Origin of the sequence: Kingella bonacorsii (assembly GCF_016623605.1) — a bacterium.
Lineage (GTDB): Bacteria > Pseudomonadota > Gammaproteobacteria > Burkholderiales > Neisseriaceae > Kingella_B > Kingella_B oralis.
The window spans coordinates 1-55137 of record NZ_JAEHNZ010000006.1 but is presented as its reverse complement, the minus strand read 5'-3'; the positions used below and the strand labels follow the sequence as shown (position 1 = coordinate 55137).

Genomic DNA, 55137 nt, shown 5'->3' with positions numbered 1-55137 from the left:
TTCCAGCGAGCCGTGTCCCTGCTGGAAATAGCGAATTTGCGTGCCGCTTTGCTGCAACGCCGCATACACCGCCGCCGCGTCTTGCTGCGTTTGCATCATGCCGCGATTGTCCAACGGCGCGGCTTGCAGCACGGCTAAGGTTTTGGGCGGCAAGGTCGGCTCGGTAACAAAGCGCACCGTTTGCGCCTGCGCAGCTAACAGCGCGTCCAAGCTGCCCTGATACACCAAACGCCCGTGTTGCAGCAGCGCAATTTTGCTGCAAAGCTGCTCAATTTCGGGCAGATAGTGCGAGGTGTACACCACCGTTACCCCCTGCCGCGTCAAATCCGCCACGCTGTCCAAAATAAAGCGGCGCGACTGCGGGTCGATGCCCACGGTAATCTCGTCGAGAAACACCAGCTGCGGCGCGTTGACCAGCCCGACGGCAAAGTTCAGACGGCGTTTCAGCCCGCCCGAAAGATGCTTGGCGGCTTTGTGCGCGTGTTCCTGCAAGCCCGCCTGTTCTATTAGACCGCGCAGCTTGTTCTTATCGCGCATTTTGTAAAGCGAGGCGAAAAACAGCAGGTTGTCCCACACCGAAAGCTGCGGATAAAACGCGAAATCCTGCGGCACCAGCCCGATTTTCTGCCGCTCGACGCGGGAAAGGCGGTGCAGCGGTTTGCCGTCAAACAAAACCGCACCGTGGCGCACCGGCTGCAAGCCCGCCAGCAGCGACATCAGCGTGGTTTTGCCCGCGCCGTTGTGCCCGAGCAGCCCCAAGCATTCGCCATCGGCAATGTCAAACGACACATTATCGAGCGCGGGCGCGGCGGCGCGGGGGTAGCGGTGGGAGAGGGATTGGATTTGAATCATGGGGCGGCTCGTTTCAGGCTGCTTTGCGTTTCAACGCCCGCCACAACGCTTCTTCTTTATCGGCAATCCCGCGCAGGAAGGCGGCGATTTCGGCGCAGCCGTTTTCAGACGGCTTTTTGCATTGTTTGACGCACAGGGCGGCAAATTGCCGCCATTGGTCGCCGATGGCGGTCATGGTTTCCGAGGCAGCCTGAAAAGCGGGTTCTCCGCAGATTTGCGCCGCCTGTTCCAGAAAATAGGCGTAGATGTAGCGGAAGCCTGCGCCGCCGGTGCCGATTTCTTCCTGCATCCGCACCAGATGGCCGAGAAAGAGTTTTTGGTATTTTGCGTTGTGTTTGGCGGGCAGTTTTTCAATGGTTTGGGCGACGGTGCGGATGCCTTTTACGCCGACGAAAAACACGGGCGCGAGCATATGGCGGGCGTTTTTGCGGATGGCGCGGCGGATGATGGCGGGCAGGGTGGCTTGGATGTTTTCAGGCTGCTTTTGGCTGTCCAAGGTGTACATCATGCCTTTGGCGGCGAGCGCGCCTTTGGCAAAGCGGGCGCGCTGCAAATCGTCGCTTGGGCAACGCTGCACGCTTTCAAACACGGGGTCGCTAATCAGATAATCACCGCCGTCTTTGCCGTACACCAAGAGGTTGTGAGCGTTGAAGTGGAAGCGCATCTGCGGCGGGAAATAGGGCAGCCAGAAAACGGAGGTTTGCAGTCCTGCGAGTTTGCCTGCGGCCAGCGCGTTGTCGAGCGCGGCTTTGCCTTCTTCGGGGCGGGCGAATTTCTGCACGCTGAGTTTCAGCCCGAGCGCCCGGCTGGTGCGTTTGATGATGCTGCGCGGCGGGCAGCGGTAGGAAACCAGCGGCATGCCGTTAAGTTTGACAACGGGCAGCCACACGAAGGTGAGCGCATGGGCGATGCCGAAAACGAGGGCTTCGTTGAGCGGGTAGCCGCTGTGGTTGAGCAGGGTGGACATCACGCCGCTTTCGCAATGGGCGGTGTGCTGGTGGGGGAAATCGGTCATAAAGGGTCTCGAAGGTTTCAGGCTGCCTGAAACGGTTAATCGGTTTGTTTGAGCTGTTCTACGCTGAGGTTGAGTGCGTCGGCGTATTGCTGCAACGCGCGCGCGGGCAGCTTAGCAAACACATCGGGGCGCAGGTGGCGGCGCGTTTGCCATTGCCAGAAGCCTGCGGCGGCGGCCAGGCTGGCGATGTCGTGACGGGCGCGGTACATCTGGTAATACAGCGGGGAAAATTCGCCGCGCAACACGGCGGCGCGGGCGGCTTCGGTTTGCGCGTCCAGTTCGTGCACGGCAAGCGCGGTGGCGTAGGCTTCGTCTGCCCAGCCGCTGCTGGTGGCGGCTTGGTAATGGCCGCCGTGCGTGCCGTAGATGATTTTTTTGTGTCCGCCGTAGCTTTCGCTTTGGTCTTGGGGGATATCGTCGATGTCCATTTTCAGGCTGCCTCCAACAACATGAAACAAGTGGAAAACCGACCGCTCTCGGGGATGTAGCACAGCACTTTCTGCCCGCGCTCAACGGGGAAACGGCGCATGAATTCTTCCAGAATGATGTAAATGGAAGCCGAGCCGGTGTTGCCTTTTTCTGCAAGGTTGGTGAACCATTTTTCCTGCACAATCGGCAAGCCTGCGTTGGCCAGCCCTGCGGCGACTTTGTCGCGGAAAAAGCCCGATGAGTAATGCGGCAGGAACCAGTCGATGTCTTCGGTTTTCAGGCTGCGTTTGGCGATGATTTGCACCAGCGGTTTTTCTATGGTGTAGGGGATGATGTGTTCGTTGAGCAGCTTCACGTCCTGCTTCACCGCCATGATGCTGCTTTGCGCGCGCTCGTCTGCGCCGACGGTTTTCCAGCCGTGGAACGCGCCGTCGCGGATTTCTGCGCCGGCATACATGCAGGGCGGCATTTCGTTGGCGTAGGACAATAGTTCTATCCAATGGATTTTGAAATTCAGGCTGCCAGCAACGGGGCGGTCGGCAAGCAGTGCCGCACCCGCGCCGTCGGAAAGCATCCAGCGCAGGAAGTCTTTTTCAAAGCCGATTTCGGGCGTGGCGTGGTGCAGCAGCCTGAAATTGGTTTCGCTTTGGAAGATTTCGCCGCGCATGATGGCGGAGGCGTTTTCCGAGGCAACGGCAATGGCGGCGGCGTGTTCGCCCGTTTTCACAGCTTGGTAGGCGTATTTCATCGCCGCCATGCCCGAAACGCATACGCCCGCCAGCGAAACGGTTTCGCACGGCGGCATATTACTCAAACCGTGTACCATCACGCCGTGTCCCGGCATGGTTTGGTCGGGGTAGGACGTGGCGCAGGCAAGGCAGGTGGCTTCGCGGGCTTCGGCGGGTAGGCGGCGCAGGGCTTCTGCGGCGAGTTCGGCGTTGGTGTGGGTGGCGGCGCGGGTTTCGGGGTCGATGGCGTAGTGGCGCGCGGTGATGCCGTTGGCGCGCAAAATCATGCGGCGCACGCGCGAGGGAATGCCGCCCGCCATGCCGAGCACGGTTTCCATTTGGTCGTTGGAAACGGGGGCGTTGGGCAGGAAGGCGGCGGTGCGGGTAAGATAGACTTCGTTGGTCATATTGGTGTGCAAACAAGGGGTTTCAGGCTGCCGATGGGCTGTTGGTTATCAACGCATCTTGGCAGAGCTATATGGTTTTCAGGCTGCCTGTGTTTTGAGGCAGCCTGAAACGGAAAATCATTCGCCCGATGGCTGGGCATAATGGTGTTTGGCTTGGGCAAGGCGGCGTTTGAGCAGCGGATGCAGCAGTTTTTTCAGCACGATGCTGATGGGGATAACGGTCAGAATCAGCGTAATCAGAAACACGATGTACACCGCCAGCAGCGCGCGGCGCAGCAGCGGCGACACGCGCCCCGCCGCCATCAGCAGCCTGCCCCACAGGTAAAAGCTGCGGGATGCGGCTTTTTCGCTGAAAATCAGCTTTTCGTCCACCCGCGCCGCGCCCATGTTTTGAAACAGCGTTTCGTCGAGCGGCGCGCCTGCCAGCAGGGCATCGCGCAATTTTTCGCCGAAACGCGCGCCGTCTGCCAGCTCGTTTTCGGCGATGCCTGCGGCGGGCAGGCTGCGGAAATAGCGTTTGTTGCCCGTGAGCAGCCAGGCGGGCGTGGTAACGAAGCTCGCCGCCGTGCCGCAGGCATCGGTTTTCACGATGTTGCCGACAAGTTGCGCGCCGTTTGCCGCGAGCAGCGTTTTCATTTTTTCCTGCGCGGCAAGCCACATATTGCGGCAGCCGATGAGCGTAATCACGGGTTTGCCCGCCAGCAGGCGGCGGGTTTCGGGGCGTTGCAGGAAAGCGGTGATGGGCTGCGAGGGCGCGAGAAACCACACGGTATAGGCAATCACCACTGCATCGTAATCATCGTGCGGAATCTGCGGCGGCTCGATGGGCGCGGGGCGCAGATGCGCGGTTTCGGGAAAGGTGTCAAAAAACCGCCAAAACCGCCACGGGAAAGGATAAGGCTGCTGCGGCACAAGCGGCACGCAATCCGTAACTACGCCCGCCTGTTGCAGCGGCTTGGCAAAATATTGCGCCAGCGCGCTCAGCTGCCCTGTTTGGGAATAGTAAACGATTAAAACTTTTGGGACGGTCATGGTGGGGGATGCGGAGGCAAAGTGTTGAATTATAGCTTTTATGTGCGGTTTTTTAAATGAACGGCAGCCTGAAAGTCAAAAAAACGGCTTTCAGGCTGCCTTTGGCTTGATTTACAGCGCGCTTTTGGCAAATTCGCCCAGCGGTTTGCCCGTTTGGATTTGCTCAAACTGCATCACGGTGCGGTCGCCCTGTTTTTCGTCCAATTGGATTTTGCGCACGACCGTGTCGCCGCTGATGCCGATGCGGGTGAAAATCTGGCGCGTAATCGCGGTTTTCGGGGTCAGTTGCAGCGTCCATTGCTGTTCCGTGCCGCTGAGGGCGAGGTCAAACTGTTTTTCCAAGCCTTGCGTGTTGCCGCCGAGCAAATCCAAAAAAAGCTGGATTTGGCGGTTTTGACCGAGCTTGCTGGCGTTGGGGTTGGCCCACGCGCTGCCCGTCCATTGCATGATGCCGTCTGCGCGCACGCGCAAGGTGGTTGCAAACGGTTTTTCCATTTGCCACAGCAGCCCTTTTTTGGGAATCAGGACGAATTTGCCCTGCGTGGTCATCGGTTTGGACAGCGATTTGAGATAACGCTGCTGGGTAAACGCACCTTGCACGTTGGCGGGTTTTTGCAGCGTTTGCGTTAGATTGGCGAGGGAGAATGCCCACAGCGCAGGCGCGGCAAACGCGATGCCGATAGAGAAAAGGTATTTTTTCATATTGCGGTTTCTTGATTGGATGATGGGATTAAGCGGATTCAGGCAGCCTGAAAAGTGGGATGCCGGCGCACGGCGTTTAGCCAACTTTCGGGCGTTTGAAACTGCATTTCGCCCGTTTCCATGGACACGGCAGCTTGGGTGGTGGCGGCGCGGGTGAGCGTTTCGCCGCTTTGCGCGTCGCGGATGGTGTAGTCAATGCGCAGGCAGCTTTCAATTTCCACGATAGCCATGTCCACGCGGATGCGCTGCCCGAACCGGGCGGGGCGGACGTATTTGAAATCCATTTTCACAATCGGCCAGCCGTAGCCCTGCCGCGCCATTTCGTTGTAGTCGTAGCCGATGCCGGCGAGAAACGCACAGCGGGCGACTTCCAGATATTTCACATAATTGCCGTGCCACACGATGTGCATGGCATCAACGTCAAAAAAGGGCACTTCAAGCTCGTGGCTGTGGCGGCAGTAGACGTGTTTTTTCATGGTGGTGGTTTTCCTTGTTTTCAGGCTGCCTCATCGCCCCAGAAATCGTAAAAATTAAACCATTGCAGCGGGTTTTTCGCGCATTCCTGCGCCATGGCATCGGCAAATTGTTGCGCGGCGGCGGCAACTTGGGCTTGGCGGTTGCCGCGCGACCAGCCTGCCGTGTCGGCAAAACGGCGCAATTTCAAATGATAGCGCCCGTTTTCTTTCATGCAAAACAGCATGTTCACTTGCGTTTTGAGCAATGCCGCCAACAGCCAAGCGCCTTGCGGCACGGGCGCGGCGTGTCCCAAAAACCGCACCGCAACCGTTTTTTCGCCACGCACGGGCACGCGGTCGGCGGCAATGGCAAGCCATTCGCCCGCGTCGATGCGGCGGTTCAGCTCCATCATCAGCGCGGAATCCAAATTCGTAACCTGTATCATTTGGATGCGGTCGGCGCCGGCTTTTTCCAACGCTTCGTTAAACGCCTGCGCGTGCTGGCTGTGCACCAGCACGTTGAGCTTGAAACCCTGATGGTGGTCCACCAAGGCGCGGCAGATTTCGGTGTTGCCCAGATGCGAGCAGGCGAAAATCTGCCCGCGCCCGCCGCTGTCCACCATATCCGACACGCCGTCGGGGTCTTCCACCACCAAATCAGCGTAGCGGATTTTGCGCTGCCACACGGCGAAACGGTCGCAAATCGCCACGCCGAACGCGGTAAATTGGCGAAAATGCGCCATGCGCGGCAGAGCAAGCTGGGGAAACGCGGCAAGCAGGCGGGTTTGATAGCGGCGCACATGGCGGCGCATGCGCGGGGCAGTGGCGTAAAAATAGCACACGACCAAGCCGATGCAGGGGTTCAGCAGCCATGCGGGCAAATAGCGCACCATCAGCGTGGTCAGCGCCAGAAACAGGCGGTTGCCGCGCTCTTGCTGCGCCGCCCAATGGTGTGAATGCGGCGGTTTCATGGTTTCAGGCTGCCTGTGATGCGCCGCCACAGCATCGTGCAAAACAGCCGCGCGTGCATTTTGCTGATGCAGGCGTTGTCTGTCCATGCGCGAAAATGCGACACGCCGTCTTGCGCGTAGCGCACGCCGGTCGGTATCCAAACGGGTTTCACGCCGCGCCAATACAGGCGCACCAAAATCTCGGTGTCAAAATCCATGCGGTTGCCCAGCCGCTCTTCGCGCACCACGGCAATGGTTGCCGCCAGCGGATAGAGCCGAAAGCCGCACATGCCGTCTTTGATGTCGCGCGACCATGTGTGCAGCATGTTCCAAAAATCGGTGATTTTGCGCCCGTAGAGCCGCGCTTTGGGCGCGTCGTCGCCGTATTGCGGTTCGCCGCAAATTACGTTTTCAGGCTGCCTTTGCGCGGCGGCGATGAATTGGGGCGTGTCGGCAAGGTTGTGCTGCCCGTCGGCATCCACTTGCAAAACGTGGGTGTAGCCGTGCTCGGCGGCGTATTGCAAGCCTGTTTTCACCGCCGCGCCTTTGCCGCCGTTGCGCTCGCGGAACAGCACGCGAATGCCGTCTGCCTGCAAATTTTGCAGCACGGGGCGGCAGTCTTCGCGCGAGCCGTCATCAACAATCAATACATCTAAACCGAAATCGCGCAGGGCATGGGCAACGCTGCCCACGGTGCTAGGGTGGTTGTAGTGCGGGATAAGGGCGAGGAGGTTCATGGTTTCGCTTTCACGCAGCGCAAAATGCTGTGCCCCACGCCGATGTCGTCAAAAACTTCGGCGATTTCCAAGCCCGCATTGCGCACGCAGCGCGTAAGGTCTTCCGAATGGAAAATTTTGCTGTTGCCGTTTGCCATGGCGGTGAAATAAACGCTGGTGAGCGTGAGGCAATAGGCAGCGGTTTCGTAGCGCTGCCTGTCCCAAAACGGCTCCATAATGTATACGCTGGCATGCTCGTTTAATGCTTGCGCGGCGCGGCGCAAGATGCCGGTGGCTTCGTCTTCCGAAAAGCAATCCAAAAACTGGCTCATCCAGATGGCGTCAAAGCCCGTTGGGAACGGCACGTTTTCGTCCAGCAGGTTGGCGGCGTGTCCGTGGATGCGCTCCGCGCCCGTTTTGCCGTGCGTGGCCTGTTTCATTAAAACAAGCTGCTGCGGCAAATCCATAATGGTTACGTTCACGCGCTCGTCAAACGCCACGCATTTCAATGCCCAGCGCCCTGTGTTGCCGCCCACGTCCAACAGCCGCCGAACGGGCCGGGCGAACACAATCGGCAAGGCAGCCTGAAACGCGCTGTCCGAATAAAAATGGTCAAAGCCGAACCATGCTTTCTGCGTTTCACTCGGCAGCGAAGAGAGCCCTTCGTAAATGGTCGCCCAGTTGCCGAACACTTTGAGCCCCTCGGGTTTGCCGGTTGCCAGCGTTTTTTCCAAATCAAACATGCCCTGATAGCAGACTTCCTGCACGAAATCCATATTCACCTGCGCGATTTTGTCTTTCAGCAAAAACCAGCCCGCTTTGCTGAGCAAAAAGCGGTTGTCGCGGGTGTGGATGGTGCCGATGGAGAGCGAGGCTTCAAGCAGCACCTGCGCGGCGTATGCGCTGATGCCTGCCTGCCGGGCGATTTCGTCTTGCGTGAGCCCGCCGGACGACTGGTTCAGCAGCTCAAAAATGCCGTATTTCAACATCAGCCGCGATACTTGGAACACAATCGGCGCAAAGGCGATTTCCTGCGCGAGCCGCTGCGCTTCGCCTGCGGTTTGGTGTTCTTGCGAATAGCGTTGTTCTAATGCGGGGAAAAGTTTCATCGGTTTTCCTTTTGGTTTGGGGAATAAGGTTGGCATTTTCAGGCTGCCGCAAACACAATCCGTCCCGCCGCGCAAGGCTTGCCGTTGCCGGTGATTTTGAATGTGAGCTTGTTTTTGCCGGCATCGTATTGCAGCGCGACAGACACCTCGTCGTACGGGCGGATAAACTGCTGGTATTTCAGGTTTTCCACCCGCGCGATGCTTTGCCTGCCCCACGGATAACGCGCCGCCAAATCGCGCGCCCATTGCAGCTCAACCACGCCCGGCACCAGCGGAAACGAGGCGAAATGCCCGCCAAAATAGGTTAAATCCAACGGCACGCGCCCTGCGAACACGTTCGGCTCGGTTTCCTGCCATTGTGGCGCGGTTTGCGGCGCGGTGAAGGCAGCCTGAAAATCGGCGGCGGCGATTTTTGCCTGCGCGTTGCGCGGCAGGGTGTCGGCAAAACGCCAATAGCGCGGCAGGGCGGTTTTGTCTTGCGCGGCGGCGAGATGGCGTTTGAGCGCGTCGGCAACCGCCGCCCGCCCGTGTTCGCGCAGGGCGGCGATGCCTGCGGCGTTTAAGGCTGCCCACACAGCGATGCGGCGTTGCTGCGGATGCAGGGCGCAATGCGCGTCGGCAATCCATTCGTGTTGCAGCAGACTGTGTTCGATTTGCGTGAGCGAAACGCGCTTGTCTTCAAATTTGATGATGCGGTCTTTGCGCCCCAGCAGCAGAAAGCCGCCATCGGGCGTGCGCTCAACCAAATCGGCGGTTTGGAAACGCCCGCCCGACCAAGGCGAATCCGCCCACAATGCGCCCTCCGCATCCTGCCCGAACGACACGCCGTCAAACGGCTGCCATGTTTGCTGATGCCGGCGCGAGGCAATCACGCCCGTTTCGGTGCTGCCGTAAATTTCAAACGGGCGCACGGCGCAGCCTGCCAAGGCGTTTGCCGTGGCTTCGGGCAGCGCGCCGCCCGCCGACACGATGCCCGCCACCTTTTGCAAAACGCGCGGGTCGCGACCTTCGCCCAAGCGGTTGAGCACGGCGGGGCTGGCGATCCACACCGCTTGGCGGTGCGCTGCCGTGGCGGCGAGCAGGTTTTCGGGGTACACCGCCTGCGCGCGCTCCATCGTCCAGCCCATTGTGAGCGCCAGTGCAAAACGGAAAGTGAAGCCATACAGATGCTGCGGCGACACGCTGCCGATAACGGCTTCGCCATTGCGCCCGAAAGGCAAGGCGGCGGCAAGCGTTTGCGCTTCCGCCTGCATCTGGGCGGCGGTTTTGATGACGATTTGCGCCTTGCCGCTGGAACCCGATGTTTTCAAATGCGCTTCGGCATCGGCGGGAACGGACCAGTTTTCAGGCTGCCTGCCGTTTTCAGGCTGCCTTTGCGCTTGCGCGAGGCATTCGGGCAGATGCCATGCTTGTTGGTGAACCAGATTGTCGGTGAGAAAAATATCCGCCGTTTCGCCCCAGCCGATGTTTTCCCGCGCCGTATTCGGCAGCAGCAACACCCGCGCGCCCGCGTGCCAAGACGCCAACACCGCGCAGGCAAACAGCGCGGCATCGTCAAACCACAGCGCGGCAGATTGGATGCCCGCCGTTTTCAGGCTGCCTGAAAGCGCAAATACCGCGCGGTTGAAGTCCGCCCGCGTCCAATCGGGGTGGGCGGCGATAAGGTCGTGTTGCGGCAGGTCGGGCGAGAGGATTTCGGTGAGCAGGGGCATGAGAAGCGGGAAGAAGCAAACGGGTTGGACGAGAATGGTTTCAGGCTGCCTCGCTTGGCAAACGGTTTGGGTGGTGCATCGCGGCGCAAGCGGCATTTGGCAAGATATACACGCTATCCATTTAATCTATAAAAAGATTTCCGTTTAAAAAGCAGCAAGGTGCAAACATTGTAGAAATTTTTGCAAAGAAAGGCAAACCCAACGCATTCTAAAAAACGAATTGATATACAAATACAAACGGATACGTTAAAATCGCCCCGTTTACCAACCTTAACATTCAACCCTGTTTTAGGAGACGTTTATGACTGTCCGTATTTCCCGAGTTTTGCTGTTGTCTGCCGCCGTAGCCCTGTCTGCTTGCGCATCCAAAGGCGAGCCTGCCGCAGCGGCGGAGCATGAAACCGGCCGCCCTGCCCCGCAAGTTGAGCACCGCGCTGCCGCCCAACCCGCCAGCGGAACCATCTGCCGCAGCATCGGCTCGGTTGCGGGCAAAGGCAAAAACGATGCCTATATGTGCAAAGCCTCTGCCGTGCTCAATTCCGCCGAAGCGCGCGAAGTGTTAGACCCGTCCATCCGCGTGTCCTACGGCAGCACGGGCAGCTCAACCAACGTGTCGCGCCAAAGCGCCAACGCCACAGGCAAATCAACGGACGAAACCTGCCAACGCGCGTTCCTCAACGCGGTCAAACGCTTCCAATCCACCGCGCAACGCCGCAACAAACGCGCCATCCGCTTGGTGAGCTTTTACGACCGCCAGGTCAAAGGCGGCAACGAATACGAATGCCATGTGGGCACTTTCCACAGCTATGTCGTGCTAAAAGGCAGCTATCACTGATTGCTTTCATGCAACCACCGCTTGGCGGTGGTTTTTTAATATGACCGATTTGATTTGTTTGGTGGGCACGCGCGCCATCGCGCATGAATACGACCGCGCCTTGTTAAGCCCCGAAGATGCCCGCCGCTTGGCGCAATCGCCGCAACTGGAAACGCGGTTGGACTGGCGGGTCAGCCGCGCGTTAAAGCAGCGGGCGGCTTTGCCCGTGGTGTCGCTGAGCCACAGCGCGGGCAACGCGGCGGTGTTGTGCGCCGATGCGCCGATTGCGGCGGGCGTGGATATGGAAGTGATGAAACCGCGCGATTTCGCCGCGTTGGGCGAATGGGTGTGCAGCGGGGAGGAACGCGCGTATTTGCGCGGATGCGGTTGGCAGCCTGAAACGTTTTACCGCTTATGGTGCAGCAAAGAAGCCTTGGTTAAGGCGGCGGGCTTGGATTTTCCCGCAGATATGCGGCGCGTGGGCTATGACATCGTCGGCGGCGCAAAAACGGGCTGGCGCGTGGACGGGCAAACCGGCTGGCAGGGCGTGGAGCGCGTGTTGGCGGGCAATATGGTTTTGGCGTGCGTTTGGCGCGGGAATGGCGCGGCGGTGCGTTTTCGCTTGGCGGAGTGCGAACCCGCTTTCAGGCAGCCTGAAAACCAATCGGCAGCCTGAAAACTGGTTTTCAGGCTGCCTCATTACTGCTTTGCTTACCCCCGCCAGCGTTTCAACACCAGCGAGGTATTCACGCCGCCGAAAGCAAAATTATTGCTGACCACATAGTCCGTTTCTATTTCCCGCCCATCGCCGGTGATGTAATCGACTTTGCCGCAGCGCGGGTCGATGTCGTCCAAATTGACGGTGGGCGCAAACCAGCCGCCGTTCATCATTTCAACGGCAAACCACGCTTCCAGCGCGCCGCATGCGCCCAGCGTGTGTCCGAAATAGCTTTTCTGCGAACTCATCGGCACAAAGCCGAACACGGCTTCGGTGGCGAGGGTTTCGGCGATGTCGCCTTTTTCGGTGGCGGTGCCGTGCCCGCTCACATAGCCCACCTGTTCGGGGCGGATACCTGCGTCTTTGAGGGCGAGTTCCATGCATTTTTGCATGGTGTCTTTTTGCGGCTGGGTAACGTGGCTGCCATCGCTGTTTGCGCCGTAGCCGATGATTTCGGCGTAGATTTTGGCACCGCGCGCCCTCGCGTGTTCCAGCGATTCCAACACCAGCATGCCCGCGCCTTCGCCGATGACCAAGCCGTCGCGCCCCGTATCATACGGGCGCGGGGTAAGATTCGGTTCGCCGTTGCGGCGGCTGGCAGCGTAGAGCGAGTCAAACACATACACTTCCGAAGGGCAGAACTCTTCGCCGCCGCCTGCCAGCATGGTGTCAATCAGCCCGTATTTGATGGCTTCGTAGGCGTAGCCGATGGCTTGGCTACCTGATGAACACGCGCTGGACGTAGGGATAATCCGCCCCGTCAGTCCGAAAAAAATGCCGATGTTGGCGGCGGTGGTGTGCGGCATCATGCGCACATAAGTGTTGGCGTTGAAATTGCGCGACGTGCCCATGAGCAGCAGCTCGCCCATATCGCCGATGTCTTTGGTGCTGCCAACCGACGAGCCGCACGCCACGCCCATTTTGCCGTTTTTAATCGTTTCGTCGCCGAGCAGGCCGGCATCCTGCAAAGCCTGCTCCGCCGCATCCACGCAAAGCTGCGACACGCGCCCCATGCTGCGGAGCTGCTTGCGCGTCCAATGCGCGGGCGGGGCGTAATCGGGCAGCGGCGCGCCAAGCTGGGTTTCCAATTCGGGAAACCGCCCGTGCCAATCCATCTGTTTCACGGCGTTTTTTCCGGCTTTAAAGGCAGCCTGAATGCCCGCCCAGTCGCGCCCGAAGGCGGTAATGCCGCCGATGCCGGTAATCACAACACGCTTGGTTTCCATCAGCACAAACCTCCGTTTACCGCAATCACTTGGCGCGTGATATACGCCGCCTTTTCGTCCATCAGAAAGCGCACCGCGTGCGCCACTTCTTCGGGCGTGCCCATCCGCGCGGCAGGCACGGCTTTCAGAATTTCTCCCACGGGCACGTTTTCATCCACGATTTCCGTATCAATCAGCCCTGGGGCAACGCAGTTCACCGTGATTTTGCGCTTCGCCAGCTCCACCGCCAACGCCTTCGCCGCGCCGATGATGCCCGCTTTGGACGCGCTGTAATTCACCTGCCCGCGGTTGCCCGTGATGCCCGACACAGAAGCCATGCACACGATGCGCCCGTCTTGGCGGCGGCGTATCATCGGCATGATGACGGGGTGCAGCACGTTGTAAAAGCCGTCTAGATTGGTGCGCAAAACGCTGTCCCAATCGTCGTCTGAAAACGCGGGAAAGGCATTGTCGCGCGTCAGCCCCGCGTTCAGCACCACGCCGTAATACGCGCCGTTTGCCTCCACATCGGCACTCAGTACCTCGCGGCAGGCGGCGCGGTCGGACACGTCAAACTGCAACACGCGCGCCTGCCTGCCCATCTCGCGGATTTGCGCGGCAACGGCTTCGGCTTCATCGCGGCGACTGCGGCAGTGTACGGCGATGTCGTAGCCGTCTTGGGCAAGGGCTAGGGCGACAGCTTTGCCGATGCCGCGGTTGGAGCCTGTGATTAAGACTGTTTTATTCATGGGGATTTCCGATATAAAGGTTTGTGTGTTTTCAGGCTGCCTGAAATCGGGTTTATAAAGAGACCTATTCAATTCAAAAATTCAAACAGATGCGGCAGCCTGAAAACGAATGCCCGTTTTCAGGCTGCCTTTGCCTTTATTCGCGCACCGTCCGCACTTCCAGCGAATTGGTGCTGCCAGTTTCGCGCATGCGCCGCCCGCTGGTAATCACATATTGCTCGCCCGCTTGGAACACGCCGCGCTCGCGCAGCAAGGCTTCCACCTCGGTGAACGCGGTTTCGTGGTCTTTGCTGGTGGTCAGTTTGAGCGGGCGCACGCCGCGATACATCGCCATGCGGCGTTGCGCTTTTTCGCTGGGCGTGAGCGCGTAAATCGGAATCAAAATGCCGTAGCGGCTCACATGAAACGCCGACGAACCGCTCTCGGTGAGCGCCACAATCGCCTTGGCGCGCACTTGTTTGGCAACGTGCACCGCCGCGCTGGCCACCGCATGGGTGATTTCGCCCGAATGGCTCACCGCGTGTTCGTCCACGCCCACCAGCGTATCCTGTTCTTTTTCCGCCGCCGCGCAAATCAGCGACATCTGGCGCACGGTTTCAAACGGATACGCGCCCACTGCCGTTTCGGCGGAACACATCACCGCGTCTGTGCCGTCCAACACCGCGTTCGCCACGTCGCTCACTTCGGCGCGGGTGGGCACGGGATTGGTAATCATGGATTCCATCATTTGCGTGGCGGTGATGCTGAAACGGCGCAATTCGCGCGCGCGCTTAATCATGCGTTTTTGCAGCGCAGGCACGGCGGCATTGCCCACTTCCACCGCCAAATCGCCGCGCGCCACCATAATGCCGTCAGATGCTTCAATAATTTCGTCCAAATTTTCAATTGCTTCAATGCGTTCAATTTTGGATACCAAACCAGGTTGAATCGGCAAGCCCAGTTTTTCGCACTCTTCGGCAACCGCGCGGCGGGCGATGTGCATATCTTCGCCGTTTTTCACAAAGCTCACGGCTAAATAATCGCAGCCAATTTTCACCGCCATTTTCAAATCGCGGAAATCTTTTTCGGTAAACGCGCCCGCCGACAAGCCGCCGCCTTGCTTGTTGATGCCTTTGTTGGATTTGAGCGTGTGGCTGTTGTTGCACACGGTGTGGATTTCGCTGCCCACCACTTTTTCCACGGTAACGGTGAGCAAGCCATCGTCCAGCAGCAGCACGTCGCCCGTTTTCACATCGTTGGGCAATTCGCGGTAATCCAGCCCCACGCGCTCGCGTGTGCCCTCGCCTTCCAGCGCGGCATCAAACAGCAGTTTTTCGCCCGCTTCCACTTGGATGCTGCCGCCGGCGATTTTGGACACGCGGATTTTAGGCCCTTGCAAATCCGCCATAATCGCCACTTCCAAGCCGGCTTGCCGCGCCGCTTCGCGCACGATGCGGGCATTTTCTTCGTGAAACTCGGGCGTGCCGTGGCTGAAATTAAAACGCACCACATGCACGCCACCGATGCTGATCATATCGCGCAACAAATCCACGTTGTTGCTGCCCGGTCCCAGCGTTGCCACGATTTTGGTGTTGTGGCGGATGCGCGTTAAATCACGTTTGATGGCTGACATAATGAATTCCTTGTTTTGCTTTGGGAAAGTGGCGATTATACCGTGTTTACCGCGTGGTTTTTTGCTTTTGACGGCGTTTTTGAAGGATGGTTACAGCGGGGTTTCAGGCTGCCTCTGGGGGATTAGGGCAGCCTGAAAAACCATTTTCTGCCGTGGCGGCAACGATAAGCGTAAGCAAGTTAGGCTTGTGCCAAACGTTTCAGGCTGCCTCTGGGATAGCGATAGCACCCAAGGCAGCCTGAAACAAACCCGTCCAATCGGTTTACGACACTTGCAACCAAAACGTAACCGGCCCATCGTTCACCAGCGACACCTGCATGTCCGCCGCAAATTCGCCCGTTTGCGTGGCGATGCGCGCGGCGGATTGGGCGCAAAAATAATCATACAATTCACGCGCCACATCAGGCTTGGCTGCGCCGGCAAAATCGGGGCGCAAGCCTTTTTGCGTGTACGCGGCAAGCGTGAACTGCGACACAATCAACAGCTGCCCGCCCGCTTGCTGCACGTTTAAATTCATGCGCTGCGCCTCGTCGGCAAACACGCGGTAAAACAACACTTTGTGCAGCAGTTTATCGGCGATAGCGGGGGTGTCGCCGTGCTGGATGCCCAGCAACACCAGCAAGCCGTGGTCAATTTTGCCAACGGTTTCGCCTGCAACGGCAACGCTGGCTTGGGTAACTCTTTGGATTAGGGCAATCATGGATGGCTCGTTAAAAGGTTTTCAGGCTGCCTATTATAGCGAAGATAGTGAGGCAGCCTGAAAACGGAATGAAACCATTTTCAGGCTGCCTCAATACAAAAAAGTTGCTCGGACAGCTTAACTCTTGCCATAAGATTTAAGCTGCCCGAACAACCTAACGGAGAGAGCTATTCGGGGGGCACGCCAGAAAAGGAGGAGAAAACTGTCGTGCCACTTAAAGGTTAATCCAGAAAAACCGGATTATTTTTTAGCGAAGTAGGCTTCCAAATCGTCGCTGCCGCCGATGTATTTGCCGCCGATAAACACTTGTGGCGCAGTCGCTTTGCCTGTAATCGCGCGAACAGAAGTGATAGAAGCATCACGACCCAACACGATTTCTTCAAACGCATAGCCTTTTTCTTTCAACAACGCTTTGGCTTTGGCGCAGAATGGGCAGCCAGGTTTGGTGATGATAGAAACAGACTCGTGCGGTTCCCATTTGGGGTCAATGTATTTCAGCATGGTGTCGGCATCGGACACTTCAAACGGGTCGCCGTCTTTAACGGGCTCAATAAACATTTTTTCAATTTTGCCGTCTTTCACCAGCATAGAATAACGCCAAGAGCGGTCGCCAAAGCCCAATTGCTCTTTGCTCACCAGCATGCCCATGCCTTTGGTGAACTCGCCGTTGCCATCGGGCACCACGGTGATGTTTTCCGCTTCTTGGTCTGCCAACCAAGCGTTCATCACAAATGTATCGTTTACAGAGATGCACACAATGCTGTCCACGCCGCGTTTTTTGAACTCGGCAGCCAGCTCGTTGTAGCGTGGCAAGTGAGTAGAGGAGCAAGTGGGCGTGAACGCGCCAGGCAATGAGAACACGGCAACGGTTTTGCCTTTGAACAAGTCATCGGTAGAAACATCCACCCAAGCATCGTCTTGGCGAGTGTGGAACACAACGGATGGTACGTTTTTGCCTTCTAATTCGGCAGCAGTTTTGATTTGTACAGACATTTCAAACTCCAAAAAAGTTCGGTTGATAAATTTGGTTTATTGACGCGGCGAATTATATATTTTTTTTTGAAGACGGTGCAATTTATAATCGCAATAACGAAAATTATGGCAGGCTATATTTGCTTGGGCTTTACAAACGCTTTTCAGGCTGCATCCCAGCGATACCAATAGGCAGCCTGAAACTGCATAAACCATAGTAATAAAAATGCTTTGACACTATCCGCAATAATCGTTACATTCCTTAACCTTATTTGATAAGCCAAACACCGATTTGACACAGCTTGCGGGTGCAAACAGCTAAACGTGTAAACCCTATTCCACGCCCGTTGTACCGTTTGTGTGCAACGGGCTTTGATTTCTGAAAGACAACCATGATTACGCTGGACAACGTTTCCAAAAAATACCAAACGCGCGACAAAGGCTGGTTCACCGCCGTTGAACCCACCAGCCTGCACATCAACCAAGGCGAGATTTTTGGGCTGATGGGCTACTCGGGCGCGGGCAAATCCACGCTCTTGCGCCTGATTAACCTGCTGGAACGCCCCGACACAGGCAAAGTGTTGATTGACAACCAAGACTTAACCGCCATGAGCGAAGCGCAACTGCGCCAAGCGCGGCAAAACATCGGCATGGTGTTTCAACAATTCAACCTGTTGAGCAACCGCACCGTTGCCGAGAATGTGGCATTTCCGCTGGAAATCGCAGGTTGGGACGCGGCAAAAATCGCCCGGCGCGTGCAAGAATGCTTGGAAATTGTGGATTTAACCGAGCGCGCCCAGCATTATCCCGCGCAGCTTTCGGGCGGGCAAAAACAGCGTGTCGGCATCGCCCGTGCGCTTGCGCCCAACCCCAAAGTGATTTTGGCAGATGAGCCGACTTCCGCGCTGGATCCGATTACCACGCGCAGCGTGTTGGGCTTTTTGCAAGACATCAACGCGCGTTTTAATGTAACCATCGTGATTGTTACCCACGAGATGAGCGTGATTCGCAAGCTGTGCCACCGCACCGCGCTGCTGCATTTGGGCAAGCTGCTGGAAGTGGCGGATGTGAAAGACGGCGTGATTTTGGCGCAATCGGAAATCGGGCGCGAATTGTTGCGCGATGATTAGCGCGGTGTGCCAATCATTGTTTCAGGCTGCCTCTGGCGATACCGATTAGGCAGCCTGAAACGCTGTTCGCAAACCCAAACCAATGGTACGCCCTACCCTTTTTTCAGGCTGCCTTCCAATAAACCACTCCACGAGACCCCAACCATGACTTCATTCTCCCTAGACAACCTTAAATCCCTACTCCCCGAGTTCTACAAAGCCCTCGGCGAAACGCTGATTATGGTAAGCGTATCGTCCGTTGTAGCCATCATTGTAGGTGGGTTGCTCGGCATCTGGCTGTACACCACCGCGCATGGGCAAATCTTTGACAACCGCCCCACTCACCGTACACTAGGTATGCTGGTAAGTTTTATACGCTCCTTTCCATTTGTGATTTTGGTGATTGTGTTGATACCATTTTCCCGCTTTATCGTTGGCATAGCATATGGACCACTCGCTGCCAGCGTGTCGCTCAGTATTGCCGCCAGTTGCGCTTTTGCGCGGTTGGTGGAGCAAAACCTCAAAGAAGTGCCGCGCGGCGTAGTGGAAGCAGCGCAAGCGATGGGTGCATCGCCGCGCACGATTATTTTTAAAGTATTGCTGTCTGAGGCGCGTTCAGGCTTGGTGTTGAGCATCACCATTTTAATCATTGCCATTTTGGGCGAAAGCGCATCTGCGGGCATAGTCGGTGGCGGAGGAATTGGGTATTTAGGCTACCGCTATGGGTATCAACGCTATATGGCAGATGTGATGGCGGCAGTGGTGTTGGTGCTTACCGTGATGGTGGTCATCATTCAAAGCGTGGGCAACTGGCTATCGGCGAAGTTGAACAAACGGTAAGCACGCGATAGGCAGCCTGAAAAGGGGATTAAACCTGTTTTCAGGCTGCCTATTTGAGTAAACATAAGGAGTAACCAAATGACAGCACAGCAGCCTGAAAACGAAATCCAAGCCGATGCCACTTGGCATCAAATCATGCAGCAGCCCATCCGCAGCGCAGCCATCCCCGCCACGCCATCGCCCTACGCGCTGGCTGCGCCCTTGCCCGCGCAAGCCACGCACAACCTGATTTTAGACGGCGAACCCAGCATCCGTTATTACACCAACATGACTTGGATGATGGCGGTTTTGGGCTGGGAGACTTGCCGCCAATATCGTTGGCTGGTTAATCATATTATGGGAAATGGAGACACCTTTGCCGACCCATCCATTTTTGATGGTGCAGAATTGGAACGCTTGCTGCGCGAACGCCCGAATCAACAATACATTTGGGGCGTGTTTTCCGCCTTCGCGCCCGATGCCGAAATTGATTTGAGCATTTTGCCCGATGCCGAAAGCCCCGATTTTTGGAAGCCCAACGCCCAACCGCAGCATCCGCAAGCCCTGTTTGAAATCGTCTGCTGGGACAGCACTTGCACGCTGTTTATTGGCTTGCCCGACAAGCTGGCGCGGCGCGTGGTTGCCGAGTTTCCCGAATGTCGCACGCTGGATAAAACAATAGATGAGGCAGCCTGAAAACGAATTGACGAGCTTCTGCGAAGCTAAAACCGCTTAATTCGCGTTTCAGGCTGCAACTTTTGCAAAATGCCAACGGCAGCCTGAAAACCAAAATGGAACGGTGACGGCTCGTCGCCAAATAGTAAATCACCATAGCTTTGTTGGCTGGCAAAATGTCGGCGAGCCGCCGACACTCCATCGGTTGCAGGTTTTCCAAAAATTTCAGGCTGCCTCCCCCCTACTCCGTCCTAAAAGCAGCCTGAAACGCCACCCCGTCCGCCTGCCACACCACCACCCAATCATGCCGCCCAGCCGTGCACAGCGGCAAATACACCCGCTCTGCCCGCCAGCTTCCATCCGCCTGTTTCGCTAAATCAAAACGGTTAAACCCCATCTCCATCCCATCCATGCGAAACGAAGCCGACAGCGATTGCACGCCGCTGGGCACGCCCACCGCTTCTATGGTAAACGCCGATTTGGTGCTGGTTAAACCGCGCAGCCGCAGCGTCGCCCCCTGCAAAAACGGGCACCCCGCCGCCAACACATCGCATTGCACCGCCGCCGCCCCGTTTTCAGGCTGCCGATTCTGCCACCAGCCCAGCATCGCCAACTTTGCCGCCGCCAACACCAGCAGCAACACGCCCAAAGCCAGCCATTTATTCTGTTTTGTCATCGCACCATCCATTGTCGTTCATTGCAAAGCGCGCATCATAACACCCCGCCGCCGCACAGGCAGCCTGAAAGCCCGTCCGCGCGCGTTACCCCTTTTCAGGCTGCTATAATCCGCCTTTTCCCATTCACAGAAAGCCCCACCATGAGCCGCATCGCCTCCACCTTCGCCCAACTGGGCAAGCAAAAAGCCCTGATTGCCTACATCACCGCAGGCGACCCCAATCTCGCCGCCACCCTTGCCATGATGCACAGCATGGCAGAAAACGGCGCAGACATCATAGAACTCGGCATCCCCTTTTCCGACCCAATGGCAGACGGCCCCACCATCCAGCGCGCCGTGGAACGCGCCCTCGCGCAACACGTTTCCCTGCGCGATGTGCTGGCAACCGTAAAACAATTTCGCCAAAGCAACGCCCACACCCCCGTTGTGCTAATGGGCTACCTCAACCCCGTGCACAAAATGGGCTACGAAGCCTTTGCCCAAGCCGCCGCCGAAGCAGGCGTGGACGGCGTGCTCACCGTGGACAACCCCATCGAAACCATCGCCCAGCTGCAAACCGCCCTCGCGCAGCGCAACATCGACAACATTTTCCTCGTCGCCCCCACCACCAGCGAAGCGCGGATGCAAGCCATCGCCCGACACGCCAGCGGCTTTGTGTACTACGTTTCGCTCAAAGGCGTAACCGGCTCGGCACAGCTCAACACCGATGAAGTCGCCGCCAAAATCGCCGTGCTGCGCCAACACATCAAGCTGCCAATTGGCGTGGGTTTCGGCATCAGCGATGCCGAAAGTGCCGCCAAAATCGCCGCCGTTGCCGATGCCGTGATTGTGGGCAGCCGCATCGTGCAAGAAGTGGAAACGCATCCGAACCACGAAGCGCAAGCGGTGGGCGCATTGGTGCGCGAACTCAAAGCCGCCATCTAAACCTCCGCCATTTCATCTGGCAAACAACGCAAAGGCAGCCTGAAAACGTGTTACACCATTTTCAGGCTGCCTTTTTATGTTTGCCAAGCGCAAGCATCACTCCACAAAAGTAACCCCTGCCAACTGCGCCAGCTTAACCGCCTGCGCAATCGCCGCCAAAGCCTGCGGGCGCACAAAATTGCGGCGATACGCCAACACAATGCGGCGGCTGGGCGCGGGGGCTTCAAACGGCACAATGGAAAACAGCAAATGGTCGTTGTCCGTGAGCGCGGTGGAGGGCAACACGCTGATGCCCAAGCCGCTGGCAACCATGTGGCGAATCGTGTTCAGCGAGCTGCCTTGCAGCGTGTTTGCCAACCCCGCCACGCGCTGTTTCGCCGCCAATTCGCTACACGAGCCTAACACTTGGTCGCGCATGCAGTTGCCCTCGGTGAGCAGCAACACGTTTTCTTCCGCGATGTCTTTGGTGGACACCGCATCCAGCTCTTCAAAGCGATGCCCCTTGGGCACAATCACAAAAAACGGCTCGTCATACAGCGGAATCGTTTCCACGCCCGTTTCCGCGTAAGGCTCCGCCACCACAATCGCATCCACATCGGCGCGTTTGAGCATTTCGGTGAGCGCGGCGGTGTAGTTCTCTTCCAGCATCAACGGCATTTTTGGCGCAACTTGGCGCATGGATAAAATCAGCTTGGGCAGCAAATACGGCGCAACGGTAAAAATCAAGCCCAGCTTAAAATTGCCTTCCAACTGGCTTTGTTCCTCGTTTGCCAAATAGCGAATCACCTCCGCCTCATCCAGCACGCGCCGCGCCTGCGCCACAATGCGCGCGCCCGAATTGGTGGTCATCACTTCGTTGCTGCTGCGGTCAAACAGCGACAAGCCCAGCTCTTCTTCCAACTTTTTGATGGCGATGGAAAGCGTGGGCTGGCTCACATGGCAGCGTTGCGCGGCGCGCCCGAAATGCTTTTCCTGCGCCACGGCAACGATGTAGCGCAACTCGGTTAAAGTCATGCCTTATCCTTTTGTTTTTCAGGCTGCCCTTGCCCGTTGGGTTTGGTTTCGGGCAGCGTGATGTTTAATGCCAACATTTCCACGCCGTCTTGCTCTTCGCGCGTGATGTTGATGTCGTCCAATTCAATCTTCACATATTTAGACAACACTTCCAGCAGCTCTTTTTGCAGCGTGGGCAAATAATCGGGCGTTCTGGCGGTTTCGCGGTTGGCGCGCTCCTGCGTGATGATGATTTGCAAACGGTCGCGCGCCAGCGATGCGCTTTGCGGCTTTCTGCCAAACAAACGGTCAATCAACGACATGGCTTACCCCCCAAACAATTTCTTGAAAAAGCCTTTTTTCTCGGCTTCCAAGAAACGAATTTCGCGGTTTTCGCCCAACAAACGCGCCACCACATCTTGGTACGCTTGCGCCGCCACCGCATCGTTTTGATGGATAACGGGCTCGCCCGCGTTAGACGCTTGCAACACGTTTTGCGATTCGGGAATCACGCCAATCAACGGAATGCGCAAAATATCCTGAATGTCTTGCACCGACAGCATCTCGCCTTTTGCCACGCGCTCGGGCGAATAGCGCGTAATCAGCAGATGCTCTTTCACCGTTTCGCCGCGCTCAGCTTTGCGCGATTTGCTTTGCAAAATGCCCAAAATGCGGTCGGAGTCGCGCACGGAAGAAACTTCGGGGTTGGTGGTGATGATTGCTTCATCGGCAAAATACAGCGCCATCAGCGCGCCCGTTTCAATGCCCGCGGGCGAATCGCACACCACAAATTCAAAGTTCAAATTGGTCACCAATTCTTTCAATACTTTGCCCACGCCTTCTTTGGTGAGCGCGTCTTTATCGCGGGTTTGCGAAGCGGGCAGAATAAACAGGTTTTCGCAATGCTTGTCTTTAATCAGGGCTTGGATGGCGGTGGCCTCGCCTTGAATCACGTTCACCAAGTCATACACCACACGCCGCTCGCAGCCCATAATCAAATCCAGATTGCGCAGGCCCACGTCAAAGTCAATCACGCAGGTTTTGTGTCCTTGCAACGCTAAACCCGTTGCGATGCTGGCGGACGTGGTGGTTTTGCCCACGCCGCCTTTGCCCGATGTAACTACAATAATTTTTGCCACTTTGAATACTCTCTTTCAGATTAGATAGTGATGGGAAAAGGATAGGCAGCCTGAAAACAATGGCTTTGAGGCAGCCTGAAAATCAGTTTTTCGTTTAACCAGAGGCAGCCTGAAAACCATATTGCCCAAACCGCTTGCTCAACCTAGTTTTCAGGCTGCCTCTAACGAATAATGCGATGCTAATTGGCGTTAATCGCAAAAATCGCCAAACGCTCATCTTCCTGCAATTCAATCTGCACCGCCTTTTTGTGCAAAGACGGCGGCAAATCCTGTTCAAACACGCGGTAAATGCCCGCAATGGAAACCAATTCCGCCTGCATGGATTGCAAGAAAATCCGCGCGCCCGTGTCGCCCGATTCGCCTGCCAACGCCCGCCCGCGCATCGGCGCATACACATGGATGTTGCCGTCGGCGATAATCTCCGCGCCCTCGCTCACCATGCCCAGCACCACCAAATCCGCCTGCTCGGCGTAAACCTGCTGCCCCGTGCGCACGGGCGAAGTAACCACCACCGTTTTGCGCGCGGCAACCTGCGTTTCAGGCTGCGCGGCGGTGCCGTCTGCTTTGGCGGTTGCCGCAGTGGATTCGTTTGCGGTTTCGCCGGCTTGCGCGGTACGGGCGTTTTCAGGCTGCCCGGCATCTGCCGCAGCCGCGTCATCCGCCTTGTTTTCAGGCTGCCTATTGGCTTTTTTGCCATCGTCCAACCACAGCAAACCCGCCGTTTTCGCCAGCGCCGACCAATCTTTCTTGGCATGCTTCAACGCCACCACGCGCCAATCGCGCGCCGCAAACAAAGCCACCAACGCCGCCCAATCCAGCTCATCCGCCCGTTTCAAATGCGTGGCATCCAAAACAAACGGCATATGGGCAAACTGGACATATTGCGCCGCTTTTTCGTCCAGCAGCGCGGCAATCTCCGCCAAATCCGCCGTAAACAAACGCAGCGTTAAGGCTTCCAAGCGGGCAGATTTCAAATCAAAGGCTGATTTCATGGTTTTGATTGTTTTATTCAATTAAGCTGGCAAGTTTACCGCGTTAGACAATATTACACAACCATATAGGCAGCCTGAAAACCTGTGGCATGCAGCAAAACTGATTGAATTTTAAGAAAAATGCCTTTACAATGTCGCTTCCTTTTTTTAACCACTTTTAACGAGAAGATAAGATAATGAAAAAAACACTGTTAAGCACCGTGCTATTGCTTGCCTTGGCTGCTTGCGGCGGCGAAAACAACAACGCCCCAGCGCAAAACACCAACGCATCAGGCGCAGCCCCAACAGCCAGCGCGCCCGCCACCAACGCGCTCAACATCTACAACTGGTCAAACTATGTGGACGAATCCACCGTTGAAGACTTCAAAAAAGCCAACAACCTAGATTTAACCTACGACCTATACGAAAACAACGAAACCCTTGAAGCCAAAATGCTCACAGGCAAATCTGGCTACGATTTAGGCGTGCCTGGTATCGCATTCTTGCCCCGCCAAATCAAAGCGGGTGCTTATCAGAAAATTGACAAATCGCTTATCCCCAACTACAAAAACATTGACCCCGCCTTGCTGAAACTGCTGGAGCAAGCCGACCCTGGTAATGAATACGCCGTTCCTTATTTCTCAGGCGCAAACACCTTGGCGATTACCGCCAAAGGCAAAGAATTGCTGGGCGGCAAACTGCCCGACAACGCATGGGATTTGATGTTTAAACCCGAATACACGCACAAGCTCAAATCTTGCGGCATCGCGCTGTGGGACACGCCCAGCGAAATGTTCCCCATCGTGTTGAACTATCTTGGCAAAGACCCCAAAGGCAGCAACCCCGCCGACATTGAAGCCGCAGCCGCCGTGTTGCAAGCCATCCGCCCCGATGTGAAACGGTTCAGCGCATCGTATATCGACGAATTGGCGCGCGGCGACATCTGCTTGGTGGCAGGCAATGGCGGCGACTTGAACCTTGCCAAAGCGCGCAGCGAAGAAGTGAAAAATAATGTGGGCATCGAAGTGCTCACCCCCAAAGGCATGGGCTTCTGGGTGGAATCTTGGGTGATTCCCAAAGATGCGAAAAACGTTGCCAACGCGCATAAATACATCAACTACACGCTTGACCCCGAAGTGGCGGCTAAAAACGGCGCTGCGGTAACCTTTGCGCCCGCCAGCCTGCCCGCGCGCGAAAAAATGGACAAAAAACTGGTGGAAACCCGCTCCATTTTCCCAACGGCGCAAGATATGGCAGACGGCTTTGTGATGCCGCAAATGTCGGACGAAGCGAAAAAACAAACCACCGCGTTGTGGCAAAAATTGAAAATGAGCAAATAGCGTTTTCTTTGCCATCCATCGTTTAAGCAGCCTGAAAATCGTTTTCAGGCTGCCTTTTTGCTATTTTTAAACTGGCAACAAACGCATGGGCTGCGTGGGGTGCAGGGGCTTGCCCCTGCTCGTGGTAGGCGGCGAAACGCCTGCACGGGCAAAGAATAAAGAATGTTAAAAGGCAGCCTTGCTCCTTTGTCCAAATCTTTGATTTGGTAACAAAGGGGTATGCCGCAGCGCAACGCGCTAGGCAGAAAACACCACTCTATCCATTTTCAGGCTGCCTTTTGGGTATTGGTTGGAACCTACGCAGAATCTTAAATACGCCATTTGGCGACGAGCCGTCATCGCTCCATTTTGATTTTCAGGCTGCCTTTGGCTTATCCGCTAGATTAGGCAAGCTGGGCATCGCGCACATAGGGGTTGCTGCTGTCCCAAGCGTAGCCGGCGAGCACGGCGCACAGCATTTCGCGCGATTCGGGGCTGTGCGAGGGGTTGAACACCCAGTCTTGCAGCGAGCCGTTGTACCAGTTGTCTATGCTGGTTTTGAACACTTGCGCGCCGTAGCCTTGGCGACTAGCGTATTCGCTTTGCCAATCTACTTTTTCGCCGTTGAGCTGGCGTGTGAGCACTTCTACGGCGAGTTTGGCGGAATACATGGCGCTGCTGATGCCTGATGAGAACACGGGGTCTAAAAAGCCTGCGGCGTTGCCGAGCAGGGCAAAGCCGTTACCGTGGTTGGCTTGAACGTCTGCGGAATAGGAGGGGATGTAGTGGAAGGGGAAGCCGTTATCCCATTCGGCTTGGGGCATGATTTTTTGGAACAAGGGGACTTCGCCGAAGTATTTTTTCAGCAGTTCGGATGCGCCCAGCAATCTGCCTGCCTGGTCTTCGGCTTGTTTGAAATATCGGGCTTGCCCCACCAAACCGACGGAGCTGCGTTGGTTGTCTAGTGGAATCAGCCACATCCAAATATCGCGGTATTCGGGGTGCACGGCGATGAGGTTTTTGTTGCGGTCAAATTTGGGGTGGGTGATGCGGTCGTTGATTTGGGTGTGATAGACGTTGTGTTGGGTGATGCCTTGGGTGATTTCCCAGCCGAGCAGGCGGGGCACGGCGCGGAAGTAGCCGCTGGCATCCAACACGAAACGGGCGTGCAGGTCGTATTGGATGCCGCTGTTTTGTTGGATTTTGAGCTGCACGGGGTCGGCGCTGTTGTCCATGCTGATAACGGTTTCGCCGAAGTGTACGTCTGCGCCGCGTTGTTGCGCTTGCAGGATGAGCAGGTGGTCAAAGCGGGCGCGGTCCACTTGTAGGGCGAAGTTTTTGCCTTTGCCGTGTTTGTGGCGAAAATCAAAGGCGGTGTAGTGGTTTTGATAGGTGAAGGCGATGCCGTTTTTGAGCTGGAAGGGTTCGTTTTCTATGATGTGCAACACGCCTGCTTCTTCTAACACGTCCATGCCCAGCGGCAGCAGGCTTTCACCAACCACATAGCGCGGGAAATGTTGCTTTTCAATCACGCAGACGCTGAACCTTTGCTGCCTGAGCAGCAGGGCGGCAACCGAGCCTGCGGGGCCTGCGCCGATGATGACGACATCGTATTGTTTGGCCATGATTTCATTCCATTTTTTGGCGATTTTTGGATGGGCAAATTTTAGCATTGATTGCGTTTTCAGGCTGCTGATTAAGCGGTGGCGGCGGCGGATTGATGGGGAAGCGCAACAGTTAGGCAGCCTGAAAACGGGTGGGGGCGTTTTCAGGCTGCCGTTGGCGTTTTGTAAAGGTTTCAACCCAAAACACCAGAAGAAGGAGCCATATTGCTTTGTGCATCGCTACGATGCGGTAAGGTCTTATGGCAGCCTGAAAGGATACGCGCTTTGAGTCGTGGCAAACATTCTTTTTCAACCTGTTGTATAAACAATGCTAGAGTTTTCTACACATCAGGCAGCCTGAAAACCATCATCAAACCACCTTCCCGTCTTTCGGGCTGTAAACATTCAACGCCGCCTGCGCCAGCAGCCCGTCTTGCGGCAGCATGCCGCGCACATCGTCAGGCGCATCAATCCAATGCAGTTCGCAGTCAAACACGCCCATGCCGCTTGGGTCTTGCGTGGAAAGGTGCGCGGTGGCGGCGAGTGTTGTGCCGACCGGGATATGGTCGGCAAACAGGTTGAGTTTGCGTGTGCCCAGCAAAAAACCGAGCTTCACTTCTTCGCCCACGCCCAATGCCTGTATGCCTGCAAACGCGCCAATCGCCTGCGCCATGATTTCCATGCCCATGGTGGTCGGCAGCACGCCGTTTTGCAGCAGGATGTGTTTCTCGCCGATATGGGCTTCTACGCGCACAAAATCGGCGCGGTGTTCGGTTACGCGGTCGATTAAAACCATGTGTCCGCTGTGCGGCAGCAGGAAGGCGGGGTTTTCAATGGGGCAGGTCAGTCGGTTCATAAATCGGCAAAAGTCGTCTGAAAAAACAGGGAAAGCAGAATTATATATGGATAGCGGGGCTTTGGGCGCGCCTGCTTAGGCGCAGCAACGGTATTCAGGCAATTTGCCTGCGCACTCCGCGCCATTGACCGTGAATTCACAGGTTCTTAAATTTGTTAATATAGGTTAAAATGGCGGCATGACCAACTTGGCAACTTCACTGCCGACAGAGCAACTCCGCCATGCCCACCGCCTGCACTTTCTCATTCAATATCGCCGCGTGGCACGCCGTTTCCAACCGCCTTGCCACGCCAGAACAATGGCGCGAGTGGGCAGCAGGTCGTTTGAACGCGCAAACTCTGCCGGAACACAAGCCCGCGCTGGCGTTTCTGCCCGCCATGCAGCGGCGGCGTTTGGGCGCGGCGGCGCGGCTGGTGTGCGAAGCGGCTTGGAATTTGGCGGAGCGGTTTTCAGGCTGCCCGATGGTTTACGCCTCGCACGACGGCGAGATTAACCGCAGCTTTGAATTGTGGCCGGAGCTGCTGAAAACCCACACCGTATCGCCCACATCGTTCGGCTTGTCGGTACACAACGCGCTGGCTGGGCAGTGGGCAATCCAGCGCGGCGAAATGCAGGAAAACACCGCGCTGGCAACGGGTGCGGACGGTTTGGAAAGCGCGTTGGCGGAAGCCGTGTCGCTGTTTTCAGACGGCATCGAGCGCGTGCTGCTGGTGGTGGCGGACGACCCTTTGAAAACCGAATATCTCGTCGAGGCGGAACGCGCGCCGTTTGCCTACGCGCTGGCGATGGTCATCGAACGCGGCGACGCTTTCAGCCTGACGTTGGAAACGGACGACAGCACAAGGCAGCCTGAAAGCTACTTCGGCGCGCTGGACTGGATACGCTTTCTGCTTTCAGGCAGCCTGAAACACACGCGCCAATACGAAAACCGCCGCTGGATTTGGAACAAACGCGCATGAAACGCTTAAACAGACTGCGCCGCTTTTTCGCCACCATGCTGGGCTTCATCCTGTTCGGCGTGGCAGGCGTGCTGTTTAAAATCGCCCTCTTGCCCTACACGCTCAAATCCACCCGGGGCGATGTGCCACGCCAGCTTGCCGCCCGCCGCATGATTGGGCGCGTGTGGCGGTTTTTTGTCGGCTATCTGCAATGGTCGGGCGTGTTGTCCGTAACCTTCCGCGGCGCGGAAAAACTCGGGCGCGGCGGGCAGTTGATTCTCGCCAACCATCCGTCTTTATTGGATGTGGTGCTGCTGGTGAGCCACGCGCCCGACCCAAACGTACTGGTGAAAAAAGACTTGGTGCGCAACCCCAGCATGAGCAGCCAAATCCGCGCCGCAGGCTATATTCCCAACGACGAAAGCATGGAAATGCTGGAAGAAATCGAAGCCGTGTTCCAAAGCGGGCAGAGCCTGCTGATTTTCCCCGAAGGCACGCGCACGGGTTGGGACGGGCAGGTCAAAATGCACCGTGGCGCGGTATCCATCGGCTTGCGCAGTGCCAAAGTGATTACGCCCGTGGTCATCAAAATGAACCCGCCCAACTTCAAAAAAGGGCAGCCGTGGTACAAAATCCCGCCGCGCAAAATCCATTACGAAATCACGGTGGAGGACGACATCCGCCCCGAAGACTGGCTCGCCGAAAAACCGCTGCCCATCGCCGCGCGGCGGCTCAACGAATATCTGCAAGACTATTTCACAAGGAAAACCACATGAACGACTTAGAACATCAAATCAAACAACTCATCATCGACAGCCTTGCGCTGGAAGACATCACCCCCGCCGACATCGGCAGCGAAGAGCCGCTGTTCGGCGACGAAGGCTTAGGGCTGGATTCGGTTGACGCGCTGGAACTGGGTTTGGCGGTACAAAAAACCTTCGGCTTCCAGCTCGACGGCGAAAACGACAACCTGCGCGACAACTTTGCCAACGTCAAAACGCTGGCCGAATTTGTCAGAAGCCGTCAGGCACAGGCATAAGGAGCGGCGATGAGCGAACACAAAATCCTGAGCGAAGCCGAAATCCGCGCCCTGCTCGCCGACACGCTGGAAAACCTGTTTGAAATCGAACCCGAACGCATCAAACCCGACACCAATCTCTACGAAGACTTGGAAATCGACAGCATCGACGCGATTGACCTGATTGACCGCATCAAACGCGAAACCGGCCGCAAGCTCAACGCCGAAGACTTCCGCAACGTGCGCACGGTGGACGATGTGGTGCAGGCGGTGTTGAAAGTTCAGGCTGCCGACAGCGGCGCACAGGCGCAGTAAGCGTTTCAGACGGTATTTTCCCGTTTGGGGAAGGTCGTCTGAAAACCGCAAAACGTTGCCAACCAAATACAAAGGCAGCCTGAAAACATGAAAAACCGTTTTCAGGCTGCCGAACCTTTCAATTTCCACCCTTCCCGCACAAGCGGAAATCTTGGCTGGATTTTTATCATCTTTACTGATGCCGAAGCACAAATCCCATCAAACAGGATTTCCGTACACACGGAAATAACCTACCCGCGCAAACCATCATGCCCCTTGCCAAAATCCTGCTCACCCTCGCCAGCCTCGCCTATCCGCTTTTGTGGTATTACGGGCGCGGAAACGGCGCGTTTTTCTGGCTCGCCGCGCTGATGTGCGCCCTGTGGCTGATACGCGCCGCCATGCCGCAAACGGCAGCGCAACGCGCAGTGGCCTTGCTGTTATCCGCCTTTTTCGCCGCCGTTTTGGTTTTCAGGCTGCCCGATTCCATGTATTGGTATCCCGTGGCGGTAAACCTGCTGATGCTTGCCGTGTTCGGCGGCAGCCTGTTTGCCAGACAAACCGTTATCGAACGCCTCGCCCGCCTGCAACACCGCGACCTGCCGCCCGAAGGCGTGCGCCACACACGGCGGGTAACGCAGATTTGGTGCGGCTTTTTTGTGTTCAACGGCGCAACCGCCGCCGCATTGGCATGGCTGCAATGGCATGACTGGTGGGCGGTTTACACGGGCATCGTATCGTATATTCTGATGGGCGCGCTGTTTGCGGGCGAGTGGGTTTACCGCAAACTGGTGTTGAAAGTTTGAGGCAGCCTGAAAACGGGATAGGGCGGGCATAAAATGAGGCATTGTTGCGCCCCGTGAACAAGAAAATAGGGTGGGGATTGTACCGCGCGGAGCGGGGGCGGGCAAAGGTTGAGGCAGCCTGAAAATGGGGGGATGGCGTTTCAGGCTGCCTTGAAGCGCGGGCGGGGCGCAGCGATGCACTCTATGCGATGCGGGCTAGGCTGGCTTACTTAGCCGTTTAGCAGGAACGCGGATTATCACGAATATAAGAACAGGTGGCTTTATTGAGCATCGTAATTTTGGTTTGTTGGATTCATTTTTAATTGTGCGAAAAGACGAAAATGACGATAAAAGCCCGATTATTGCGATTGAAGTAACCCTGCCTGATTGGCTGTTTCGTTCCATGGAAGCAAAACAGGTTAAAACCATATCAGCGGATTATTTCAGGCTGCGTAAACCGCTGGATAGACGCATTTACGAGCTATGCGCCAAACATTGCGGGAAGCAAAAAGAATGGCACATTTCTCTGGAAATACTACATAGAAAATCAGGCAGTATGGCAACGCTGCGCCGTTTTAGGCAGGCGATTAAAGAGTTGGTAGCCAGCAATGATTTACCCGATTACCGACTGACTTATGATGATAAGAAAGATGTGTTGAAGGTAAGGAATCGGGATTTATTCAAACTTTTCGATCTAAACAATAAGGCAGCCTGAAAAGCATGAAAGAAGTTTTGGCTGCCTTTTATTACATTATTTGTTTTTTGGATACATTTCCAAAAAAACTAATAGGAGTGAAGAACAGAATTTTCCCGTTCTTCTATCTAAACTGGCAGTAACTATAGTTATGGGGCAATCTAATGTGGTTCTTCCTTTTAATATAGGAAGATTATAATAAACATCTTCTTCATTCTTCTTTCAAAGCATTGACCAATAATTTGCTTTGGCGATTTGAACGCGCTCGTAGTTCTGTATATTGCCCAGTTTATCTGCTGTCCAAGCAACAGTTTGGACAGCAACAGGTGCAAACTGTTGTGATACTTCGCGCTGCAAATCTAGCTCACTTTGCACTTTATCCGCATCAAATCGGTTTTTCAGGCTGCCTGAAAGGCTTTGTGCCGTTTCTGTGGTCGCTGTTGTGTGAATTTGTTCTTTGGTTTGTTCTGCCGTTAAGCCTGTCTACTGAATCTGGAAAAAATATTTAGCATCACAATCAATAGGTTGATAAAAATAAATAAACCCATCTTGTAAATATAATTTTTCTTTTCTAAAAAATTTTATTTTTCCATTATTATAACTACATTTATAGTAAACAACATTTTCTCGATCATCATCAAAAAGATATTGAGGTAAAATATTACCTTCATTATCTAATTCGATTTGTTCAGAAAAAATTTCTTTTCCATTTGAATCAAAAAATACTATTTTTTGAAAATCTATGTTATGTGTATACAAGTAAGCATAGTCCCATTTAAAATTAGTAATATCCCTTAATGGTATCAATTGTGAATTATATATTATTTTATTTAAAACACTTTTATCTATTTGTTTGTTATTTAATAATAATGCACACAAAACAACTAATGCACACAAAACAACAATCAAAAATATTCTTTTATTCATAATTACCACCCCATTCCATTATTAATTAACTGCTTTTGTAATATAAGCCTTTTTTGTTGCATAACAGGTCCTGCGCCTGTTGCATCCAATTGACCTATTTTATTTATTGCATTATTGTAAACAGTGATAGGCAGTTTTTTCTTGACGACATTATATGAATTAGAATTGTTTTTTTCTGCTTGATATAAACCTTCTTTTAGATAGTAATTAAGGACATTAATCGCCAATTTTTTATTATCAGAGTTGGGATTTTTAATGGCAATTTCTCTACCAATTTGATTATTTAATTGATCAATCATTTCATCTGCTTTATTTAATGAAATATTTTCCCGTTTTGAAAAATCTATTTTGAACCCTGTTTCATGGCTATTACCCACTTGAGTAGCAATATTTTCTCCCAAACGATTAGTTATTATTGCTTGCCATAACGTATGACGAAAAGCATTTCCAACCCCTCCTTCTCCACCAAATTGTCTATTATCGAACAAATTTAATTGAAATGTTGAAGCAATTGTTGAAATATTTGGATTAAGCAAGCGTAGCCTGCATAGGTAGGTTGTGTGGCTTTGCCACGCACGCGGTCTTTGCCATTTGATAGCCAGCCTGAAATCTAATGTCGTTTTCAGGCGGTTTTTTGGTTTTCAGGCTGCCTCATCCCATCCAGCAGCCTGAAACCCACCCCCGCTATCTCCCACGCTTGCCCGTTGCCCGGCGTTCCGCCCATTCCAACGCCATCAGCCCCAGCAACACCGCCGCGCGGTGTTTCCATTTGGCGGGCAGCATCGCCAGCTTCAAGCCATCCGCATGCCGCACCGCTTCGCCCGCCGCATCCGCCAGCTGCCAAACCACGCCCGATTTGGCTTGCGCCGCCTGCTTGCGCTGCGCCGCCTGCTGTTGCGTGCAGCGCAGTTTCACCCGCGCCAAATCGCATTGCAGCAGCAGCAATTCCCGTTGTTCTTGTTTACTCAGCATCGCGCGCTTCTCCTGTTTGCGGTTTTTGACGGAAGCCGGCGGTTTTCAGGCTGCCTGAAAACGCCGCCAAATCTTGTTGCAACGCGGCAAGCGTTTGCTGCACCTGCGCCGTGTCGCGCTGCCAAATGCGCGGAATGCGCCGCAGCAGCAGCCACATCGCCGGCACGCCCGCCGCCGCCACGCTAAAAAACAGCCAAATCTTCGCCTGCGCCGTGAGCACCACATTCAGCCCCAGCAGCAACGCCACCAGCATCACTACCAGCACCACCGCCGAAACCGCAATCAGCGCGACAATCACCAACACGCCGCGCAGTTGCTCGTTGGCATCCATTTGCAGCACGCGCAGCCGCAGCAGCAGCAATTCGCCGCCCTGCGAAGCCAAGGTTTTCAACGTTGCCAAATCTTGTCTGATACCCATTTTCAGGCTGCCTTTAATGTCGTTTTACTTAATGTTGTTTCACCATAGTGGATGAACTAAAACGATTGCCGCGCCGCTTGTCTTGCCCGTTTTAGTTTATCCACCATAAATTCAGGCTGCCTTATCGCAGCAAGGCAGCCTGAAAACACATCGCTTATTTGCGGTTGAGCAGCACGCCCACCACCAAACCCGCCAACGCGGCAAAGCCCATGGCGTAATACGGTTTTTCGTTGATGTATTCATCCGCGCGTTGCGCTTGGTGTTTCACTTGCTCCACTGCGCGGGTTTCCAATTTTTGCAATTTGCTTTGCGCCACGCCCAAGTGCGCCTGCAAACGGTTTTTCAACTCCTGCGTTTCTTCCGCGCTGCGCTCTGCGCCCGCTTGATACAAGTTTTCCACCTCGTCCAACACGGTGCGGATTTCGCCCAACAAGGCTTGTTTTTGTGCTTCAAAATCGGATTTCATCGTATGACTCCTTATGTTTACACGATGCCAACGCGGCAACGCTGCCACGCATATTGCAGGCAATCGCCCCAATCCGCAAGCAACTTTACACTACACGGTTTCAGGCTGCCTGAATCTCCCCGCCGCCCTTCTGCGCCTTAAATTTCCCTTTCATCACCGCCAGCACTTCCTCATCGCAAAACCACACATTATCAGGCTCGGGCAGCCACACCGCGCCGCTGTCGCACAGCCACGCCGCCTCCCGCCCCGAAAGCTCGTCCCGCTCCGCCACCTTCACGCGCGGCGTGCGCCCCCAATCCGTCAGCGGCAAGAACGGCAACGCCGCCGCCACCGCCCGATTATGCGCGTTCAAATCGCCCGTTTCGCACGCCGCCGAACACTTGCCCAGCAGCGAAACGGGACACGGCGCGCCCTTGGGCAACTCGTCGGGCAAAATGCCCAACAGAGCGGGGCACAGCCCAAACTTCTTCGCCCATGCCGCCAGCGCGCGTTTCGCCGCTTTGGGGTTGGCAAACAAACCATGCGGCGGCTCGGTCAAAAAGCCCGCTTTCAACGGGCGCACCCGCGTTTTCAGGCAGCCTGAAACCTGCTCCGCCTTAATCGTGTGGCGCACGATGCCGTCGGTCGGCGCAAGCCGGTTGCGGTAAAACACGCTGCCTTTCACCGCCACGCTGTGCAACGCGCCCAGCGTGGGCACAAATTCCAAGCGCGCCGCCTGCGCCACCGCGCCCCCGCCGCGCCGCAGCATCGCCGCCACTTCCCGATACGCCTGCGCGTGCGTGTGCACCGCCACCACTTCGTCCGCCGCATTGCGCCACACCGACACGCCATGCTCATCGGGCAACGCAGAGGCAGCCTGAAAAACGCCCGCAGGCAGGTTGGCGGGCAACATCGGCGGGTTCGCCAACTGCCGCATCAGCTGCCCCAGCAGCGGCGCACCCTTCTCGCGCAACGCCAGCTGCAAATATTCCGCCACCGCCAACACATCGCTCATTGCCCGATGGCGGCTCGCCACCGCCAAACCATGCCGCTCGATGATGCTGTCCAAATTATGCTTAAAAAATTCGGGATACAGCTTGCGCGACAACTGCACGCTGCACAGCCCCGCCGTGGCAAAGGCAAACCCGTTGCGGCGGCATTCGTGGCGCAAAAAAGTGTAGTCAAAGCGACTGTTGTGCGCGATGAGCAAACTGCCGCGCAGCAGCGGCAACACCTGCGGCGCAAATTCGGCAAAGGTGGGCTGCCCTTGCAACATCTCATCCGAAATGCCAGTTAAATCGCGCACAAAACCGCTAATCGGCATATTGGGCTGAATCAGCTGCTGCACCGCCGTGATTTCGCCCTGCCAAAAATGCAAAAACGCCAGCTCGGTGATGCGGTCGGCATAAAAATGCCCGCCCGTGGTTTCCAAATCCAGAATCACAACGGGAATGGGCAGCGTGCGGAAAAATTCCGCCAAAGGGAACAAAGCGGCGTAAGGCATGGGGGTACTCATAATACAAAAGAGCCGCGATTATACGGTTTTTGCAAAAAAACGGGCGAAGCAGCTTGACGAAGCCGCCCGAACTGCCTATAATCCGCTTTTTTGCTGCACCCGTAGCTCAGTTGGATAGAGTATCTGGCTACGAACCAGAGGGTCGGGCGTTCGAATCGCTCCGGGTGCGCCAAAAATGCTATCCGCGCCCATCGTCTAGCGGTTAGGACATCGCCCTTTCACGGCGGTAACGGGGGTTCGATTCCCCCTGGGCGTGCTAAGGTTTAACCCCTTGCTTGTAATGAGCAAGGGGTTAAGTGTTTTCAGGCTGCCGTATTTGTATTTTGTTTGCGCGATGGTTCGCCGCGATGAACCAACCATTGCAATGTAGCGGCAAGCGCTTCGGGCTGCGGGCAATCGACCGGTTTAGCGCGGGCGGTGCGGGCAAACAAATCGGCAAGCTGCGCGGGCAGGTGGCGGGTTTTGCCCAGCCGCAGCAGGCAGCAGATGGCCAATTGCTGCCGCTCCAAACCGCGCCAGCGTTGGCGGCGTTTGGCGAAATAGTTTTTGGAGATGCGCGCAGCGCTTTCAGGCTGCCTTTGAATTTGCCCAAGTCATACAGCGTGTAGGCAAGATAAATCTGCGCGAAGCCGTTTTCAGGCTGCCTATGCGCCATGCGGGCAAAGCAGCGCAACGCGATTTTGAGCCGTTTGCGCCGCTTGTTGCCCGACAGCGCGGCGAGCGCATAGGCGGCGTGCCCAAGCAGCTCGTCGTCGCGTTGCGGCTGCCGGTTTAGGCGGCGCAGCAGCGTTTTGAGCAGCCGTTTGCGCATGGGCGGCGCGGATAATTCCGCCACATCAAAAATAAGCATTAAATCGGATTGGTTGAGCACATCCAGCGGGCGGTCAATAAAATCAAACGGGGTCATGTTTTTTCCTGATTGTTGGGGCAGCCTGAAAACGCATTTTACCGTTTCAGGCTGCCCTTGTTGGGATAGGCGATATGGGCGGATAATCGTTGCGTTAAGTATTAATATGAGGCAGCCTGAAAAGCCAAAACGCCTCATCCATCCAAGCAAAGGAGTGCAAAATGAAACCTACCATCGCCGTTTTAACAGGCGCAGGCATCAGCGCAGAAAGCGGGCTGGCCACCTTCCGCGACAGTAACGGCTTATGGGCAAACCACCGCATTGAAGATGTGTGCACGCCCGAAGCATGGGCGCGCAATCCGCAGCTTGTGCTGGATTTTTACAACCAACGCCGCGCCCAAGCCGCCGCCGCGCAGCCCAACGCCGCCCACATCGCCCTCGCCCAGTTGCAACAGCATTTTTCCGTTTACATCATCACGCAAAACGTGGACGACCTGCACGAACGCGCAGGCAGCCGCAACGTGCTGCATCTGCACGGGCAGCTCAACCAAGCCCGCAGCAGCGCCGACCCCGATTACATCATCCCCTGCACCCAAGACCAAACGCTGCAAGACAAAGACCCGCACGGCAACCCCATGCGCCCGCATATCGTGTGGTTCGGCGAAAGCGTGCCGCTGCTGGACGAAGCCGCCGCCATCGTGCGCCAAGCCGATGTGTTTCTGATAATCGGCACATCGCTGCAAGTCTATCCCGCCAACACGCTTGCCTACTACGCTCGCCCCGATGCCCGCATCATCGTGCTAGACCCGCACCCGCAAAACACCCAATCGGCGCAAGTAGAAATCATCCGCCAAACCGCCGCCGCAGGCGTGCCCGCGCTGTGCCGGCACTTGATTGAATGCTATCCGTTGTAATTAACCGTTTTCAGGCTGCCTTAGAACCTGTATTCACTCTTTGCATAGGCAGATTTGATGACATAAAAGCGCGGATACAAGGCAAAAAGCGCAGCAAGGTTGGACACCTTGCGAGCATTTTTAACGCGGTAGCCGCGTTTTTAGGGCATAAAAGATGCCTATGCAAAGAGTGAATACAGGTTCTTATTTCACAGGCAGCCTGAAAACCATTAAAATCCCCCTCCCATCCACTCAACCACGAAAGCATCCCATGATTGCCAAACAACTTTTTGAAGAAGCCGCCAGCAAAATCAGCGAAACCCTTGCCAACAGCCCCGCCAAAGATTTGGAAAAAAACGCCAAAGCCATGCTCGGCAGTGCGTTTAACAAAATGGATTTGGTAACGCGCGAAGAATACGACATCCAACAACAAATCCTCATCAAAACCCGCGTGAAGCTCACCGAGCTGGAAGCCCGTTTGGCGCAACTGGAAGCACAGCTTGCGCCCCAAGCCAGCGAAGCCGAAGCCAATGGAGCGCAAACCGCCGAACCCAATCCCGAAAAAACCACAACCAAACGCAAACCCAAATAACCCCAACCCTACCCATCCAAGGCAGCCTGAAACCCATTTTCAGGCTGCCTCAATCTTTGCCCATTTGCCCAGAACCTGTTTACAGCCACACAACCAGAATACGTTAGCGGCGACCGTGTCGGAGGCTGCAAACAGGTTCCAAGGCAGCCTGAAAACCCCGCACCCCACTTTACACAAACAACCCCACATTTTCCCTTGCCCCCCGCGCCCCACTCCACTACAATCGCGCGTTTTTTCAAAAAATCCCTCCCCGTATTTAAAGTCTTCTGCTGCCCGAACGCCGCTAAACAGCCCCAAAGCCTGTCCAAAGCAATCAAACAGCCTGTTTCTCTTATCAAACGGAGTATTGCTCATGACCAGCACCCAACCCTATCTACAAATCAAAGGCTTGGTAAAAAAATTTGGCGACAACATCGCTGTAAATTATCTGAATCTTGACATCAACAAACACGAAATTTTCGCCCTGCTTGGCAGCTCAGGCAGCGGCAAATCCACCCTGTTGCGCATGCTCGCCGGCATGGAAACCCCGTCCGAAGGGCAAATCATCCTAGACGGGCAAGACATCACCAAACTCGCCCCCTACGACCGCCCCATCAACATGATGTTCCAAAGCTACGCCCTGTTCCCCCACATGACCGTAGAACAAAACATCGCCTTCGGCTTAAAACAAGACAAACTGCCCAAAGAAGAAGTGCAGGCGCGCGTAGACGAAATGCTGCGCCTGGTGCAAATGCCGCAATACGCCAAACGCAAACCGCATCAACTATCAGGCGGGCAACAACAGCGCGTTGCCCTTGCCCGCAGCCTAGCCAAGCGCCCCAAGCTGTTGCTGCTGGATGAGCCGCTGGGTGCGCTGGACAAAAAATTGCGCCAGCAAACTCAATTTGAGCTGGTGAACACATTAGAAAAAGTGGGCGTAACCTGCATTATGGTAACGCACGACCAAGAAGAAGCCATGACCATGGCAAGCCGCGTGGCCATTATGTCGCACGGCGAATTGCAGCAAGTGGGCACACCCGCCGACGTGTACGACTACCCCAACAGCCGCTTCACTGCCGAATTTATCGGCGAAACCAATATTTTTGAAGGCAAATTGGTACACAAAGACGAAGCCCACGCGCTCATCGACTGCCCCGAATTGCCCGCCAAAGTGTATACCGACCAAAAATTTGAAGCCGAAAACGGGCAAACCATCTGGATTTCCATCCGCCCAGAAGACATTGATTTGCACAAAGAAAAACCCGCCCACCGCGACACGCACAACTGGGCGCGCGGCAAAGTGAAAGAAATCGCCTATTTGGGCAGCTTCGCCATTTACCATGTGCAAATGGAAAACGGCCGTATCATCAAAAGCCAAGTGCCCGCGCCGTATTGGTATGTGCGCGGCATTGAACCGCCCACATGGGGCGACGAAGTGTATCTGGATTGGCCCGAAAACCAGCCCACCCCATTAACCCGTTAAAAAGGCAGCCTGAAAATGTCTTCCGTAAACATCAAACGGCGTATGCGCCCAGGGGCGCGCTTTGTTATCGGCGTACCGTTCACCTGGCTGTTTATCTTGGTTTTGCTCACCTTTGCCATCGTGTTCAAAATCAGCTTCGCCGACCAAACCTACACCATCCCCCCGTTCACGCCCCTATTTGACGAAAAAGGCGCACTGCAGGTTTTCACCAAAAACTACCAAGAAATTTTCGTGGATTTTTGGCCCTCCTTGCTGGACATCATCAACCCCCTCTCCGGCGACTCCGGCGGCAACATTTATGTGCTGACTTATTGGCTGTCGATTAAAACCGCACTCTTGACCACGCTGATTTGCCTGCTGATTGGCTATCCGATGGCGTATGCCATTTCCCGCGCCAATCCTTCCATCCGCAACACCCTGCTGCTGCTGATTATGCTGCCCTTTTGGACATCGTTCCTGCTGCGCGTGTACGCATGGATGGGGCTGCTCAGCACCAACGGCATCATCAACACCTATCTGCTCAAATGGGGCATCATCAGCGAGCCATTGGAATTGTTTTACAACAGCTTCTCGCTGATTTTGGTGATGGTTTACGCCTATTTGCCGTTTATGATTCTGCCGCTTTACACCCAGCTGGTAAAACTGGATAACCGCTTGCTGGAAGCCGCCGCCGATTTGGGCGCGCATCCTGTCAAAGCCTTTTTCATGGTAACGCTGCCGCTGTCCAAATCGGGCATCATCGCAGGTTCCATGCTGGTATTCATCCCGTCCATGGGCGAATATGTGATTCCCGAACTGGTGGGCGGCCCTGACAACCTGATGATTGGTAAAGTGTTATGGCAGGCGTTCTCCGACCAAGCCAACTGGCCGCTTGCCGCTGCGATCGCGGTGGTGATGGTGTTGGTGTTGGTGGTGCCGATTGCGCTGGAACAATATTTCACCAACCGTGAAAACGCAAAAGGAAGCAAATAATGAATAACAAAATTTCTCCTTTTTTGAAGCTGGCGCTGGTTGCGGGCTTGCTGTTTTTGTATATTCCCTTGTTTATCTTGGTGATTTATTCGTTTAACGATTCCAAGCTGGTAACCGTGTGGGGCGGCTTCTCCACCAAATGGTATGGCCGCCTGCTGCAAGACCAGCAAATTTTGAGCGCGGCTTGGCTGTCGTTGAAAATCGCCGTTTGCGCTTCATTTGCGGCGGTAACGCTCGGCACGATGGCGGGCTACGCGATGGCGCGGATTAAACGCTTTCGCGGCAGCACTTTGTTTGCCGGCCTGATTTCCGCGCCGATGGTGATGCCCGATGTGATTACGGGCTTATCCATGCTGCTGCTGATTATCCAAGTGCAAACCATGCTGCAAGGCTGGCTGCACAGCGATGTAACGTGGCTGGACCGCGGCTTTTTCACCATTTTCTTGGGGCACACCACGCTGTGCATGGCGTATATTACCGTGGTCATCCGCTCGCGCTTGGCGGAGCTGGACCAATCGCTGGAAGAGGCGGCAATGGATTTGGGCGCGCGCCCGATGAAAATCTTTTTTGTGATTACGCTGCCGCTAATCGCGCCGGCCATCGCATCGGGCTTCCTGCTGGGCATTACGCTGTCGCTGGATGACGTGGTGATTACCTCGTTCTTGTCGGGGCCAGGGTCTTCCACGCTGCCACAGGTGATTTTCTCCAAAATCCGCTTGGGGCTAGACCCGAAAATGAATGTGCTGGCAACGATTTTTATCGCGGTGATTGGCACGCTGGTGATTGTGGTGAATTATTTTATGCTGCGCCAAGCCACCAAGCGCGAGCGTGAAATGCAAGCGGCGTATAAGGCAGAACAGAAAGCGTTGGAAAGCGCGTAGGCATTTGTGAATAACATAAAAGCAGCCTGAAAACGGGGAAACGCGTTTTCAGGCTGAAATTTTTGCAAAACGCCAACGGCAGTCTGAAATCTAAAATGGAGCGGCGACGGCTCGTCGCCAAATGCTTAGTTCAACATGGCTTTGTTGGTTGGCAACATCGGCGAGCCGCCGACGCTCCATCGGTTGCAGGTTTTGCAAAGGTTTCAGGCTGCCTTTGGTGTGCGTAGTTGTGATTTGATGCTACGAAGTCACTCAGTGCGACCGCGAAATGCAAGCGGCGTATAAGGCGGAACAAAAGGCGTTGGAAAGCGCGTAGGCGTTTGTGAACAACATAAAGGCAGCCTGAAAACGGGGAAACGCGTTTTCAGGCTGCCTTTTGTATGTAGACAAGCGGCGGATTATTTTTTGCCGCTGCTGTCGCCTTTGCCATCCGCATTCAGCGCGGGAAGGGCGTTCCATTCTTTGGCTAGCTGCGGAAAGGCTTGCTCAAAATCCACCGTGTTGACATCGGTCGCTTGCAGGGTGAACTGCGGCGTGCGGGTGTAGTGGTTATAGGCTTCCATTTTGATGCGCAAGCCGTGCCCCATCAAGCCGCCGAGGTTTTCCATTCGCATGGTGGCGAAGTACGCCAACAGCCTGCCTTTGCCGTCGTAGTAAAACTCGTATTCAACGGGCGGCTGTTTATCCGCGATGGCGGTGGTCATACCTTGCACCGCGCTGCTGATGGCTTCTAGGCTGGCAACGAAGCGGTCGTAATCGGCTTGGCTGATGTTGGCATTGCCGGGCTTGCCTTGCTCGCGCAGTTGCTGTTGCAGGCTTTGGAATAACACTTTGGTGCTTTCCACGCTTTGCTTGCTGTTGGAATGCAACGCGATGCGATGGCGCGCGCCGATTTTGCGGGCGGTGTCGTTTAAAGGCAAGGCGGTAAAAGCATCGTCGCCCAATGCTTTGATGCTTTCGTCATAGGCTTTGGGCAGCGCGCGCCACACATCGGCAAAGGGGATTTTGTTTTGCCATTGCTTAGGCAGTCTGAAACGCACAATCGGCTTGTCGGCAGACAACGCCGAATCGGCGAGCGGCAGGCTGGGCTCAAACGCGCCCAAATCCACATACGCCGTTTGCGCTTTGATGTCCAACTGCATCGGCACTTTCAGGCTGCCTAATGCGTTGCGCGTTTCGTAATGCAATTCGGGCACCAATTCTATTTTGCCGCGCGGCAAATCCATCGCGCCTGTGTAATGAACCGATAGGGCGTTAAACAGCGTTTGCGTTGTTTTATCGCGTCTGGCTTGTTTTTCTTGAAATTCTTGGCGAATTTTGTTTTGTTCTGCCGCGCTTAATGGTTTTTTGTCGCGCTGTGCCCACTCCGCTTTCCATTTCACGTCGTCCTCAATGCGTTCATGGCGCATCTGGCGCGATTGCTCAGTTTCATACAGCGCAAAAGTGGCTTTGCCCGATAGGTTGTATTGCGTGTCTTGCTTAAACTGTCGCTGCATACCGTGGCGATACAAATCGGCAGGCTTGCTTGGCGCAGCCTGCATACTGCCACACGCGCTTAATGCCAGCGCAACCGCGCCTGCTAAGGTGGATTTCAAAATCGTTTTCATGGCGATAAACCTTTTTTAACACAGAAAACACCTATCTTAACGGTTTTCAGGCTGCCTGAAAACGCCCGTTCTCATTCCCGATAATTTCACTCAACAATGCTAAAATACCGCCCCATCACACCACACTCAAAAGGAACACATCATGGCACTCCTGCAAATCGCCGAACCCAACCAATCCGCCGCGCCGCACCAGCACCGCCTTGCCGTGGGCATCGATTTGGGCACCACCAACAGCCTAGTCGCCACCGTTCGCAGCGGCTCCGCCGAATGCCTGCCCGATGAAACGGGCGCGGTGTCGCTGCCATCGGTGGTGCGCTATTTGGAAAACGGCGGCAAAACCGTCGGCAAAGCCGCGTTAGACGCACAAAAGATTGACCCGCACAACACCATCTCGTCCGCCAAACGCCTCATCGGGCGCAAGCTGTCCGAAATCGACGCGGCACACATGCCCTATCGTTTCGCCGACAACGACAAAATCATCGAATTGCAAACCAAACACGGCAAAAAAACACCGATAGACATCTCCGCCGACATCTTAGGCAGCCTGAAAACCCGCGCCGAAGCCAGCCTAGGCGGCGAACTGGTGGGCGCGGTGATTACCGTGCCCGCCTATTTTGACGACGCGCAACGCCAAGCCACCAAAGACGCGGCGCGGCTGGCGGGGCTGAACGTGCTGCGCCTGCTCAACGAACCCACCGCCGCCGCCATTGCCTACGGCTTGGACAACGGCGCGGAAGGCACGTTTGTGGTGTACGACTTGGGCGGCGGCACGTTTGACGTATCCGTGTTGCAGTTGAGCCGTGGCTTGTTTGAAGTGAAAGCCACGGGCGGCAATTCCGCGCTGGGCGGCGACGATTTTGACCACCGCCTGTTTTGCCACATTGTTGAAAACAATCAGCTTTCCATTACCGACGAACGCGACGCGCAACTGCTGCTCGGCCTGGTGCGCGCCGCCAAAGAAACGTTAAGCCGCGACAACGAAGCGCACATTCAGGCTACCTTGGCCAACGGCAAAACGCTCGACATCACCGTCAGCCGCAGCGAATTCCACGCGCTCACGCAGCATCTGGTCGCCCAAACCATCGCTCCCGTGAAGCAAGCGCTGAAAGACGCGGGCATCGGCAAAAACGACATAAAAGGCGTGATTATGGTGGGCGGCGCCACGCGGATGCTGCATGTGCAGCAAGCCGTTGCCAACTTTTTCGGGCAAACCCCGCTCAACAATCTGAACCCCGACCAAGTGGTTGCGCTGGGCGCGGCGATGCAGGCAAACGTGCTGGCGGGCAACAAAACTGACAGCGAATGGCTGCTGCTGGACGTAACCCCGCTGTCGCTGGGCTTGGAAACCTACGGCGGCTTGGCGGAAAAAATTATCCCGCGCAACAGCACGCTGCCCACCGCCCGCGCCCAAGAGTTCACCACCTTTAAAGACGGGCAAACCGCCATGACCATTCATGTGGTGCAGGGCGAGCGCGAAATGGTCGCCGATTGCCGCAGCTTGGCGAAATTCACCCTGCGCGGCATACCGCCGATGGCAGCGGGCGCGGCGCGGATTCGCGTTACCTTTCAAGTGGATGCCGACGGCTTGCTGTCCGTGTCCGCCCGCGAGCAAACCACCGGCGTGCAGGCGCAAATTGAAGTGAAACCGTCCTACGGCTTGGACGACGCCACCATCACGCAAATGCTGCGCGAGGGCATGGCGCACGCTGGCGCCGATGCCGCCGAACGCGCCCGCGCCGAAGCCCGCGTGGAAGCGCAAAGCCTGATAGATGCCGTTACCGCCGCGCTGGCATTAGACGGCGACTTGCTCACCGCCGAGCAAACCGCGCAAATCCGCGCCCAAATGGATGCCCTCGCCGCGCTGCTGCCCAATGCCGATGCCGCCGCCATCCGCGCCGCCGTGCAAACCCTGTCGCAAGGTACGGACGATTTCGCCGCGCGGCGCATGAACCGCAATATCCAGCGCGCGCTGCAAGGCGTGAGCGTGGAGCAGTTGTAGAACAGATAGGCAGCCTGAAAACAGGATTAAGGCCGTTTTCCCATTTTTGATTCTCCATTTCCGCTTATGCTGCTCCGCCGTCTTTACACCCTCTTTACCGCCCTGCTCTGCCTGTTTCTCATCCATACCGTTACCGCCAAACCCTGGCTGCAAACCGACCTCGCCGCGCTGCTACCCGCCGAGCAGCAACCCGACGCGCTGCTGGTTGCCGCCGACAAAGCGGGCGAGGCGCAGCTGAACGGGCAAATCGTCATGCTCACAGGCAGCGCAAATGCGGAAACGGCTTTTCAGGCTGCCGCCGAAATCGCCGGCAAATGGCGGGAAAGCGGCGTGTTTGCCGAGGTGGACAGCAGCATCATGCCCGATTTGGACAGCGTGCGCGCCGATATGCAGCGTTTGGCGCAGGCAACACTGCCGCAGGAGCAGGCGCGGCTGCTGTTTCAAGAACCGAAACGGTATTTCCAAACCCGCGCCGAAGATGCGGCGAACCCGTTTGCCGCCGTTTCGCCCTTGTCGCTGGAACAAGACTGGCTGGGCTTCGGGCGGTTTGTGGCAGCAAAAGCCAATCCGCAGAGCCGTTTGCAGTGGAATATGGACAACGGCATGTTGTTCACGGAGGCGGACAGCAAAACGTGGGTGTGGCTGCGTGGAAAATTAAAAACGGGCGACAACTTTTCGGGCAACGACAAACTGCTGCCGCTGATCAACGACAGCCGCGCCATCGCGCAGAAACACGGCGCAGAAACGCTGGCGGCAGGCGGTGCGCTGTTTGCCGCCGTGTCCAAATCCGCTGCCGAAGCGGAAAGCCGAACCATGAGCATCGTCGGCACGCTGGCAACGTTCGCGCTCTTGCTGTGGGTGTTCCGCAGCGCGCGCGTGTTCTGGCTGGTGCTACCGCTGGCGGCGGGCATGCTCACGGGGCTGGCGGCGGCGTTGGCGGTGTTCGGCGAAGTGCATATTTTGACGATTGTGATTGGCACGAGTTTGGTCGGCATGCTGGTGGATTTTCCGCTGCACTGGCTTGCGCCGTCGGTTTTCAGGCAGCCTGAAAACGAAAAATGGTCGTCTGAGAGCGCGATGAAACACGTTTTGCCCAGCTTTGCCGTGAGCCTGCTGATTACCGTGTTGGGCTACGCGCTGTTATGGTTCACGCCGCTGACCGTGTTGCGCCAAACCGCCGTGTTCTCAGGCTTCGCGCTGCTGGGCGCATTCGGCGCAACCGTATTGTGGCTGCCGCCGCTGTTTCGCCGTTATCAGGCAAAAGCCGTGCCGTTTGCGAAATTGACGGAAAGATTACTCCGCCTGAAAGGTCGTCTGAACAAGCGTCTGCACAAACGCGGCTGGCTTGCGCTCGGCGGCATTTTCTTGGCGGTAGGGCTGTGGCGCAGCGACTGGCACGACGACATCCGCCAATGGGTCAATATGCCCTCTGAAATGCTGGCGCAAGTGCAGCGCATCGGCGAATTGAGCGGCACCGATTTCGGCGGCCGCTACATCGTTACCGAAGCGGCAAGCGAAGACGCGCTGCTCGCCAAAAACGCCGAACTCGCCCAAGCCCTGCAACCGCTGGTGGCACAAGGCAAGCTCGGCGGCTTCCAATCGCTAGACCAATTTGTCGCGCCCGTGTCCGAACAGGAAAAACTGCAAAACCGCCTGCGCGAACTGGCAGGGCAGCCTGAAAACTGGCAGCCGCTCGCCGACATCGGCATTCCGCGCCAAACCATACACGATGCCCTGATTCAGGCAGCCGACACGCCGCCGCTCACGCTTTCAGGCAGCCTGAAAACCCAACTCGCCCAAGCATGGCAACCGCTGTATCTGGGCGAAGTGGCACACGGACGCTACGCCGCCATCGTGCGCCTGAACGGTTTGACAGACGAAGCCGCCGTCCGCACCGCCGCACTGGGCATTGCAGGCACACACTGGGCAGACAAACGCGCCCATCTCAACGCACTCTTCCACCACACACGCAACCAAGCCGCATGGCTGAAACTCGCCTCCTACGCGCTGGCGTGGCTGCTGCTGTGGCGGCTATTCGGCGCAAAACGCGGCAGCAAAATCCTTGCCGTGCCGCTTGCCGCCGCCGTCTGCACCGTTGCCGCGCTCGGCTGGCTGGGCATACCCGTGAGCCTGTTTGCCATGTTCGGGCTGCTGCTCGTTTCTGCCATCGGCGTGGATTACGCCGTCTATGCCGTAACCGCCAAACACACCGCCGCCGCACGCTTGGGCGGCATGCTGCTCGCCGCCGCCACCACCGCAGCCTCTTTCGCCCTGCTCGCATTCAGCAGCACGCCCGCCGTTGCCGCATTCGGGCTGACGGTAACAATCGGGGTGGGGTTTAACCTTTGGCTGGCGGGGGCGTTGTTGGAAGATTGAAGCATACCCAAAGCCCCGCAAATCGCTTTTTTTGCTCCATGACAAAAGGCAGCCTGAAAACCATAATTCCGTTTTCAAGCTGCCTTAAACAATTCTATAATCACGCCTTTATGTCAAACCGTTACCCACGACAAATCCACCCACGAAAGGAGTTTCATTATGTCCGCCCACAACCAATTTGACGTAGCCGTCATCGGCGCAGGCCCGTCAGGCTCGGTGGCTTCCGCGCTGCTTAACAAACAGGGCTTCAAAGTATGCGTGCTGGAAAAACAGCATTTTCCGCGCTTTGTGATTGGCGAGAGCCTGCTGCCGCACTGCATGGAAATGCTGGAAGAAGCAGGCTTTGCCGATGCCGTGCGCGCCGAAAAAGGCTTTCAGTTTAAAAACGGCGCGGCGTTCGCATGGGGCAGCCGCCGCACCGCGTTTGACTTCACCGAGAAATTTTCAGACGGCCCGGGCACGGTGTTCCAAGTGCGCCGCGAAGTGTTTGACAAAATCCTGATTGACGAAGCCGCCAAACAAGGCGTGGAAGTGCGCTTCGGGCACGGCGTAACCGCGTTTGACAACAGCGGCGACACGGCGCGTTTGAGCGTGGAAACCGACACGGGCGAGAAATACGAACTCGCCGCCCGCTTCGTATTGGATGCCAGCGGCTACGGCCGCGTGCTGCCGCGCCTGCTGGATTTGGAAACGCCCTCGCACCTGCCGCCGCGCATGGCGCATTTCACCCGCATCACCGACAACATCGCCGCCGATTCGGGCTTCGACCGCAACAAAATCCTCATCACCACCCACCCGCAACACCGCGACGTGTGGTTTTGGACGATTCCCTTCGGCGACAACACCTGCTCGCTCGGCGTAGTCGGCACGCCCGACAAACTGGCGGGCGAACCCGAAGCCGTGTTGAAAAAAATGGTGGCAGAATGCCCTAATCTGGTTGAATTGTTTAAACATTCCGAATGGGAAAATGGCTTCCCCTACCGCAGCATCCAAGGCTATTCCGCCAACGTCAAAGCCCTGTACGGCAAACATTTCGCGCTGTTGGGCAACGCGGCGGAATTTCTTGACCCTGTGTTCTCATCGGGCGTAACCATCGCGCTGCATTCCGCCAAACTCGCCGCCGACCTGCTCACGCGCCAGCTCAAAGGCGGCGCGGCAGACTGGCAAACCGAGTTCGCCGAACCGCTGATGGTGGGCGTGAACGCTTTTCGCACCTATGTGGACGGCTGGTACGACAACCGCTTCCAAAACGTGGTGTACGCGCCCAACCGCGCCCCCGAAATCAGCCGCATGATTTCGTCCATTCTCGCGGGCTATGCGTGGGATACCGCAAACCCGTTTGTGGCGAAATCGGAACAACGCTTGAATACGCTGGCGGAGCTGGTGGGCGATTTGGCGTTTGAATAGGCGTTGATGCCGTCTGAAAGCGTTTCAGGCTGCCTTTTCGCGATTGGAAAGGCAGCCTGAAAAATGCCGTACCGCCGTTTCAAACACACCGAAAGGCAGCCTGAAAGAGCAAAACGCTTTTTCAGGCTGCCTTTTGCCGCTTGGCGAAGGTTTGAACGCGGGCGGGATGGCAGCGTAACGGCAAAAGCTCCCCGCGCGGGTACGCCGCGATGCGCGGCGTGATAGGGCAAAAGATTGGGCTGAGGCAGCCTGAAAATGAGTTTGCGCTGTTCTGCGTGGCGGATATTTGGGTTTGGGCAGCCTGAAACTGCGTTCATCAACCGGCAACCACCATAATCCGCTGCTCTTCGTACCAATAGCCGTCGGGGCGGGGGGCTACTTGGGCGTACAGCGCGGCGGGGGTGATTTGGCTGCGGCTGATGGTTTCGGGCTGCGTGATGCGGGCGGGGGCGAGGTATTCGGTGCGGGGAGGCGGTAGTAGCGGGCGTGTTCGGGCAGGGTTTGGGGGTGGTTGTCCAGATGCCGCTCCATGCTTGGGGGAAGGTGGGTGGGAGTTTGCCTGCGGAGGTGAAGCCGATGCCGCGCACAATGCTGGCGCTGCGGATGTTGTCGGGGGCGATGCCGTGTTGGCGCAGGGCGGCTTGGGCTTCGGGCGTGGCGAGCAGGGCGAGCTGGCGTTGCAGTTTGCGTTGTTTGCGCGCGAGGGTGTCGCGCGGGTTGAGCCCTGCCATGTGCTCGCCTGTTGCGCTGCCGTGGTATTTGCAGGCGAGTTCGATGTGGTAGGGCGTGCCGTTGAGCTCGGCGATGTAGTCCATTTCGCCCAATGTGCTGTTGCCGCCCGCCTCATTGCCGTAAACGGGCAGATTGGCGGCGAGCAGCTTGGCATGGGGGGCGTGGGTAAACCAGTAGGCAAGCAGGTCTTCGGCGTATTTGCCGAGGGCATAGCGGTTGCGGGTCAGGTTTTCAGGCTGCCTTTGGGGATCGCTTTGCCATTGGTCGTTCCATGCTAACAGCAGCCTGAAACCGTGTTCGCCGAGTAATTGGCGCACGGGCAGCTCGCAGCCTGTGTGCCACAGCGGCGGGGCGGTGAGCAGGCTGGCGAGGTCGCGGACGGCGGGGTGAGCAAGCCGCCACCAAAGGGCATCTTGGGCGTAGTTCATGGGGTGTCTTTCGCGGATGATTCAGGTGCGCCAGTATAGCGCGAGATGGCGTTTCAGGCTGCCTTGGGCGTGTGGGCATTCAACTTTTGCGGCGGATTTTGCGTCAGAAAATGGCAGATGCAAGGCAAAAACATGAGCCAATGCCACCCATTGGCGAGTGTTTTTAACGCGGCAGATGCCGTTTTATGACGGAAAAGCCGCCAAAATGTTGATTGGCAACACGCCCGAGAGTTTATGCCATAATCCGCCTTTTCTTGTTACACGGCAGCCTGAAAATGCCTTGCTACCTAAAAATCGCCGTAAACGTTCCCCTCGGCTTGCTCACTTATGCCCACCCCGCGCCGCTGCCGCGCGGCACCCGTGTGCTGGTACCGTTTATCAACAAAACGGTGGCGGGCATCGTGTGGGGCGAGGAAACGCAGCCTGAAATCGCCACGCACAAAATCCGCGCCGTGCAGCAGGTGTTTGCCGACGAGCCGCCGCTGCCCGAAAGCTGGCTGGCGCTGATTGAGTTCACCGCGCGCTATTACCACTATCCCATCGGGCAAACCGCGTTCACCGCGCTGCCGCAAGCCCTGCGCGAAAACCAAGCCGCCAAAATACCGCAGCCTGAAACGTTCTACACGCTCAACGATTTGGGCAAGCAGCAGCCCGCGCCGCCCGCGCGTTCGCACAAAAAACTTGCGCTGTGGCAAGCCCTGTTTTCAGGCTGCCTCTCTTTGCCCGCGTTGAAAAAAATCCACCCCCAAGCCGCCAGCTTGATTAACGAATACGCCGCGCAAAATTGGCTTGCAATCACCACGCAAGGGCAGCCTGATGTCCCCCCATCCGCCCACACGCTCAACCCCGAGCAGCAAACCGCGTCTCGCCAAATTCAGGCTGCCCTCGGGCAGTTCCAACCCTTTTTGCTCTACGGCATCACAGGCAGCGGCAAAACCGAAGTCTATTTTGACGCGATGGCAAGCGCGCTCGCGCAAGGCAGGCAAGTGTTGCTGCTGCTGCCCGAAATCAACCTCACGCCGCAGCTGTTGCAGCGCGTGGCCAACCGCTTCCCCGGCCTGCCCGCCGCCGTGCTGCACAGCCAAACCGCCGCCGGCAAGCGCAGCCAAGACTACCTGCGCGCCATGCTCGGGCAAGCCAAGCTCATCATTGGCACGCGGCTTGCTGTATTTACTCCTTTGCCCGATTTGGCGCTGATTGTGGTGGACGAAGAACACGATTCATCGTTCAAACAAGACAACGAACTGCGCTACCACGCCCGCGATTTAGCCGTGTGGCGCGCCCGACAAGCCGCCTGCCCCGTCGTGCTCGGCAGCGCCACCCCCAGCTTAGAGAGCTGGCACAAAGCGCAAACAGGCGCATACCGCCTGCTCACCCTGCCGCATCGCGCCAACCCACGCGCCCAGTTGCCGCAAATCCAGCTTTTAGACGTGCGCCCGATTACGCTCAACAACGGCATCTCACCGCTCGCGCTCAAAATGCTGCAAGACAACCACACTCAAGGCGGCATGTCGCTGGTGTATCTCAACCGCCGCGGTTTCGCCCCCGCGCTGTTTTGCGGCGATTGCGGACACACCTTCGGCTGCCCGCATTGCTCCGCCAAAATGGTGCTGCACCAACGCGCCCGCCAGCTGCGCTGCCACCATTGCGATTTCAGGCTGCCCATTCCCATCGCCTGCCCCGATTGCGGCAACCAAGATTTAACCGCCGTCGGACAAGGCACGCAGCGCATCGAAGACACCCTGCGCGCCGCCCTGCCGCAAGCCCAAATCGCTCGCGTGGACAGAGACAGCACCACCCATCAGCGCGACTGGGATGACCTCTACGCCGCCATCCGCGCAGGCGGAATCGACGTATTGGTCGGCACGCAAATGCTCGCCAAAGGACACGACTTCGCGCGGCTCAACCTCGTGATTGTGCTCAACGCCGACGGCTCGCTGTTTTCCAGCGACTTCCGTGCCCCCGAGCGGCTGTTTGCCGAGCTGATGCAAGTGTCGGGACGAGCAGGGCGCGCCGAAAGTGCAGGACGCGTGCTCATCCAAACGCGGCTGCCCGAACACCCCGTTTTCGCCGCCGTGCGCGCGCAAGACTACCCCCTGTTCGCCGACCACGAGCTTGCCCAGCGCGAACTGTTTGCCCTGCCGCCTTATGGTTTTCAGGCTGCCGTCCGCGCCGATGCGACCGCCCAAGCCGAAGCCGGCCAATTTTTAAACGACATCCGCGACTGCATCGCCCCCCTGCTGCCCGAAAACGTGCACCAATTCGGCGCCGTCCCCATGCAAATGGCGCGCCTCGCCGAACGCGAACGCGCCCAAATCTTCCTGGAAAGCCCCAGCCGCAAAGCCCTGCACCACGCGCTCAACCAATGGGAGCAAGTGCTCAACCAATACAAAAGCGGCAGCATCCGCTGGCATATCGACGTGGACACGCAGGAAATTTAGGCAGCCTGAAAATACAGTTGCTGAAAATGAGACAAGGCGGCAACCCCGCATCATGCCATTCAGCCCACCATAAACGCGACACCCACCCTTTAACCCACCCCCGCCCATGCCATTCCCTTACATAACCTTACATAAAATGATAGAATGCCCAGCGTTCACTCCTGCCCACCAAACCGCACAACCGATTCAGAAAGACCCGAATAATGAACCTACAACACTTCGTTGATAAGATGCTCACACTCAAAGGCGCGATTGCAGCGGCAATTGTCGATTTTGAGAGCGGAATGCTGATGGCATCAGGTAGCAACGACCCCGCATTCGATTTGGAAGTGGTGGCGGCGCGCGGCAGCGAAGTGATGCGCGCCAAAATCAAAACCATGCAGAAGCTGGAAATGGACGACGACATCAACGACATCATGATTACCACCACCAGCCAATACCATTTTCTCTGCCCCGTCAAACAACACCGCAATATGTTCATCTATCTTGCCGTGAACCGCAAAAGCGCAAATGTTTCACTCTGCCGCCAAATGATGTTTGCCGTAGATAAAAATCTGGTTTAACCCAAACAAAAATCCTGCTCCATCGGCAGGATTTTTTGTGTACGGCTATCAGCACATTCAAGGCAGCCTGAAACCTAAAATGGAGCGGCGACGGCTCGTCGCCAAATTGCTTATTAAACATAGCATTACTGATTTTCCAAAATGTCGGCGAGCCGCCGACGCTCCATCGGTTACAGGTTTTGCAACGGCTTCAGCCTGAAAACAGGATGACGCAACAGCAGCAATCTCATTTCCGCTTCGCCAAACCCCATTTCAGGCTGCCATAATCATCTGATGCAGCCTGAAAACGATAAACCACAAAGCCCCAACCCATTTTCAGGCTGCCTTATCCCGCTTCTCCCCTTGCCCGCGCAACACATCCCCCAAGCTCCCCCGCAATCCCGCCATACACCCGCGCATCAAGCCATCCAGCCCTTTATCCGCGCACACGCTATTGCCCACATCAAACACAAACGCGCGAAACAAATCCCCCAGCCCAATCTCGTCAGGCGCGCGGCACAACACCCAGCCGCCCGCCCGCCGCGCCACATAGCCCAAATTGTCCAGCCGAAGCAGCAACAGCTCCGCACGGTCATAGCCCACATTCAGCCGCTGGCGGAAATCCCGCAACGTCAGCACCCGATTCTCCCGCGCCAAAAGCAGCAACACCGCCAACACATCATCCAATACCGTATGCGCCGCATGCGTGCGCAAAAACGCATTGCCCTGCCAATAATTGCAACACGCCGTAAACAACGCCCCGCCCAACACAATAGACCACAGCAAATGCAGCCAAATCAAAAAAATCGGCACAATCGCAAACGCCCCATACACCAGCTCATAGCTATGAAAATGGCGCAAATATACCCCAAAGCCCCATTTTGCCACCTCCAACAACGCCGCCGTCAGCCCCGCCCCCAGCACGGCATGGCGCATCGGCACATAACAACTGGGCGTAACCCGAAACACCAAAGTCAAAGCCAGCATACCCAACAACAGCTGATGCACCACTTTCAGGCTGCCTGAAAACCAAGCAGGGCTTTGCGCCGCGCCAAAAAACAGCAAATTGGTTGATAACGACACGCTCACCCCCACCACCGCAGGCACCAGCACCACCAGCACCAAATACATCGGCAAGCGCACCCACCAAGACCGCCGCTGCTGCACACGCCAAATCTGATTAAACGTCTGCTCCACCGTATTGACCATCATCAACACCGTAACCACCATCAAGCCCACCCCAAAAGTCGTCAAACGCCCTGCCTGCAATTTGAATTCATTCAAATAATCCGCCACCGCCGACACCCCGCTGGGCACAATCGTCCGATTCAAAAACAGCATAAACGTATCCACCATGCCCCCAAACAGCGGAAACACCGTAACCACCACCAGCAGCACCGTCAAAATTGGCACCAAAGCCAACAGCGTGGTAAACGTCAAACTCCCCGCCGCCTGCAACACATCCACCTCATTAAACCGCCGCCACAAAAACCGCGCAAACCCCGCCACACGCCACCGGCTCACACCACTCCCATTCAACATCGCCAATCCAATCCACACAATTCAGGCTGCCCATCACCCAAGCAGCCTGAAAACATAATATAAAAAGCATCCGTCCAACCCAAAGGCAGCCTGAAAACAACATAATCCCCGTTTCAGGCTGCCACCGCTAAATAGAAAAATCCTCCACCGCAGGCGCAAACAACAACCGATTCACCCGCTCCCGCGTCAACCCCCCATCCAGCAAGCCCATAAAATCATACGCAAACCCCCGCAACACCCCATCCGAGCGCACCACCACCTTATATTCCCCCAGTTCAAACAAATGCCCCACATCCAAAGCCACCAAATCCCCATATTTCTCCCCATCAAACCCATCAACGGCATTTTCAATATTGACGACAACGGCACAATCAAAATAGACCACATCCAAGCCAACCTGCTGCAAAAAGGCAGCCTGAAAATCGCAGGCGACATCCGCACCAGCGA

56 protein-coding genes, 2 tRNA genes and 1 pseudogene (1 of these 59 only partly in view) are annotated in these 55137 nt (G+C 56.2%); 25 read left to right on the top strand and 34 right to left on the bottom strand.

Going from position 1 to position 55137, the window contains the following annotated elements; translation table 11 throughout:
* The 11 genes from JDW22_RS12920 to JDW22_RS12870 form a co-directional block, all read right to left on the bottom strand.
* On the bottom strand, window positions 1–852 hold the 5' portion of the coding sequence (locus JDW22_RS12920; protein WP_200523379.1) for an ABC transporter ATP-binding protein. It extends 45 nt beyond the left edge of the window; only the first 852 of its 897 coding nucleotides appear in the window; it begins with the start codon at window positions 850–852; its stop codon lies beyond the left edge, outside the window.
* Between the two features lie 13 nt (window positions 853–865).
* Window positions 866–1867: a BtrH N-terminal domain-containing protein gene (locus tag JDW22_RS12915; RefSeq protein WP_200523378.1), complete on the bottom strand. Its 1002-nt coding sequence runs from the start codon at window positions 1865–1867 to the stop codon at window positions 866–868.
* A 35-nt stretch (window positions 1868–1902) separates the two neighbouring features.
* Window positions 1903–2295 (bottom strand): hypothetical protein, encoded by a 393-nt coding sequence (locus JDW22_RS12910; RefSeq protein WP_003797965.1) that lies wholly within the window; start codon window positions 2293–2295, stop codon window positions 1903–1905.
* A gap of 2 nt (window positions 2296–2297) precedes the next feature.
* On the bottom strand, window positions 2298–3431 hold the full coding sequence (locus JDW22_RS12905; RefSeq protein WP_200523432.1) for a beta-ketoacyl-ACP synthase III: 1134 nt from the start codon (window positions 3429–3431) through the stop codon (window positions 2298–2300).
* A 117-nt stretch (window positions 3432–3548) separates the two neighbouring features.
* Window positions 3549–4463, bottom strand: coding sequence for a dialkylrecorsinol condensing enzyme (locus tag JDW22_RS12900; protein WP_200523377.1), 915 nt, complete (start codon window positions 4461–4463; stop codon window positions 3549–3551).
* A 111-nt stretch (window positions 4464–4574) separates the two neighbouring features.
* Window positions 4575–5165, bottom strand: a complete 591-nt coding sequence (locus tag JDW22_RS12895) for a LolA family protein (RefSeq protein ID WP_003797972.1) — start codon at window positions 5163–5165, stop codon at window positions 4575–4577.
* Between the two features lie 38 nt (window positions 5166–5203).
* Window positions 5204–5641 (bottom strand): acyl-CoA thioesterase, encoded by a 438-nt coding sequence (locus JDW22_RS12890; RefSeq protein WP_003797974.1) that lies wholly within the window; start codon window positions 5639–5641, stop codon window positions 5204–5206.
* A gap of 20 nt (window positions 5642–5661) precedes the next feature.
* Window positions 5662–6591: an LpxL/LpxP family acyltransferase gene (locus JDW22_RS12885; RefSeq protein WP_200523431.1), complete on the bottom strand. Its 930-nt coding sequence runs from the start codon at window positions 6589–6591 to the stop codon at window positions 5662–5664.
* Window positions 6588–7307 carry a glycosyltransferase family 2 protein gene (locus JDW22_RS12880; RefSeq protein WP_200523376.1) on the bottom strand — a complete coding sequence of 240 codons (720 nt, stop codon included), beginning with the start codon at window positions 7305–7307 and terminating at the stop codon, window positions 6588–6590. Before JDW22_RS12880 ends, JDW22_RS12885 begins: the two co-directional genes overlap by 4 nt.
* Window positions 7304–8395, bottom strand: a complete 1092-nt coding sequence (locus JDW22_RS12875; protein WP_200523375.1) for a methyltransferase — start codon at window positions 8393–8395, stop codon at window positions 7304–7306. The genes JDW22_RS12880 and JDW22_RS12875 overlap by 4 nt, the downstream gene beginning before the upstream one ends.
* A gap of 38 nt (window positions 8396–8433) precedes the next feature.
* Entirely contained in the window at window positions 8434–10107 is a 1674-nt protein-coding gene (locus tag JDW22_RS12870) for an AMP-binding protein (RefSeq protein ID WP_200523430.1), read from the bottom strand.
* Window positions 10108–10408: 301 nt separating this feature from the next.
* Between JDW22_RS12870 and JDW22_RS13785 the strand changes: the two genes are divergently transcribed.
* On the top strand, window positions 10409–10942 hold the full coding sequence (locus JDW22_RS13785) for a hypothetical protein (RefSeq protein WP_235965514.1): 534 nt from the start codon (window positions 10409–10411) through the stop codon (window positions 10940–10942).
* 40 nt (window positions 10943–10982) lie between these two features.
* Window positions 10983–11597, top strand: a complete 615-nt coding sequence (locus tag JDW22_RS12860; protein ID WP_200523374.1) for a 4'-phosphopantetheinyl transferase family protein — start codon at window positions 10983–10985, stop codon at window positions 11595–11597.
* A 35-nt stretch (window positions 11598–11632) separates the two neighbouring features.
* On the opposite strand, the gene JDW22_RS12855 is transcribed toward JDW22_RS12860, so the two are convergent.
* The 5 genes from JDW22_RS12855 to JDW22_RS12835 form a co-directional block, all read right to left on the bottom strand.
* On the bottom strand, window positions 11633–12865 hold the full coding sequence (locus JDW22_RS12855; protein WP_200523373.1) for a beta-ketoacyl-ACP synthase: 1233 nt from the start codon (window positions 12863–12865) through the stop codon (window positions 11633–11635).
* Window positions 12865–13593: a 3-oxoacyl-ACP reductase FabG gene (gene fabG / locus JDW22_RS12850; RefSeq protein WP_200523372.1), complete on the bottom strand. Its 729-nt coding sequence runs from the start codon at window positions 13591–13593 to the stop codon at window positions 12865–12867. The genes JDW22_RS12855 and fabG overlap by 1 nt, the downstream gene beginning before the upstream one ends.
* Before the next feature lie 136 nt (window positions 13594–13729).
* Window positions 13730–15205, bottom strand: coding sequence for a pyruvate kinase (gene pyk, locus JDW22_RS12845; RefSeq protein ID WP_200523371.1), 1476 nt, complete (start codon window positions 15203–15205; stop codon window positions 13730–13732).
* 262 nt (window positions 15206–15467) lie between these two features.
* The gene (gene dtd, locus JDW22_RS12840; protein WP_200523370.1) at window positions 15468–15905 is read right to left on the bottom strand and encodes a D-aminoacyl-tRNA deacylase; all 438 of its coding nucleotides are present in this window, start codon (window positions 15903–15905) and stop codon (window positions 15468–15470) included.
* A 240-nt stretch (window positions 15906–16145) separates the two neighbouring features.
* Entirely contained in the window at window positions 16146–16898 is a 753-nt protein-coding gene (locus JDW22_RS12835; RefSeq protein ID WP_003798001.1) for a glutathione peroxidase, read from the bottom strand.
* Between the two features lie 371 nt (window positions 16899–17269).
* On the opposite strand from JDW22_RS12835, the gene JDW22_RS12830 reads away from it, so the two are divergent.
* The 3 genes from JDW22_RS12830 to JDW22_RS12820 all read left to right on the top strand — a co-directional run bounded on the left by JDW22_RS12830 (window position 17270) and on the right by JDW22_RS12820 (window position 19501).
* Window positions 17270–18007, top strand: coding sequence for a methionine ABC transporter ATP-binding protein (locus JDW22_RS12830; protein WP_200523369.1), 738 nt, complete (start codon window positions 17270–17272; stop codon window positions 18005–18007).
* A 144-nt stretch (window positions 18008–18151) separates the two neighbouring features.
* Entirely contained in the window at window positions 18152–18826 is a 675-nt protein-coding gene (locus tag JDW22_RS12825; protein WP_200523429.1) for a methionine ABC transporter permease, read from the top strand.
* Between the two features lie 78 nt (window positions 18827–18904).
* Entirely contained in the window at window positions 18905–19501 is a 597-nt protein-coding gene (locus JDW22_RS12820; protein WP_200523368.1) for a hypothetical protein, read from the top strand.
* Window positions 19502–19527: 26 nt separating this feature from the next.
* On the opposite strand, the gene JDW22_RS12815 is transcribed toward JDW22_RS12820, so the two are convergent.
* Both JDW22_RS12815 and JDW22_RS12810 read right to left on the bottom strand, forming a co-directional pair.
* Window positions 19528–19677 (bottom strand): hypothetical protein, encoded by a 150-nt coding sequence (locus JDW22_RS12815; protein WP_200523367.1) that lies wholly within the window; start codon window positions 19675–19677, stop codon window positions 19528–19530.
* Between the two features lie 44 nt (window positions 19678–19721).
* On the bottom strand, window positions 19722–20156 hold the full coding sequence (locus JDW22_RS12810) for a hypothetical protein (RefSeq protein WP_040559033.1): 435 nt from the start codon (window positions 20154–20156) through the stop codon (window positions 19722–19724).
* 141 nt (window positions 20157–20297) lie between these two features.
* Here JDW22_RS12810 and trpA point away from each other — a divergent pair, with 141 nt between their 5' ends.
* The gene (gene trpA, locus JDW22_RS12805; RefSeq protein ID WP_200523366.1) at window positions 20298–21080 is read left to right on the top strand and encodes a tryptophan synthase subunit alpha; all 783 of its coding nucleotides are present in this window, start codon (window positions 20298–20300) and stop codon (window positions 21078–21080) included.
* 96 nt (window positions 21081–21176) lie between these two features.
* On the opposite strand, the gene JDW22_RS12800 is transcribed toward trpA, so the two are convergent.
* The 4 genes from JDW22_RS12800 to minC all read right to left on the bottom strand — a co-directional run bounded on the left by JDW22_RS12800 (window position 21177) and on the right by minC (window position 24204).
* Window positions 21177–22094 carry a hydrogen peroxide-inducible genes activator gene (locus tag JDW22_RS12800; protein ID WP_200523365.1) on the bottom strand — a complete coding sequence of 306 codons (918 nt, stop codon included), beginning with the start codon at window positions 22092–22094 and terminating at the stop codon, window positions 21177–21179.
* Window positions 22091–22396, bottom strand: coding sequence for a cell division topological specificity factor MinE (minE, locus tag JDW22_RS12795; RefSeq protein WP_200523364.1), 306 nt, complete (start codon window positions 22394–22396; stop codon window positions 22091–22093). Before minE ends, JDW22_RS12800 begins: the two co-directional genes overlap by 4 nt.
* A 3-nt stretch (window positions 22397–22399) precedes the next feature.
* Window positions 22400–23212, bottom strand: coding sequence for a septum site-determining protein MinD (gene minD, locus JDW22_RS12790; RefSeq protein ID WP_003798027.1), 813 nt, complete (start codon window positions 23210–23212; stop codon window positions 22400–22402).
* A 179-nt stretch (window positions 23213–23391) separates the two neighbouring features.
* Entirely contained in the window at window positions 23392–24204 is an 813-nt protein-coding gene (gene minC / locus JDW22_RS12785) for a septum site-determining protein MinC (RefSeq protein WP_200523363.1), read from the bottom strand.
* 176 nt (window positions 24205–24380) lie between these two features.
* On the opposite strand from minC, the gene JDW22_RS12780 reads away from it, so the two are divergent.
* The gene (locus JDW22_RS12780) at window positions 24381–25523 is read left to right on the top strand and encodes an extracellular solute-binding protein (protein ID WP_200523362.1); all 1143 of its coding nucleotides are present in this window, start codon (window positions 24381–24383) and stop codon (window positions 25521–25523) included.
* A 383-nt stretch (window positions 25524–25906) separates the two neighbouring features.
* Here JDW22_RS12780 and JDW22_RS12775 read toward each other — a convergent pair whose 3' ends face one another.
* Together JDW22_RS12775 and JDW22_RS12770 are read right to left on the bottom strand one after the other, a co-directional pair.
* Window positions 25907–27304 (bottom strand): NAD(P)/FAD-dependent oxidoreductase, encoded by a 1398-nt coding sequence (locus JDW22_RS12775; RefSeq protein ID WP_315367070.1) that lies wholly within the window; start codon window positions 27302–27304, stop codon window positions 25907–25909.
* 172 nt (window positions 27305–27476) lie between these two features.
* The gene (locus tag JDW22_RS12770) at window positions 27477–27962 is read right to left on the bottom strand and encodes an ApeP family dehydratase (RefSeq protein WP_200523361.1); all 486 of its coding nucleotides are present in this window, start codon (window positions 27960–27962) and stop codon (window positions 27477–27479) included.
* A 221-nt stretch (window positions 27963–28183) separates the two neighbouring features.
* On the opposite strand from JDW22_RS12770, the gene JDW22_RS12765 reads away from it, so the two are divergent.
* The 6 genes and pseudogenes from JDW22_RS12765 to JDW22_RS12740 form a co-directional block, all read left to right on the top strand.
* Window positions 28184–28921, top strand: a complete 738-nt coding sequence (locus tag JDW22_RS12765) for a beta-ketoacyl synthase chain length factor (protein ID WP_200523360.1) — start codon at window positions 28184–28186, stop codon at window positions 28919–28921.
* Window positions 28918–29676, top strand: coding sequence for a lysophospholipid acyltransferase family protein (locus JDW22_RS12760; RefSeq protein WP_200523359.1), 759 nt, complete (start codon window positions 28918–28920; stop codon window positions 29674–29676). The genes JDW22_RS12765 and JDW22_RS12760 overlap by 4 nt, the downstream gene beginning before the upstream one ends.
* On the top strand, window positions 29673–29939 hold the full coding sequence (locus JDW22_RS12755) for a phosphopantetheine-binding protein (RefSeq protein ID WP_200523358.1): 267 nt from the start codon (window positions 29673–29675) through the stop codon (window positions 29937–29939). The genes JDW22_RS12760 and JDW22_RS12755 overlap by 4 nt, the downstream gene beginning before the upstream one ends.
* 27 nt (window positions 29940–29966) lie before the next feature.
* Window positions 29967–30233 carry an acyl carrier protein gene (locus JDW22_RS12750; RefSeq protein WP_200523427.1) on the top strand — a complete coding sequence of 89 codons (267 nt, stop codon included), beginning with the start codon at window positions 29967–29969 and terminating at the stop codon, window positions 30231–30233.
* Between the two features lie 248 nt (window positions 30234–30481).
* Window positions 30482–31018 carry a COG4648 family protein gene (locus JDW22_RS12745; protein ID WP_207748846.1) on the top strand — a complete coding sequence of 179 codons (537 nt, stop codon included), beginning with the start codon at window positions 30482–30484 and terminating at the stop codon, window positions 31016–31018.
* A gap of 220 nt (window positions 31019–31238) precedes the next feature.
* Window positions 31239–31712: pseudogene (locus JDW22_RS12740) on the top strand (replication initiator protein A); the annotation flags it as partial.
* 462 nt (window positions 31713–32174) lie between these two features.
* Here the strand turns inward: JDW22_RS12740 and JDW22_RS12735 are convergent.
* The 6 genes from JDW22_RS12735 to JDW22_RS12710 all read right to left on the bottom strand — a co-directional run bounded on the left by JDW22_RS12735 (window position 32175) and on the right by JDW22_RS12710 (window position 35957).
* Window positions 32175–32618: a hypothetical protein gene (locus JDW22_RS12735; RefSeq protein ID WP_207748845.1), complete on the bottom strand. Its 444-nt coding sequence runs from the start codon at window positions 32616–32618 to the stop codon at window positions 32175–32177.
* A 2-nt stretch (window positions 32619–32620) separates the two neighbouring features.
* The gene (locus JDW22_RS12730; RefSeq protein ID WP_200523356.1) at window positions 32621–33154 is read right to left on the bottom strand and encodes a DUF6973 domain-containing protein; all 534 of its coding nucleotides are present in this window, start codon (window positions 33152–33154) and stop codon (window positions 32621–32623) included.
* A gap of 148 nt (window positions 33155–33302) precedes the next feature.
* Window positions 33303–33590, bottom strand: coding sequence for a hypothetical protein (locus tag JDW22_RS12725; RefSeq protein ID WP_200523355.1), 288 nt, complete (start codon window positions 33588–33590; stop codon window positions 33303–33305).
* Window positions 33580–34008: a hypothetical protein gene (locus tag JDW22_RS12720; RefSeq protein ID WP_200523354.1), complete on the bottom strand. Its 429-nt coding sequence runs from the start codon at window positions 34006–34008 to the stop codon at window positions 33580–33582. Before JDW22_RS12720 ends, JDW22_RS12725 begins: the two co-directional genes overlap by 11 nt.
* 154 nt (window positions 34009–34162) lie before the next feature.
* A complete protein-coding gene (locus JDW22_RS12715; RefSeq protein ID WP_003798070.1) occupies window positions 34163–34474 on the bottom strand; it encodes a DUF883 family protein in 312 nt (103 codons plus the stop codon).
* Window positions 34475–34574: 100 nt separating this feature from the next.
* Window positions 34575–35957 (bottom strand): 3'-5' exonuclease family protein, encoded by a 1383-nt coding sequence (locus tag JDW22_RS12710; RefSeq protein ID WP_235965513.1) that lies wholly within the window; start codon window positions 35955–35957, stop codon window positions 34575–34577.
* A 107-nt stretch (window positions 35958–36064) separates the two neighbouring features.
* On the opposite strand from JDW22_RS12710, the gene JDW22_RS12705 reads away from it, so the two are divergent.
* Together JDW22_RS12705 and JDW22_RS12700 are read left to right on the top strand one after the other, a co-directional pair.
* Window positions 36065–36141, top strand: a tRNA-Arg gene (locus tag JDW22_RS12705).
* A 12-nt stretch (window positions 36142–36153) separates the two neighbouring features.
* Window positions 36154–36225, top strand: a tRNA-Glu gene (locus JDW22_RS12700).
* A gap of 36 nt (window positions 36226–36261) precedes the next feature.
* On the opposite strand, the gene JDW22_RS12695 is transcribed toward JDW22_RS12700, so the two are convergent.
* Window positions 36262–36876 (bottom strand): hypothetical protein, encoded by a 615-nt coding sequence (locus JDW22_RS12695; RefSeq protein WP_200523352.1) that lies wholly within the window; start codon window positions 36874–36876, stop codon window positions 36262–36264.
* A 161-nt stretch (window positions 36877–37037) separates the two neighbouring features.
* Between JDW22_RS12695 and JDW22_RS12690 the strand changes: the two genes are divergently transcribed.
* From JDW22_RS12690 to JDW22_RS12670, 5 genes are all read left to right on the top strand, one after another.
* A complete protein-coding gene (locus tag JDW22_RS12690) occupies window positions 37038–37730 on the top strand; it encodes a Sir2 family NAD-dependent protein deacetylase (protein ID WP_200523351.1) in 693 nt (230 codons plus the stop codon).
* Between the two features lie 250 nt (window positions 37731–37980).
* Window positions 37981–38301, top strand: coding sequence for an accessory factor UbiK family protein (locus tag JDW22_RS12685; protein WP_200523425.1), 321 nt, complete (start codon window positions 37981–37983; stop codon window positions 38299–38301).
* Window positions 38302–38653: 352 nt separating this feature from the next.
* Window positions 38654–39763, top strand: a complete 1110-nt coding sequence (locus JDW22_RS12680) for an ABC transporter ATP-binding protein (protein ID WP_003798082.1) — start codon at window positions 38654–38656, stop codon at window positions 39761–39763.
* Window positions 39764–39772: 9 nt separating this feature from the next.
* Window positions 39773–40735: an ABC transporter permease subunit gene (locus JDW22_RS12675; protein WP_407929590.1), complete on the top strand. Its 963-nt coding sequence runs from the start codon at window positions 39773–39775 to the stop codon at window positions 40733–40735.
* On the top strand, window positions 40732–41616 hold the full coding sequence (locus JDW22_RS12670; RefSeq protein ID WP_200523424.1) for an ABC transporter permease subunit: 885 nt from the start codon (window positions 40732–40734) through the stop codon (window positions 41614–41616). Before JDW22_RS12675 ends, JDW22_RS12670 begins: the two co-directional genes overlap by 4 nt.
* A gap of 398 nt (window positions 41617–42014) precedes the next feature.
* Here JDW22_RS12670 and JDW22_RS12665 read toward each other — a convergent pair whose 3' ends face one another.
* Window positions 42015–43223 carry a hypothetical protein gene (locus JDW22_RS12665; protein WP_200523349.1) on the bottom strand — a complete coding sequence of 403 codons (1209 nt, stop codon included), beginning with the start codon at window positions 43221–43223 and terminating at the stop codon, window positions 42015–42017.
* A gap of 142 nt (window positions 43224–43365) precedes the next feature.
* Here JDW22_RS12665 and hscA point away from each other — a divergent pair, with 142 nt between their 5' ends.
* From hscA to JDW22_RS12650, 3 genes are all read left to right on the top strand, one after another.
* A complete protein-coding gene (gene hscA / locus JDW22_RS12660) occupies window positions 43366–45222 on the top strand; it encodes a Fe-S protein assembly chaperone HscA (protein ID WP_200523348.1) in 1857 nt (618 codons plus the stop codon).
* 66 nt (window positions 45223–45288) lie between these two features.
* A complete protein-coding gene (locus JDW22_RS12655) occupies window positions 45289–47598 on the top strand; it encodes an MMPL family transporter (RefSeq protein WP_200523347.1) in 2310 nt (769 codons plus the stop codon).
* Between the two features lie 159 nt (window positions 47599–47757).
* Window positions 47758–49005, top strand: a complete 1248-nt coding sequence (locus JDW22_RS12650; RefSeq protein WP_200523346.1) for an NAD(P)/FAD-dependent oxidoreductase — start codon at window positions 47758–47760, stop codon at window positions 49003–49005.
* Here the strand turns inward: JDW22_RS12650 and JDW22_RS12640 are convergent.
* The gene (locus JDW22_RS12640) at window positions 48912–50165 is read right to left on the bottom strand and encodes a DUF1853 family protein (protein WP_407929589.1); all 1254 of its coding nucleotides are present in this window, start codon (window positions 50163–50165) and stop codon (window positions 48912–48914) included. The genes JDW22_RS12650 and JDW22_RS12640 overlap by 94 nt on opposite strands.
* A gap of 275 nt (window positions 50166–50440) precedes the next feature.
* On the opposite strand from JDW22_RS12640, the gene JDW22_RS12635 reads away from it, so the two are divergent.
* A complete protein-coding gene (locus tag JDW22_RS12635; RefSeq protein WP_200523345.1) occupies window positions 50441–52606 on the top strand; it encodes a primosomal protein N' in 2166 nt (721 codons plus the stop codon).
* 203 nt (window positions 52607–52809) lie between these two features.
* Window positions 52810–53169: a hypothetical protein gene (locus JDW22_RS12630; RefSeq protein ID WP_200523344.1), complete on the top strand. Its 360-nt coding sequence runs from the start codon at window positions 52810–52812 to the stop codon at window positions 53167–53169.
* Window positions 53170–53484: 315 nt separating this feature from the next.
* On the opposite strand, the gene JDW22_RS12625 is transcribed toward JDW22_RS12630, so the two are convergent.
* Window positions 53485–54672: a YihY family inner membrane protein gene (locus JDW22_RS12625; protein WP_200523343.1), complete on the bottom strand. Its 1188-nt coding sequence runs from the start codon at window positions 54670–54672 to the stop codon at window positions 53485–53487.
* Window positions 54673–55137 lie beyond the last annotated feature (465 nt).

What these genes read in the sequence shown, in the direction of transcription:
- JDW22_RS12695 (WP_200523352.1), bottom strand. Translation starts at nt 36,876, where the DNA reads ATGACCCCGTTTGATTTTATTGACCGCCCGCTGGATGTGCTCAACCAA.
- pyk (WP_200523371.1), bottom strand. Translation starts at nt 15,205, where the DNA reads ATGTCAGCCATCAAACGTGATTTAACGCGCATCCGCCACAACACCAAA.
- JDW22_RS12680 (WP_003798082.1), top strand. Translation starts at nt 38,654, where the DNA reads ATGACCAGCACCCAACCCTATCTACAAATCAAAGGCTTGGTAAAAAAA.
- JDW22_RS12725 (WP_200523355.1), bottom strand. Translation starts at nt 33,590, where the DNA reads ATGCTGAGTAAACAAGAACAACGGGAATTGCTGCTGCTGCAATGCGAT.
- JDW22_RS12825 (WP_200523429.1), top strand. Translation starts at nt 18,152, where the DNA reads ATGACTTCATTCTCCCTAGACAACCTTAAATCCCTACTCCCCGAGTTC.
- minC (WP_200523363.1), bottom strand. Translation starts at nt 24,204, where the DNA reads ATGAAATCAGCCTTTGATTTGAAATCTGCCCGCTTGGAAGCCTTAACG.
- JDW22_RS12820 (WP_200523368.1), top strand. Translation starts at nt 18,905, where the DNA reads ATGACAGCACAGCAGCCTGAAAACGAAATCCAAGCCGATGCCACTTGG.
- JDW22_RS12830 (WP_200523369.1), top strand. Translation starts at nt 17,270, where the DNA reads ATGATTACGCTGGACAACGTTTCCAAAAAATACCAAACGCGCGACAAA.
- trpA (WP_200523366.1), top strand. Translation starts at nt 20,298, where the DNA reads ATGAGCCGCATCGCCTCCACCTTCGCCCAACTGGGCAAGCAAAAAGCC.
- JDW22_RS12650 (WP_200523346.1), top strand. Translation starts at nt 47,758, where the DNA reads ATGTCCGCCCACAACCAATTTGACGTAGCCGTCATCGGCGCAGGCCCG.
- JDW22_RS12640 (WP_407929589.1), bottom strand. Translation starts at nt 50,165, where the DNA reads ATGAACTACGCCCAAGATGCCCTTTGGTGGCGGCTTGCTCACCCCGCC.
- JDW22_RS12835 (WP_003798001.1), bottom strand. Translation starts at nt 16,898, where the DNA reads ATGTCTGTACAAATCAAAACTGCTGCCGAATTAGAAGGCAAAAACGTA.
- JDW22_RS12900 (WP_200523377.1), bottom strand. Translation starts at nt 4,463, where the DNA reads ATGACCGTCCCAAAAGTTTTAATCGTTTACTATTCCCAAACAGGGCAG.
- JDW22_RS12655 (WP_200523347.1), top strand. Translation starts at nt 45,289, where the DNA reads ATGCTGCTCCGCCGTCTTTACACCCTCTTTACCGCCCTGCTCTGCCTG.
- JDW22_RS12685 (WP_200523425.1), top strand. Translation starts at nt 37,981, where the DNA reads ATGATTGCCAAACAACTTTTTGAAGAAGCCGCCAGCAAAATCAGCGAA.
- JDW22_RS12735 (WP_207748845.1), bottom strand. Translation starts at nt 32,618, where the DNA reads ATGAATAAAAGAATATTTTTGATTGTTGTTTTGTGTGCATTAGTTGTT.
- JDW22_RS12870 (WP_200523430.1), bottom strand. Translation starts at nt 10,107, where the DNA reads ATGCCCCTGCTCACCGAAATCCTCTCGCCCGACCTGCCGCAACACGAC.
- JDW22_RS12915 (WP_200523378.1), bottom strand. Translation starts at nt 1,867, where the DNA reads ATGACCGATTTCCCCCACCAGCACACCGCCCATTGCGAAAGCGGCGTG.
- hscA (WP_200523348.1), top strand. Translation starts at nt 43,366, where the DNA reads ATGGCACTCCTGCAAATCGCCGAACCCAACCAATCCGCCGCGCCGCAC.
- JDW22_RS13785 (WP_235965514.1), top strand. Translation starts at nt 10,409, where the DNA reads ATGACTGTCCGTATTTCCCGAGTTTTGCTGTTGTCTGCCGCCGTAGCC.
- minE (WP_200523364.1), bottom strand. Translation starts at nt 22,396, where the DNA reads ATGTCGTTGATTGACCGTTTGTTTGGCAGAAAGCCGCAAAGCGCATCG.
- JDW22_RS12910 (WP_003797965.1), bottom strand. Translation starts at nt 2,295, where the DNA reads ATGGACATCGACGATATCCCCCAAGACCAAAGCGAAAGCTACGGCGGA.
- JDW22_RS12630 (WP_200523344.1), top strand. Translation starts at nt 52,810, where the DNA reads ATGAACCTACAACACTTCGTTGATAAGATGCTCACACTCAAAGGCGCG.
- JDW22_RS12885 (WP_200523431.1), bottom strand. Translation starts at nt 6,591, where the DNA reads ATGAAACCGCCGCATTCACACCATTGGGCGGCGCAGCAAGAGCGCGGC.
- JDW22_RS12905 (WP_200523432.1), bottom strand. Translation starts at nt 3,431, where the DNA reads ATGACCAACGAAGTCTATCTTACCCGCACCGCCGCCTTCCTGCCCAAC.
- JDW22_RS12635 (WP_200523345.1), top strand. Translation starts at nt 50,441, where the DNA reads ATGCCTTGCTACCTAAAAATCGCCGTAAACGTTCCCCTCGGCTTGCTC.
- JDW22_RS12880 (WP_200523376.1), bottom strand. Translation starts at nt 7,307, where the DNA reads ATGAACCTCCTCGCCCTTATCCCGCACTACAACCACCCTAGCACCGTG.
- JDW22_RS12710 (WP_235965513.1), bottom strand. Translation starts at nt 35,957, where the DNA reads ATGCCTTACGCCGCTTTGTTCCCTTTGGCGGAATTTTTCCGCACGCTG.
- JDW22_RS12780 (WP_200523362.1), top strand. Translation starts at nt 24,381, where the DNA reads ATGAAAAAAACACTGTTAAGCACCGTGCTATTGCTTGCCTTGGCTGCT.
- dtd (WP_200523370.1), bottom strand. Translation starts at nt 15,905, where the DNA reads ATGATTGCCCTAATCCAAAGAGTTACCCAAGCCAGCGTTGCCGTTGCA.
- JDW22_RS12690 (WP_200523351.1), top strand. Translation starts at nt 37,038, where the DNA reads ATGAAACCTACCATCGCCGTTTTAACAGGCGCAGGCATCAGCGCAGAA.
- JDW22_RS12810 (WP_040559033.1), bottom strand. Translation starts at nt 20,156, where the DNA reads ATGACAAAACAGAATAAATGGCTGGCTTTGGGCGTGTTGCTGCTGGTG.
- JDW22_RS12855 (WP_200523373.1), bottom strand. Translation starts at nt 12,865, where the DNA reads ATGGAAACCAAGCGTGTTGTGATTACCGGCATCGGCGGCATTACCGCC.
- JDW22_RS12860 (WP_200523374.1), top strand. Translation starts at nt 10,983, where the DNA reads ATGACCGATTTGATTTGTTTGGTGGGCACGCGCGCCATCGCGCATGAA.
- JDW22_RS12895 (WP_003797972.1), bottom strand. Translation starts at nt 5,165, where the DNA reads ATGAAAAAATACCTTTTCTCTATCGGCATCGCGTTTGCCGCGCCTGCG.
- JDW22_RS12715 (WP_003798070.1), bottom strand. Translation starts at nt 34,474, where the DNA reads ATGAAATCCGATTTTGAAGCACAAAAACAAGCCTTGTTGGGCGAAATC.
- JDW22_RS12890 (WP_003797974.1), bottom strand. Translation starts at nt 5,641, where the DNA reads ATGAAAAAACACGTCTACTGCCGCCACAGCCACGAGCTTGAAGTGCCC.
- JDW22_RS12720 (WP_200523354.1), bottom strand. Translation starts at nt 34,008, where the DNA reads ATGGGTATCAGACAAGATTTGGCAACGTTGAAAACCTTGGCTTCGCAG.
- JDW22_RS12800 (WP_200523365.1), bottom strand. Translation starts at nt 22,094, where the DNA reads ATGACTTTAACCGAGTTGCGCTACATCGTTGCCGTGGCGCAGGAAAAG.
- JDW22_RS12665 (WP_200523349.1), bottom strand. Translation starts at nt 43,223, where the DNA reads ATGAAAACGATTTTGAAATCCACCTTAGCAGGCGCGGTTGCGCTGGCA.
- JDW22_RS12770 (WP_200523361.1), bottom strand. Translation starts at nt 27,962, where the DNA reads ATGAACCGACTGACCTGCCCCATTGAAAACCCCGCCTTCCTGCTGCCG.
- JDW22_RS12765 (WP_200523360.1), top strand. Translation starts at nt 28,184, where the DNA reads ATGCCCACCGCCTGCACTTTCTCATTCAATATCGCCGCGTGGCACGCC.
- JDW22_RS12760 (WP_200523359.1), top strand. Translation starts at nt 28,918, where the DNA reads ATGAAACGCTTAAACAGACTGCGCCGCTTTTTCGCCACCATGCTGGGC.
- JDW22_RS12755 (WP_200523358.1), top strand. Translation starts at nt 29,673, where the DNA reads ATGAACGACTTAGAACATCAAATCAAACAACTCATCATCGACAGCCTT.
- JDW22_RS12875 (WP_200523375.1), bottom strand. Translation starts at nt 8,395, where the DNA reads ATGAAACTTTTCCCCGCATTAGAACAACGCTATTCGCAAGAACACCAA.
- JDW22_RS12745 (WP_207748846.1), top strand. Translation starts at nt 30,482, where the DNA reads ATGCCCCTTGCCAAAATCCTGCTCACCCTCGCCAGCCTCGCCTATCCG.
- fabG (WP_200523372.1), bottom strand. Translation starts at nt 13,593, where the DNA reads ATGAATAAAACAGTCTTAATCACAGGCTCCAACCGCGGCATCGGCAAA.